This window comes from Streptomyces smaragdinus (assembly GCF_009604385.1).
Classification (GTDB): Bacteria; Actinomycetota; Actinomycetes; order Streptomycetales; family Streptomycetaceae; genus Streptomyces; species Streptomyces smaragdinus.
The window spans coordinates 1-56,082 of sequence record NZ_WEGJ01000031.1 but is presented as its reverse complement, the minus strand read 5'-3'; the positions used below and the strand labels follow the sequence as shown (position 1 = coordinate 56,082).

The 56,082-nt window shown below is 73.3% G+C and carries 56 protein-coding genes and 2 riboswitches (1 of these 58 only partly in view); of the genes, 28 read left to right on the top strand and 28 right to left on the bottom strand.

Annotation, left to right across the window (positions count from 1 at the left end; genetic code table 11):
• Positions 1-282, bottom strand: partial view of a hypothetical protein gene (locus tag SRB5_RS27505; RefSeq protein WP_153456132.1) — the 5' portion only. The gene continues 123 nt to the left of window position 1, outside the view; only the first 282 of its 405 coding nucleotides appear in the window; its start codon is at positions 280-282; its stop codon lies beyond the left edge, outside the window.
• A 253-nt stretch (positions 283-535) separates the two neighbouring features.
• Between SRB5_RS27505 and ctaE the strand changes: the two genes are divergently transcribed.
• From ctaE to SRB5_RS27475, 6 genes are all read left to right on the top strand, one after another.
• Positions 536-1,156, top strand: a complete 621-nt coding sequence (gene ctaE / locus SRB5_RS27500; RefSeq protein WP_153456131.1) for an aa3-type cytochrome oxidase subunit III — start codon at positions 536-538, stop codon at positions 1,154-1,156.
• 60 nt (positions 1,157-1,216) lie between these two features.
• Positions 1,217-2,032 (top strand): cytochrome bc1 complex diheme cytochrome c subunit, encoded by an 816-nt coding sequence (gene qcrC / locus SRB5_RS27495; protein ID WP_323378567.1) that lies wholly within the window; start codon positions 1,217-1,219, stop codon positions 2,030-2,032.
• A 20-nt stretch (positions 2,033-2,052) separates the two neighbouring features.
• Complete coding sequence (gene qcrA / locus SRB5_RS27490) at positions 2,053-3,093, top strand: cytochrome bc1 complex Rieske iron-sulfur subunit (protein WP_228390490.1); 1,041 nt, start codon at positions 2,053-2,055, stop codon at positions 3,091-3,093.
• Positions 3,090-4,724: a cytochrome bc1 complex cytochrome b subunit gene (qcrB, locus tag SRB5_RS27485; RefSeq protein WP_153456129.1), complete on the top strand. Its 1,635-nt coding sequence runs from the start codon at positions 3,090-3,092 to the stop codon at positions 4,722-4,724. The genes qcrA and qcrB overlap by 4 nt, the downstream gene beginning before the upstream one ends.
• Before the next feature lie 192 nt (positions 4,725-4,916).
• A complete protein-coding gene (trpD, locus tag SRB5_RS27480; protein WP_153456128.1) occupies positions 4,917-5,969 on the top strand; it encodes an anthranilate phosphoribosyltransferase in 1,053 nt (350 codons plus the stop codon).
• 100 nt (positions 5,970-6,069) lie between these two features.
• A riboswitch (SAM riboswitch) is annotated at positions 6,070-6,185 on the top strand.
• Between the two features lie 43 nt (positions 6,186-6,228).
• Entirely contained in the window at positions 6,229-7,578 is a 1,350-nt protein-coding gene (locus SRB5_RS27475; protein ID WP_153456127.1) for an aminotransferase class V-fold PLP-dependent enzyme, read from the top strand.
• Between the two features lie 4 nt (positions 7,579-7,582).
• Here SRB5_RS27475 and SRB5_RS27470 read toward each other — a convergent pair whose 3' ends face one another.
• The gene (locus SRB5_RS27470) at positions 7,583-7,864 is read right to left on the bottom strand and encodes an Lrp/AsnC family transcriptional regulator (RefSeq protein ID WP_153456126.1); all 282 of its coding nucleotides are present in this window, start codon (positions 7,862-7,864) and stop codon (positions 7,583-7,585) included.
• Between the two features lie 141 nt (positions 7,865-8,005).
• On the opposite strand from SRB5_RS27470, the gene SRB5_RS27465 reads away from it, so the two are divergent.
• The 5 genes from SRB5_RS27465 to SRB5_RS27445 all read left to right on the top strand — a co-directional run bounded on the left by SRB5_RS27465 (position 8,006) and on the right by SRB5_RS27445 (position 13,433).
• The gene (locus tag SRB5_RS27465; RefSeq protein WP_153456125.1) at positions 8,006-8,248 is read left to right on the top strand and encodes a hypothetical protein; all 243 of its coding nucleotides are present in this window, start codon (positions 8,006-8,008) and stop codon (positions 8,246-8,248) included.
• Between the two features lie 21 nt (positions 8,249-8,269).
• The gene (locus SRB5_RS27460; RefSeq protein WP_323378566.1) at positions 8,270-9,634 is read left to right on the top strand and encodes an NYN domain-containing protein; all 1,365 of its coding nucleotides are present in this window, start codon (positions 8,270-8,272) and stop codon (positions 9,632-9,634) included.
• A gap of 340 nt (positions 9,635-9,974) precedes the next feature.
• Positions 9,975-10,994 (top strand): C40 family peptidase, encoded by a 1,020-nt coding sequence (locus tag SRB5_RS27455; protein WP_323378582.1) that lies wholly within the window; start codon positions 9,975-9,977, stop codon positions 10,992-10,994.
• Positions 10,995-11,148: 154 nt separating this feature from the next.
• A complete protein-coding gene (locus SRB5_RS27450) occupies positions 11,149-12,177 on the top strand; it encodes a C40 family peptidase (RefSeq protein WP_323378565.1) in 1,029 nt (342 codons plus the stop codon).
• A gap of 29 nt (positions 12,178-12,206) precedes the next feature.
• Positions 12,207-13,433, top strand: coding sequence for a hypothetical protein (locus SRB5_RS27445; RefSeq protein ID WP_153456123.1), 1,227 nt, complete (start codon positions 12,207-12,209; stop codon positions 13,431-13,433).
• Position 13,434: 1 nt separating this feature from the next.
• On the opposite strand, the gene SRB5_RS27440 is transcribed toward SRB5_RS27445, so the two are convergent.
• The 7 genes from SRB5_RS27440 to SRB5_RS27410 form a co-directional block, all read right to left on the bottom strand.
• Entirely contained in the window at positions 13,435-14,493 is a 1,059-nt protein-coding gene (locus tag SRB5_RS27440; protein WP_153456122.1) for a hypothetical protein, read from the bottom strand.
• A gap of 235 nt (positions 14,494-14,728) precedes the next feature.
• A complete protein-coding gene (locus SRB5_RS27435) occupies positions 14,729-15,499 on the bottom strand; it encodes an endonuclease/exonuclease/phosphatase family protein (protein ID WP_323378564.1) in 771 nt (256 codons plus the stop codon).
• A gap of 4 nt (positions 15,500-15,503) precedes the next feature.
• Complete coding sequence (locus SRB5_RS27430; RefSeq protein WP_153456121.1) at positions 15,504-16,448, bottom strand: ROK family glucokinase; 945 nt, start codon at positions 16,446-16,448, stop codon at positions 15,504-15,506.
• 131 nt (positions 16,449-16,579) lie between these two features.
• A complete protein-coding gene (locus tag SRB5_RS27425; protein WP_153456120.1) occupies positions 16,580-17,029 on the bottom strand; it encodes a DUF5304 family protein in 450 nt (149 codons plus the stop codon).
• A 46-nt stretch (positions 17,030-17,075) separates the two neighbouring features.
• Positions 17,076-18,173: an ArsA family ATPase gene (locus tag SRB5_RS27420; RefSeq protein ID WP_153456119.1), complete on the bottom strand. Its 1,098-nt coding sequence runs from the start codon at positions 18,171-18,173 to the stop codon at positions 17,076-17,078.
• A 2-nt stretch (positions 18,174-18,175) separates the two neighbouring features.
• Positions 18,176-18,619, bottom strand: coding sequence for an SRPBCC family protein (locus tag SRB5_RS27415; protein WP_153456118.1), 444 nt, complete (start codon positions 18,617-18,619; stop codon positions 18,176-18,178).
• 96 nt (positions 18,620-18,715) lie between these two features.
• Complete coding sequence (locus SRB5_RS27410) at positions 18,716-19,477, bottom strand: metallophosphoesterase family protein (RefSeq protein ID WP_153456117.1); 762 nt, start codon at positions 19,475-19,477, stop codon at positions 18,716-18,718.
• A 221-nt stretch (positions 19,478-19,698) separates the two neighbouring features.
• Between SRB5_RS27410 and SRB5_RS27405 the strand changes: the two genes are divergently transcribed.
• Positions 19,699-21,495 (top strand): AMP-dependent synthetase/ligase, encoded by a 1,797-nt coding sequence (locus SRB5_RS27405; protein ID WP_323378563.1) that lies wholly within the window; start codon positions 19,699-19,701, stop codon positions 21,493-21,495.
• 3 nt (positions 21,496-21,498) lie between these two features.
• On the opposite strand, the gene SRB5_RS27400 is transcribed toward SRB5_RS27405, so the two are convergent.
• The 4 genes from SRB5_RS27400 to SRB5_RS27385 are packed head-to-tail and all read right to left on the bottom strand — an operon-like array spanning position 21,499 to position 24,412.
• The gene (locus SRB5_RS27400) at positions 21,499-21,852 is read right to left on the bottom strand and encodes a DUF488 domain-containing protein (RefSeq protein WP_323378561.1); all 354 of its coding nucleotides are present in this window, start codon (positions 21,850-21,852) and stop codon (positions 21,499-21,501) included.
• 29 nt (positions 21,853-21,881) lie between these two features.
• Positions 21,882-23,024 (bottom strand): glycosyltransferase family 4 protein, encoded by a 1,143-nt coding sequence (locus tag SRB5_RS27395; protein WP_153456116.1) that lies wholly within the window; start codon positions 23,022-23,024, stop codon positions 21,882-21,884.
• A 25-nt stretch (positions 23,025-23,049) separates the two neighbouring features.
• Complete coding sequence (locus tag SRB5_RS27390) at positions 23,050-23,619, bottom strand: hypothetical protein (protein ID WP_407703988.1); 570 nt, start codon at positions 23,617-23,619, stop codon at positions 23,050-23,052.
• Positions 23,606-24,412 (bottom strand): alpha/beta hydrolase, encoded by an 807-nt coding sequence (locus SRB5_RS27385; RefSeq protein ID WP_323378559.1) that lies wholly within the window; start codon positions 24,410-24,412, stop codon positions 23,606-23,608. Before SRB5_RS27385 ends, SRB5_RS27390 begins: the two co-directional genes overlap by 14 nt.
• Before the next feature lie 142 nt (positions 24,413-24,554).
• On the opposite strand from SRB5_RS27385, the gene SRB5_RS27380 reads away from it, so the two are divergent.
• The 4 genes from SRB5_RS27380 (at position 24,555) to SRB5_RS27365 (ending at position 28,478) form a co-directional block, all read left to right on the top strand.
• Positions 24,555-25,277, top strand: coding sequence for a lysophospholipid acyltransferase family protein (locus SRB5_RS27380; RefSeq protein WP_153456161.1), 723 nt, complete (start codon positions 24,555-24,557; stop codon positions 25,275-25,277).
• Between the two features lie 31 nt (positions 25,278-25,308).
• Positions 25,309-26,517: a MacS family sensor histidine kinase gene (gene macS / locus SRB5_RS27375; RefSeq protein ID WP_153456115.1), complete on the top strand. Its 1,209-nt coding sequence runs from the start codon at positions 25,309-25,311 to the stop codon at positions 26,515-26,517.
• 110 nt (positions 26,518-26,627) lie between these two features.
• A complete protein-coding gene (locus SRB5_RS27370) occupies positions 26,628-27,275 on the top strand; it encodes a response regulator (RefSeq protein ID WP_153456160.1) in 648 nt (215 codons plus the stop codon).
• A gap of 174 nt (positions 27,276-27,449) precedes the next feature.
• Positions 27,450-28,478 (top strand): 6-phosphofructokinase, encoded by a 1,029-nt coding sequence (locus SRB5_RS27365; RefSeq protein ID WP_153456114.1) that lies wholly within the window; start codon positions 27,450-27,452, stop codon positions 28,476-28,478.
• Between the two features lie 47 nt (positions 28,479-28,525).
• On the opposite strand, the gene SRB5_RS27360 is transcribed toward SRB5_RS27365, so the two are convergent.
• Entirely contained in the window at positions 28,526-30,427 is a 1,902-nt protein-coding gene (locus SRB5_RS27360; RefSeq protein ID WP_194293047.1) for an anthranilate synthase family protein, read from the bottom strand.
• A 295-nt stretch (positions 30,428-30,722) separates the two neighbouring features.
• Here SRB5_RS27360 and SRB5_RS27355 point away from each other — a divergent pair, with 295 nt between their 5' ends.
• Positions 30,723-32,090, top strand: coding sequence for a class II 3-deoxy-7-phosphoheptulonate synthase (locus SRB5_RS27355; protein WP_323378558.1), 1,368 nt, complete (start codon positions 30,723-30,725; stop codon positions 32,088-32,090).
• A 95-nt stretch (positions 32,091-32,185) separates the two neighbouring features.
• Positions 32,186-32,431 (top strand): (2Fe-2S)-binding protein, encoded by a 246-nt coding sequence (locus tag SRB5_RS27350; RefSeq protein ID WP_153456113.1) that lies wholly within the window; start codon positions 32,186-32,188, stop codon positions 32,429-32,431.
• Between the two features lie 8 nt (positions 32,432-32,439).
• Here the strand turns inward: SRB5_RS27350 and bfr are convergent, their stop codons facing one another.
• On the bottom strand, positions 32,440-32,919 hold the full coding sequence (gene bfr, locus SRB5_RS27345; protein ID WP_153456112.1) for a bacterioferritin: 480 nt from the start codon (positions 32,917-32,919) through the stop codon (positions 32,440-32,442).
• 159 nt (positions 32,920-33,078) lie between these two features.
• Here bfr and SRB5_RS27340 point away from each other — a divergent pair, with 159 nt between their 5' ends.
• Positions 33,079-33,693 (top strand): sulfite oxidase-like oxidoreductase, encoded by a 615-nt coding sequence (locus SRB5_RS27340; RefSeq protein WP_153456111.1) that lies wholly within the window; start codon positions 33,079-33,081, stop codon positions 33,691-33,693.
• A 26-nt stretch (positions 33,694-33,719) separates the two neighbouring features.
• On the opposite strand, the gene SRB5_RS27335 is transcribed toward SRB5_RS27340, so the two are convergent.
• From SRB5_RS27335 to SRB5_RS27305, 7 genes are all read right to left on the bottom strand, one after another.
• The gene (locus tag SRB5_RS27335; RefSeq protein ID WP_153456158.1) at positions 33,720-34,277 is read right to left on the bottom strand and encodes a DUF4396 domain-containing protein; all 558 of its coding nucleotides are present in this window, start codon (positions 34,275-34,277) and stop codon (positions 33,720-33,722) included.
• 88 nt (positions 34,278-34,365) lie between these two features.
• Positions 34,366-35,256, bottom strand: coding sequence for a deoxyribonuclease IV (locus tag SRB5_RS27330; protein WP_323378556.1), 891 nt, complete (start codon positions 35,254-35,256; stop codon positions 34,366-34,368).
• Positions 35,257-37,161 (bottom strand): Stk1 family PASTA domain-containing Ser/Thr kinase, encoded by a 1,905-nt coding sequence (gene pknB / locus SRB5_RS27325; RefSeq protein ID WP_323378554.1) that lies wholly within the window; start codon positions 37,159-37,161, stop codon positions 35,257-35,259.
• Between the two features lie 100 nt (positions 37,162-37,261).
• Positions 37,262-38,008 (bottom strand): thiazole synthase, encoded by a 747-nt coding sequence (locus SRB5_RS27320; protein ID WP_153456155.1) that lies wholly within the window; start codon positions 38,006-38,008, stop codon positions 37,262-37,264.
• Between the two features lie 65 nt (positions 38,009-38,073).
• The gene (gene thiS, locus SRB5_RS27315; RefSeq protein WP_153456110.1) at positions 38,074-38,280 is read right to left on the bottom strand and encodes a sulfur carrier protein ThiS; all 207 of its coding nucleotides are present in this window, start codon (positions 38,278-38,280) and stop codon (positions 38,074-38,076) included.
• On the bottom strand, positions 38,277-39,452 hold the full coding sequence (gene thiO / locus SRB5_RS27310; RefSeq protein ID WP_153456109.1) for a glycine oxidase ThiO: 1,176 nt from the start codon (positions 39,450-39,452) through the stop codon (positions 38,277-38,279). Before thiO ends, thiS begins: the two co-directional genes overlap by 4 nt.
• A riboswitch (TPP riboswitch) is annotated at positions 39,450-39,560 on the bottom strand. Its footprint overlaps the gene before it by 3 nt.
• A 60-nt stretch (positions 39,561-39,620) precedes the next feature.
• Positions 39,621-40,025 (bottom strand): SRPBCC family protein, encoded by a 405-nt coding sequence (locus tag SRB5_RS27305; protein WP_323378552.1) that lies wholly within the window; start codon positions 40,023-40,025, stop codon positions 39,621-39,623.
• A gap of 149 nt (positions 40,026-40,174) precedes the next feature.
• On the opposite strand from SRB5_RS27305, the gene SRB5_RS27300 reads away from it, so the two are divergent.
• The gene (locus tag SRB5_RS27300; RefSeq protein ID WP_323378551.1) at positions 40,175-41,404 is read left to right on the top strand and encodes an NAD(P)/FAD-dependent oxidoreductase; all 1,230 of its coding nucleotides are present in this window, start codon (positions 40,175-40,177) and stop codon (positions 41,402-41,404) included.
• A gap of 75 nt (positions 41,405-41,479) precedes the next feature.
• On the top strand, positions 41,480-41,845 hold the full coding sequence (locus SRB5_RS27295) for an Rv2175c family DNA-binding protein (protein WP_323378550.1): 366 nt from the start codon (positions 41,480-41,482) through the stop codon (positions 41,843-41,845).
• A 9-nt stretch (positions 41,846-41,854) separates the two neighbouring features.
• On the opposite strand, the gene thiE is transcribed toward SRB5_RS27295, so the two are convergent.
• Positions 41,855-42,484 (bottom strand): thiamine phosphate synthase, encoded by a 630-nt coding sequence (gene thiE / locus SRB5_RS27290; protein WP_153456108.1) that lies wholly within the window; start codon positions 42,482-42,484, stop codon positions 41,855-41,857.
• A gap of 184 nt (positions 42,485-42,668) precedes the next feature.
• On the opposite strand from thiE, the gene metF reads away from it, so the two are divergent.
• Positions 42,669-43,598, top strand: coding sequence for a methylenetetrahydrofolate reductase [NAD(P)H] (gene metF / locus SRB5_RS27285; protein ID WP_153456107.1), 930 nt, complete (start codon positions 42,669-42,671; stop codon positions 43,596-43,598).
• Positions 43,599-43,632: 34 nt separating this feature from the next.
• Positions 43,633-44,556: a hypothetical protein gene (locus SRB5_RS27280; protein ID WP_228390489.1), complete on the top strand. Its 924-nt coding sequence runs from the start codon at positions 43,633-43,635 to the stop codon at positions 44,554-44,556.
• Here the strand turns inward: SRB5_RS27280 and SRB5_RS27275 are convergent.
• Positions 44,550-46,064: a phytoene desaturase family protein gene (locus SRB5_RS27275; RefSeq protein ID WP_153456105.1), complete on the bottom strand. Its 1,515-nt coding sequence runs from the start codon at positions 46,062-46,064 to the stop codon at positions 44,550-44,552. The genes SRB5_RS27280 and SRB5_RS27275 overlap by 7 nt on opposite strands.
• A 465-nt stretch (positions 46,065-46,529) precedes the next feature.
• On the opposite strand from SRB5_RS27275, the gene SRB5_RS27270 reads away from it, so the two are divergent.
• From SRB5_RS27270 to SRB5_RS27260, 3 genes are all read left to right on the top strand, one after another.
• Complete coding sequence (locus SRB5_RS27270; protein ID WP_153456104.1) at positions 46,530-47,024, top strand: SAV_6107 family HEPN domain-containing protein; 495 nt, start codon at positions 46,530-46,532, stop codon at positions 47,022-47,024.
• Between the two features lie 113 nt (positions 47,025-47,137).
• A complete protein-coding gene (locus SRB5_RS27265) occupies positions 47,138-47,944 on the top strand; it encodes a methyltransferase (protein WP_153456103.1) in 807 nt (268 codons plus the stop codon).
• A 350-nt stretch (positions 47,945-48,294) separates the two neighbouring features.
• Entirely contained in the window at positions 48,295-48,690 is a 396-nt protein-coding gene (locus tag SRB5_RS27260) for a DUF3040 domain-containing protein (RefSeq protein ID WP_323378548.1), read from the top strand.
• Between the two features lie 188 nt (positions 48,691-48,878).
• Here SRB5_RS27260 and SRB5_RS27255 read toward each other — a convergent pair whose 3' ends face one another.
• From SRB5_RS27255 to SRB5_RS27240, 4 genes are all read right to left on the bottom strand, one after another.
• On the bottom strand, positions 48,879-51,278 hold the full coding sequence (locus SRB5_RS27255) for a transglutaminase family protein (protein ID WP_153456150.1): 2,400 nt from the start codon (positions 51,276-51,278) through the stop codon (positions 48,879-48,881).
• Between the two features lie 40 nt (positions 51,279-51,318).
• Positions 51,319-52,656 (bottom strand): DUF58 domain-containing protein, encoded by a 1,338-nt coding sequence (locus SRB5_RS27250; RefSeq protein WP_153456102.1) that lies wholly within the window; start codon positions 52,654-52,656, stop codon positions 51,319-51,321.
• A complete protein-coding gene (locus tag SRB5_RS27245; protein WP_323378546.1) occupies positions 52,656-53,687 on the bottom strand; it encodes an AAA family ATPase in 1,032 nt (343 codons plus the stop codon). The genes SRB5_RS27250 and SRB5_RS27245 overlap by 1 nt, the downstream gene beginning before the upstream one ends.
• Positions 53,688-53,899: 212 nt before the next feature.
• On the bottom strand, positions 53,900-54,451 hold the full coding sequence (locus SRB5_RS27240) for a beta-class carbonic anhydrase (RefSeq protein ID WP_153456100.1): 552 nt from the start codon (positions 54,449-54,451) through the stop codon (positions 53,900-53,902).
• A 222-nt stretch (positions 54,452-54,673) separates the two neighbouring features.
• Here SRB5_RS27240 and rsmH point away from each other — a divergent pair, with 222 nt between their 5' ends.
• The gene (gene rsmH / locus SRB5_RS27235) at positions 54,674-55,633 is read left to right on the top strand and encodes a 16S rRNA (cytosine(1402)-N(4))-methyltransferase RsmH (protein ID WP_153456099.1); all 960 of its coding nucleotides are present in this window, start codon (positions 54,674-54,676) and stop codon (positions 55,631-55,633) included.
• The gene (locus SRB5_RS27230) at positions 55,630-56,007 is read left to right on the top strand and encodes a hypothetical protein (protein WP_407703987.1); all 378 of its coding nucleotides are present in this window, start codon (positions 55,630-55,632) and stop codon (positions 56,005-56,007) included. The genes rsmH and SRB5_RS27230 overlap by 4 nt, the downstream gene beginning before the upstream one ends.
• Positions 56,008-56,082 lie beyond the last annotated feature (75 nt).

Sequence of the window (56,082 nt, the reverse complement as noted above, 5' to 3'; positions counted from 1 at the left end):
CTGGGGGCGGCCGATCAGCAGCAGCACCGGCGGTGCCTGGAAGATCTCGTCCTTCAACTGGCGTGCCACGCCCATCCCGCCGGCCGGCGTCGCCTCGCCGTCCAGCACGCAGACGTCGATGCCGCCCTTCTCCAGCTCCTCCAGCAGGGCGGGGAGCGTCGCGCACTCCACGTACTCCACCGGGGGCAGATCGGCGGCGAGCCGGCGGCCGGCGGCGAGCCGTACCTGCTCGCGGGTGTTGGCGTCGTCGCTGTAGACCAGCACCGTGGCGGTCGACTGCATCGTTCCTCCGGTGTACCTAGCGCTGAGCTGTCCGTGCATCATGTGTCCAAAGGTCCTGCTGGCCGGAGCCTACTCCGCGAGGACCCGTTTGGTGGACCCCTTCACGGGTGCAAGATCGGGTCCCGTACCCGCCCCGAACGGTGCCGGTACGCCGGGCGGGTGACCGCCGTACGGTGGTGCGGCACACCCGGGCGGGGGCCCGACACTCCATTTGGCACCCCCCGAAGTGAGCCGCGGATAAGGGACCGACATAATGTCGGACGTGGCGACAGCAACTGCAGTAGAAACCGGGCACGCGCACCCGTCGGTCAACCGGCCGAACCTCACCAGCGTCGGAACCATCATCTGGCTGAGTTCCGAGCTGATGTTCTTCGCGGCCCTCTTCGCGATGTACTTCACCCTGCGATCGGTGATGGGCGCCGACTACTGGGACAGTCAGACCGAGAGTCTGAACTTCCCGTTCGCGCTCGGCAACACGATCATCCTTGTGCTCTCTTCCCTCACGTGCCAGATGGGCGTGTTCGCCGCCGAGCGCGGCGACGTGAAGAAGCTGCGCATGTGGTTCGTGACCACCTTCATCATGGGCGCGGTCTTCATCGGCGGTCAGGTGACCGAATACGTGACGCTGGTCAAGGAGGACGGCATCTCGCTCTCCTCCGGCCCGTACGGTTCGGTCTTCTACCTGACGACCGGCTTCCACGGACTGCACGTGACGGGCGGGCTCATTGCCTTCCTGCTCGTCCTCGGCAGGACGTACGCGGCCAAGAGGTTCACGCACCACCAGGCCACCGCGGCGATCGTCGTGTCCTACTACTGGCACTTCGTCGACGTGGTCTGGATCGGCCTCTTCGCCACGATCTACATGATCAAGTAACCGGCCCGGCCGGACGCACCTGAAGCACATCGACGTACGAAATCCGACACCGGGGTAGACGTGAAAAAGCTCTCCGCACGACGGCGCCATCCGCTGGCAGCGCTTGTCGTCCTACTTATCGCGCTGGCGGCCACCGGGGGGCTGTACGCCACGTTCGCCCCCGCGGACAAGGCCCAGGCCCAGGGTGAAAGCACCTCGCAGCAGGACAAGATCGAGACGGGCAAGAAGCTCTTCACGGTCGGCTGCGCCAGCTGCCACGGCACCGGCGGACAGGGCACGACCGACGGCCCGCAGCTGGTCGGCGTGGGCGCCGCGGCTGTCGACTTCCAGGTCGGCTCCGGGCGCATGCCGCTGCAGCAGCCCGGCGCCCAGGCGCCGCGCAAGCCGCGCGTGTACAGCGACGACGAGATCGAGGCCCTGGCCGCCTACGTCGCCTCGCTGGGCCCCGGCCCCGCGGTCCCCGAGTCCGCGGCCTACGCCCCCTCGGGCGGCGACGTGGCCCGCGGCGGCGACCTCTTCCGCACCAACTGCGCGCAGTGCCACAACTTCACCGGCAAGGGCGGCGCCCTCACCGACGGCAAGTTCGCCCCGCCGCTGGACGGCGTGGCCCCCAAGCACATCTACGAGGCCATGCAGACCGGCCCGCAGAATATGCCCGCCTTCCCCGACAAGTCGCTGTCGTCCCAGGACAAGCAGGACATCATCGCCTTCCTCGACGAGGTCAACGGCGACGAGGCGCCCAGCGAGGGCGGCTTCGACCTCGGGGGTCTCGGCCCGGTCGCCGAGGGGCTCTTCGGCTGGATCTTCGGCCTCGGCGCGCTCGTCGTGGTCGCCGTCTGGGTAGCCGCGCACACCGCAAAGGCCAAGAAGTCATGAGTAGCGGATCAGAGAACAACATGTCTCCTGAGCACCTGCCGAACGAGCAGGACGCCGAGGGCACGGTAGCCGTTCCGGGCGCGGACCACCCGTTCGCCGACCCGGGCCTGCCGGCGCACCAGCCGCGCAAGCAGGACATCGACGAGAAGGCCGCCAAGCGCTCCGAGCGCGTCGTCGCCTTCCTGTTCCTGCTGTCGATGCTGGCGACCGTCGGCTTCATCGCGAGCTTCGTCGCGTTCCCCGTCGACGACATCCGCTACGTGTGGCCGCTGGGCCACGTCAGCATCCTGCACGTGATGCTCGGCGTGACCATGGGCATCGCACTGTTCTGCATCGGCGCCGGCGCGGTCCACTGGGCCCGCACGCTGATGTCGGACGTGGAGATCGCCGACGAGCGGCACCCGATCGCCGCCGACGAGGAAACCCGCTCCAAGGTCTTCGCCGACTTCCAGCAGGGCGCCGCCGAGTCCGGCTTCGGCCGCCGCAAGCTGCTGCGCAACACGATGTTCGGCGCGCTGGCCCTGGTGCCGCTCACCGGTGTCGTACTGCTGCGCGACCTCGGCCCGCTGCCGGAGGACAAGCTCCGGCACACCCTGTGGGGCAAGGGCAAGCGGCTCATCAACATGAACACCAACGAGCCGTTCAAGCCCGAGGACATCGAGACGGGCTCCCTGTCCTTCGCCATGCCCGAGGGCCTGGAGTACGAGGACCACGACTTCAACACGGAGATCGCCAAGGCGGCCCTGATGCTCGTCCGGATCGCTCCGGATGAGATCAAGGACCAGCAGTCGGCCGACTTCGGTGTCGACGGCGTCCTCGCGTACTCCAAGATCTGCACGCACGTCGGCTGCCCCGTCAGCCTCTACGAGCAGCAGACCCACCACGTCCTGTGCCCCTGTCACCAGTCGACGTTCGACCTGTCCGACGGTGCACGGGTGATCTTCGGCCCCGCCGGCCACCCGCTGCCGCAGCTGCGCATCGACGTGGACGACGAGGGTTACCTCACGGCGCTGGGCGACTTCGAGCAGCCGGTCGGCCCGAGCTTCTGGGAGCGCGGATGAGTACCACGACAACGACGAGCACCCGCCGCGGCAAGGCGCCCGCCGGCGAGAAGATCGCCGACTGGGCGGACGGCCGGCTCGGCATCTACGGCCTGGCCAAGGCCAACATGCGGAAGATCTTCCCGGACCACTGGTCCTTCATGCTCGGTGAGATCTGCCTCTACAGCTTCATCATCGTCATCCTCACGGGTGTCTATCTGACGCTGTTCTTCCACCCGTCCATGGCGGAGGTCGAGTACACCGGCGCCTACGCGCCGATGCACGGCGTGCGGATGACCGAGGCGTACGCCTCCACACTGGACATCAGCTTCTCCACCCGCGGCGGTCTGCTCGTCCGGCAGATCCACCACTGGGGCGCGCTGATCTTCGTGGCCGGCATGGCGCTGCACATGCTGCGCGTCTTCTTCACCGGCGCGTTCCGCAAGCCGCGCGAGCTGAACTGGCTGTTCGGCTTCCTGCTGCTGGTCCTGGGCTGCGTCGCCGGCTTCACCGGCTACTCGCTCCCCGACGACCTGCTGTCCGGCACCGGTGTCCGCTTCATGGAGGGCGCGATCCTGGCCGTGCCGATCGTCGGCACGTACATCGCGATGTTCCTCTACGGCGGTCAGTTCCCCGGCAACGACGTCATCCCGCGGTTCTTCTCGATCCACGTGCTGCTGGTCCCCGGCATCATGCTCGGCCTGCTGGTCGCGCACCTGATCCTGGTCTTCTACCACAAGCACACCCAGTTCGCGGGCCCCGGCAAGACCAACAACAACGTGGTCGGCATGCCGTTCCTGCCGGTGTACATGGCGAAGGCCGGCGGCTTCTTCTTCCTGGTCTTCGGCGTCATCGCGATCATCGCCGGCACGACGTCGATCAACCCGGTGTGGGTGCTCGGCCCGTACCGGCCGGACCAGGTGTCCACCGGCGCCCAGCCGGACTGGTACATGGGCTTCTCCGAGGGCGCCATCCGCGCGATGCCGGCCTGGGAGTGGAACTTCCTCGGTCACACCGTCAACTTTGGTGTGTTCATCCCGCTGGTCGTGGTCGGCATCCTGCCGGCGCTGATCGCCCTGTACCCGTTCTTCGAGTCCTGGCTGACCGGCGACAAGCGCGAGCACCACATGGCGGAGCGGCCGCGCAACGCGCCGACCCGTACGGCGTTCGGCGCGGCGTGGATCAGCGCGTACTTCGTGCTGATGATCGCGGGTGGCAACGACCTGTGGGCCACCCACTTCCATCTGTCGATCAACGCGATCACCTGGTTCGTCCGCGTCGGCCTGTTCGTGGTGCCGTTCCTGGTGTTCGTCTTCACCAAGCGCGTGTGCCTGGGCCTCCAGCGCCGCGACCGCGACAAGGTGCTGCACGGCCGCGAGACCGGCATCATCAAGCGGCTGCCGCACGGTGAGTTCATCGAGGTGCACGAGCCGCTGCCGCAGGGCGAGATGCACCGCCTCACCTCGCACGACCAGTACGCGGCCCTCGAGGCCGGTCCGTCGGTCGACGACAACGGCGTGGTGCGCAAGCAGAGCCTCGTGGAGAAGCTCCGGGTGAAGATGTCGCAGGGCTACTTCGGCGAGGAGAACCAGATCCCGAAGCCCACGGTGAACGAGTACGAGGAGATCACCTCGGGCCACGGTCACCACTGACGGTCTGCACAGCCACCGGCGGGCCCCGGCTCCTCCCCTTCCAGGGAGGCGCCGGGGCCCGTTCGTGTGCCCGCGAGGGCGTCCGAGGGATGGGCTCGCGGCACACGGCGCGTCCGGGCGCCGATAGGCTGCCCGGGACACCGCAACGCCGATCCCGCGCCCGTGGGGCGCCCACGCACAGGAGGGACCGTAATGAGTGCTGCCACACCGGCCGGAGGCGGCCGCACCTGGCCCGATGTGCTGAGCGCGCTGCTGGCCCGCGAGGACCTGACCACCGACGACACCGCCTGGGCCATGGACCGCATCATGCGCGGCGAGGCCACCGACGCGCAGATCGCCGGCTTCGCGGTCGCCCTGCGGGCCAAGGGCGAGACGGTCGGCGAGATGGCCGGCCTGGTCCGTACGATGTACGACCACGCCAATCTGATCGAGGTCCCCGGCCGCACGGTCGACATCGTCGGCACCGGCGGCGACCGGGCCCGTACGGTCAACATCTCCACCATGTCGGCGATCGTCGTCGCCGGCACCGGCGCCAAGGTCGTCAAGCACGGCAACCGGGCCGCGTCCTCCGCCTCCGGGGCCTCCGACGTGCTCGAGAAGCTCGGGGTGAATCTGGAGATCACCCCGGACCAGGTGGTCGAGGTCGCCGAGGAGGCGGGCATCACCTTCTGCTTCGCGGTGAAGTTCCACCCCTCGCTGCGGCACGTCGCCATGGCGCGCAAGGAGCTCGGCGTCGCCACGCCGTTCAACTTCCTGGGCCCCCTCACCAACCCCGCCCGCGTCGGCGCCCAGGCCACCGGCGTCGCCGACGCCCGGATGGCGCCCATCATGGCCGGGGTGCTGGCCGAACGGGGCTCCTCCGCGCTGGTCTTCCGCGGCGACGACGGCCTCGACGAGCTGACGACCACCGCCACGTCCCAGGTGTGGGTGGTACGCGACGGCACGGTCACCCGGCAGACGTTCGACCCGCGCGACATCGGCATCGAGCTGGTCCCCGTGGAGGCCCTGCGCGGCGCGGACGCCTCGTACAACGCGGACGTCGCCCGCCGGCTGCTCGCCGGTGAGACGGGGGCCGTACGGGACGCGGTGCTGCTCAACTCGGCGGCGGCGCTCACCGCGCTCGACCCGACGGACGCGCCGCTGGCGGAGCAGCTCGCCGCGGGGATGGCGCGGGCGGCGCAGTCCATCGACTCGGGGGCCGCGCAGCGCACCCTGGAGCGGTGGGTGGCCGCCACCAACGCCTGACGTTCCTCCGGCGGTAGCCCGCCCCCGCGTTCCCGCACCGCCGTCCGGCCTCCGGACGGCGGTGTTGCGCGTCGGTGATCAAGTGGCATACTGCTGTGCAGGTCACGAGTGACAGCGATTCAGGCCCCGGCCCGCTGTCCGGCAACCCTCCGTCCGTGGCGGGGTGCCCCGGGTGATGACCGGGCCGCAGACAGCCGTCTGCGGCAAGCGCGGATCCCTCCGAGATCGCCAGGGGTCCTGGTCGTCGAGGAGATGTGTCATGTCCGTGTATCCCGCTGCCCTCGCCCCCTCCCGTGCCGTGGTCCCGGCCGCCCCGTCGGCCTCGTCGGCCGAACTGCCCGTGCTCGGGCGGGACGTGCGGGTGCCCGTGCTCTCCGGGGAGCTGCCGTACGCGGCGCTCGACTACGCCGCCAGCGCGCCCGCCCTGCAGCGGGTCTGGGACGACGTGGCCGCGTATCTCCCGTACTACGGCAGCGTGCACCGCGGCGCCGGATACCTCTCCCAGCTGTCCACCGAGCTCTTCGAGGCGAGCCGGGCCACCGTCGCCGCGTTCCTCGGCTGCCGGGACGGGGACCAGGTGGTCTTCACCCGGTCGACCACCGACTCGCTGAACCTCCTCGCCGCCGTACTGCCCGCCGGGACCCGGGTGTTCGTCTTCGAGACCGAGCACCACGCGGCGCTGCTGCCCTGGGAGCGGCGCCCCGACGTCACCGTGACCTATCTCGACGCGCCCCGCTCCCCCCGCGAGGCGGTCGGCGTCCTCGAGGCCGCCCTCGCCACCCGCGGCGACGACGGCCCGGCGCTGGTCTGCGTCACCGGCGCCTCCAACGTCACCGGCGAGGTGTGGCCGGTACGCGAACTCGCCGCCGCCGCGCACCGGCACGGCGCCCGCATCGCCCTGGACGCCGCCCAGCTCGCCCCGCACCGCCCGGTGTCGGTCACGGACCTCGGCGTCGACTGGGTCGCGTTCTCCGGACACAAGCTGTACGCCCCGTTCGGCGCCGGCGTCCTCGCCGGGCGCGCCGACTGGCTGACCGAGGCCGAGCCGTACCTCGCGGGCGGCGGGGCGAGCCGGACGGTCGCCCGGCGGGCGGGGGGCGGGATCGACGTCGCGTGGCACACCTCGGCGGCCCGGCACGAGGCCGGCTCGCCGAACGTGGTGGGCGCCCACGCCATCGCGTCGGCCTGCAAGGCGCTGACGGAGGCGGGCTTCGGGGCGCTGGTGGCCCGCGAGGAGCGGCTGCTGGGGCGGCTGCGGGAGGGGCTGGCCGCGATCCCGGCCGTGACGGTGCTGTCGCTGTTCGGGGAGGACTCCGACCGGGTCGGCGTGCTGTCGTTCACCGTCGCGGGCCAGGACAGCTCCGCCTTCGCCCGGGAGCTGTCCGCCCGCTACGGCATCGGGGTCCGCGACGGTTTGTTCTGCGCGCACCCCCTGGTCCGTACGCTGCTGGGCACCGACCGCGACGAGCCGGCCGGCTGCCACGAGCCCGCCGACGGCGTACCGGCCGGGAGCCCGCTGCACGCGATCCGGGTCAGCTTCGGCGCCGGCACGCCGGAGGAGCACATCGAGCGGTTCCTCACGGCGGTGGCGGAGCTGACGGCGGGCTGAGCCGTTACTCGTCCAGGCCGATGGCGAACGCGGCCTCGAGGTCGTGCTGCGAGTAGGTGCGGAAGGAGATGTGGGTCTCCGTCGCCTCGACGCCCGGGACCTTGCTGATCCGGCCGGGGATGACGTCCGCCAGATCGTCGTGGTGGGCCACCCGGACCAGCGCGATGAGGTCGTGCGCCCCGGTCACCGAGTACACCTCGCTCACCCCGTCGAGCGCGGCGATCGCCTCGGCGATCTCCGGGATCCGGTCCACGCTCGTCTTGATGAGCACGATCGCAGTAATCATGACCGCTCGTCTCCGCTCCGCCGCTCCGCTGCACATGTACGGCACGCCCGCACGAACGGCACTCTATCCGGCCGCCCTCTTCGGGCGTGCGGGCCGTTAGGGTTGCACACGAGACCCGACTACCGAGGACGGAACAAGGCGATGGCGGTACCCGTACCCACGGCGGACACCCGATGGCGCTGCGCGCTGTGCGGGAACCTCACGCGCTTCGACGTCACCCGTTCGTCCCGGTCGGTGGAGTACGTGCATCTCGACCTGGCCGGTGAGCCGAAGGTGGAGGAGCGCGAGGTCCTGAGTGAGACCATCGAGTCCGTGCGCTGCCGCTGGTGCAACGCGGTGGACCGGATCGAACTCGTCGCCCGCCCCGGCGGCGCGGAATCCTGACCGAGGCGGGTGACAGGCGGCGTGGTGGAACGTACCGGCGGTGCGGACACCTCGCCGGACGAGCAGACGACGTCCGGCGAGGCGCTCGACCGTCCGCTGCCCGAGCCCGTACGGCGCCGTGTCATCGCGCTGGCGGGGGAGTGCTTCGGCGGGCTGACGGTCGCCGAGCTGCCCACGCAGCTGCGGCAGTACGCGCGCTTCACCCCGTCCCGGCGGGCGAAGTTCGCGGGGAACGCGATGGCGGCGGCGCTGGAGAACGAGCCGGTGTTCCGCCAGCGCATCGCGGTGAAGCTGCGCGAGCTGCAGCCGGAGCTGGCCGCGGCGGTGGAGAGCGGCAGCCTGCCGGCCGCCGCCGACCCGGTGGACGTGGCCGCGCTGGCGTACGTGCTGCGGCCGGAGGGCTGGGTCAAGCTGATCGCCGCCGCCGGCGAGGAGGAGCAGCGGGCCCACGCCGAGCGGGTCGACGAGGAGACCGGCCGGGAGCTGGAGCGGCTGCGCGAGGAGCTGGCCGCCGCCCGGTCCACGGCCCGCAAGGAGGCCGAGCGGGTACGCGGCGAGCACGACGCGCTGCGCCGGGAGAGCGACGCCCTGGCCCGTAAGCTCCGCTCCGCGATGAGCGACGTCAAACGGGGCGAGGCGGCGGTGCGCAAGCTGGAGGCCGAACTGGCCGCCGCCCGCGCCGAGGCGGCCACCCAGCTGGGGGCGGCCGAGGGCGAGTCGCGGCGGCTGCGGTCCCGGGTCGCGGAGCTCGAGGCGTCGGTGGAGGCCGGCCGGCGGGCGGTGCGCGAGGGGCGGTCGGTCGAGGACATGCGGCTGCGGCTGCTGCTCGACACGGTGCTGGACGCCGCCCAGGGGCTGCGCCGCGAGCTGGCGCTGCCCCCGGCGGCCAGCCGGCCCGCGGACACCGTCTCGGCGGTCGCGCCCGGGCAGATGTCGCCCAGGGACATCGCCGCGCGGGCGCTGTCGGAGACCGACCCGGCGCTGCTGGACCAGCTGCTCGCGCTGCCCCAGGCGCATCTGGTGGTGGACGGCTACAACGTCACCAAGACCGGCTATCCCACGATGCCGCTGGACAAGCAGCGGCTGCGGCTGCTCGGCGGCCTCGCCGTGCTCGCCGCCCAGACGGGCGCCGAGATGACCTGCGTGTTCGACGGGGCGGAGCTGGCGGCGCCGGTGCTGCTCGCGCCGCCGCGCGGGGTGCGGGTGCTGTTCAGCAAGCCGGGGGAGACGGCGGACGAGCTCATCCGGCGGCTGGTACGGGCGGAGCCGCCCGGCAGGCCGGTGGTGGTGGTCTCCACCGACAAGGAGGTCGCCGACGGCGTCGCGAAGGCCGGCGCCCGGCCCGTCGCCTCGGCGCTGCTGCTGAAACGCCTTGCCAGAACGTGACGTTACGGGGTGCCGTGACCCTCGTACGCGCTTGATCGCTTTCAGCCCGGCAAGGTGTTGAACGGGGCGAATGTCCGAATAGGCCCGCGAGAGACGGGGTTCGGGCCGCTGTGTCCATCGCGCGCCGTCAAGTGCTTGTCACTGCCTGTGCGATGTGAGTAAAGAAACGCGTTTCGCGGGCAGAAAATCGCCGCAAGGATTTGATCCGATCACAACTACATCACTAATGTCGGCCTCGAACCTTCGTACAGTCGATCACCCACACGGGGTGGCGACGAAGGTCCCGCCCAACCGCGGCCCCATCGCGGCGAGGCGGCTGAAGGAAGAGGAGCTCGCCTCCGTGGCGTCCCACCGTCGACCCAAGGCCCCGAACCGCACCCGCGTGTCCATCCTCACCGCCGGTGCCGCGGCGGCCGTCGCACTGACCTCCCAGGCGGCTCACGCCGAGCCCTCCAAGAGCGAGGTCAAGAAGAAGGTCGACGCGCTCTACGAGCAGGCGGAGGCGGCGACCGAGAAGTACAACGCCGCCAAGGATCACCAGGAGAAGCTCACCGACCAGGTCGAGAAGATCCAGGACCAGGTCGCCCGCGGCCAGGAGGAGCTCAACGAGCTCCGCGACGGACTCGGCGCCCTCGCGGCCGCCCAGTACCGCGGCGGCGGCGTCGACCCGTCCGTCCAGCTCTTCCTCTCCTCCGACCCGGACTCCTACCTCGACAAGGCGTCCGCGCTGGACCAGCTCGGCACCAAGCAGGCCGACGCGCTCAAGCAGATCTCCGCCAAGCAGCGCACCCTGACCCAGCAGCGTCAGGAGGCCGGCCAGAAGCTCCAGGACCTCGAGCAGACCCGCACCGAGCTCGGCAAGCGCAAGGCCGAGGTGCAGAAGAAGCTCTCCGCCGCGCAGGAAGTGCTGAACAAGCTGACGGCCGCCGAGCGGGCGGAGCTCGCCGAGGCCAACGCCGCCAGCCGCAGCACCTCCCGCCCGGACCTGGGCAACGCCCCCGCGTCCTCCTCGCGCGCCTCCGCGGCCCTGTCCTTCGCCGCCTCCAAGGTGGGCCTGCCGTACGTGTACGGCGCCACCGGCCCCAGCTCCTTCGACTGCTCGGGCCTGACCTCCGCCGCGTACGCCTCCGCCGGCGTCGGCATCCCGCGTACCTCGCAGGCCCAGTACAGCGGCGCGGGCACCCAGATATCGGAGAGCCAGCTCGCCCCCGGCGACCTGGTCTTCTACTACAGCGACCTGCACCACGTCGGCATGTACGCCGGCAACGGCCAGATCGTGCACGCCTCGAACCCGACCACCGGCATCACCTACGCGCCGCTGCACAGCATGCCGTACATGGGCGCCGTCCGGGTCGGCTGACCCCGACTGCGACATGCCGCCCGTACGAGGGAATCCCGCGTACGAAGGGTGACGCCCCGGGGCGGTGGTGACCTGCGGGGGTGGCGGAGCGTCACTTCCCGTCCCCCGTACGGTCCTTGGCCCCGGTGCGAGCGCGCCCGTTACATTCTCCGGCGTGTCATCTCACCGACGACCCACCCAGTCCGGCGCCCTCCCGGCCGTCCGCGGACTGCGCGCCACCGTGCTCACGGCGGCCGCGGCCACCGCGGCGGCCGCGCTCGGCGGCTCCCTCGCCTCCGCCGCCCCCGAGGCCCCGCCCGCGAGCCCCGAGACACGGGTGCAGGAGCTCTTCGCGCAGGCCGAGCGGGCGACCGAGAGGTACAACGCGGTCAAGGAGCGCGTGGACCGGCTGAACGACCGGGCGCGGCGGCTGCAGGACCGGGCCGCCCGCGGCGCCGAACTCCTCGCCGCGATGCGCGGCGACCTCGCCGCGGTGGCCGGCGCCCAGTACCGCTCCGGCGGCGTCGACCCGCAGCTGAGCCTGCTGCTGTCGGAGAACCCCGAGGGCTATCTGGAGCGCGCCGCCACCCTGGAGCGCATCAGCAGCCTGCAGAGCGGCCGCCTGCACCGGCTGCAGCGCACCCAGCGCACGCTGGCCCGCGAGCGCGCGGAGGCCACCGGCGTCCTCGAGGACCTGGAGCGCACCCGCGAGGACCTCGCCCGCGACAAGCAGGCCGTGAACGACCGGCTGACCGAGGCCCGCCGCCTCGCGGCCACCCTCCCCGGCATGGACCGCCTCGCCGCCGGCCGCGGCGCCTGGTCCGACTTCCCCGGCTACGGCTCCGCCGTCCCGTCCTCCGCCCGCGCCGCGACGGCCGTCGCCGCCGCCCGCCGGGCCGTGGGCACCCCGTACGTCTGGGGCGGCAGCGACATCGGCGGCTTCGACTGCTCGGGCCTGACGCAGTGGGCGTACCGCGCGGCGGGCGTGGCGCTGCCCCGCACCTCGCAGGGGCAGCGGTACGCGGGCCGCCAGGTGCCGCTGCGCCAGGCGCTGCCCGGTGACCTGGTCACGTACCGCGGGGACGCCAGCCACGTCGGGATGTACATGGGCAACGGCCAGGTCGTGCACGCGCCGTATCCCGGCGCGCGGGTGCGGTACGACCCGGTGGACATGATGCCGATCGCCTCCGTCACCCGGCCCTGACCATTCCGTCCTGCCCTACGATCGGTCGGGTGCGTCCCACCCCCCGCCCGCTCGCCGCCCTCCTGGCGCTGCTCGTCCTGTGTCTGACGGCGAGCTGTGCCGGGGCGCCCGGCGACCGCGATCCGGACGCCGCCGTGCGCCGGCTGCTCGACGCCCGGGCCCGGGCGGTGCTCGGGCACGACGCGGGGGCGTTCCTCGCCACCGTGGACCCGCGCGCGGCGGCGTACCGGACGCGGCAGGCGGCCCTGCTGGACAACCTCGCGGAGGTGCCGCTGGCGCAGTGGCGCTACCGCCTGGTCTCGGCGCCGGTACGGGAGCCGTCCGGGCGGCTGCGGGCGGACGTCGAGCTCGACTACCGGCTGCGCGGCCACGACACCGCTTCCGTCGTCGTCCGGGAGCCGCTGCTGTTCGGCGAGCGCGACGGGCGCTGGTACGTCACCGGCGAGGCCCCCGGCGGCGGCCCGCCGCAGCTGTGGGACCAGGGGCGGGTGCTGGCCGAGCGGGGCGCGCGCAGCCTGGTGCTGGGCGTCGGCACCGGCCCCGGGGCGCGGGAGCGGCTGCGGGAGATACGCACGGCCGCGGACCGGTCGGTGGGACTGGCGGACGACGCCTGGGACGGTGACTGGGGGCGCCGGGTGGTGATCCTCGTGCCGTCCTCCGTCGACGGGATGGCGGCGCTCCTGCAGGCGCCCGCGTCCGGCTACCAGGGGATCGCGGCGGTCACCACCGGCGAGACGGCGGGCGGCGCGCCGGGCGCCCCGGCGGACCGGGTGGTGATCAACCCGGACGCGTACCGCACCCTCGGCGAGCTGGGCCGGCGGATCGTGCTGACGCACGAGACGGCTCACGTGGCCACCCGCGCGGTCACCGGGCCCGGGACGCCGCTGTGGCTCTCCGAGGGGTTCGCCGACTGGGCCGGGTATCTCGGCGGGCCCACCACGCCGCGGCTGGCGGCGCCGGAGCTGGCGGCCGCGCTCGCCCGGGGGGAGACGCCGGGGGCGCTGCCGTCGGACGGCGACTTCCGCTTCGACGGGGACGCGGACCGGCTGGCGCGGGCGTACGAGGCGTCGTGGCTGGCGTGCCGGCTGATCGCCGTGCGGTGGGGCGACGACGCGCTGCGGGACGTCTACCGCGCGGTGGGCGGCGACCCGGCGCCGGGGGACGCGGTGGAGCGGGCGCTGCGGACGCGCCTGGGCGTGGGGCGGGCGGAGTTCGTACGGCTGTGGCGGGAGTATCTGCGTACGGAGCTGGGCTGAGCTACGGCGGCCCCGATCCCGTCAGCCAGATCGCCCCGTACACCGCCGACACCGCCGTGAGCGCCGCGGCCGTCGTCCAGGCGACGGCGGGACGGGCCCGGGCCAGCGCGACGGCGGCCGGCAGCAGCAGGGGGAACGCGGGCAGCAGCAGCCGGGGCTTCGAGCCGATGAACCCCGAGGCGCCCAGCGCCAGGACCACGACCAGCGCGGTGTACGCCAGCAGCGCCGGCGGCTGCTTCTGCCGCACCCCCAGCACGAACGCCCACCCCAGCAGCCCCACCCCGGCACCCAGCCCCGCCCCCGCGAGAACCGACTGCCCCCCGATGAACCGCGCGAACGCCAGCCCCCCGTCGAACCCGTTCCCCCACGCCTCCTGCACCGCGAAGTACCCGAACGGATCCCCCGTCCGCACCCCCACCCACACCAGATACCCCAGGCCCCCCACCGGCGCGAGGGCCATCCCCGCGTACAGCCGCCACCCCGCCCGTCCCTCCCGCCACGCGACCACCGCCGCCAGCCACACCCCCGCCGCGACCGCCGCCCCCACCGGCCGCGCGAGCCCCGCCAGCGCGGCCAGCGTCCCGGCGCCGGCCCAGCGCCCGGTGAGCACCGCGTACAGCGACCACACCGCCAGCGCGGTGAACAGGGACTCGGAGTACGCCATGGACTGCACGACGGCCACCGGCAGCGCCGCCCACAGCACCGCGAGGGCCACCCCCGCCCGCCGCCCGTACAGCAGCTCCCCGACCGCGTACAGCCCGCCCGCCGCCGCGATCCCCGCCACGGCGGAGACCAGCAGCCCCGCACCCCCGGGCGTCAGCGGCGTGAGCCGCGACAGCGCCTCCTCCAGCCACGGCAGCAGGGGGAAGAACGCCAGGTCCGACAGCACACGCCCGTCCGCCGCGTGCAGGGTGAACCCGTAGCCCTCCTCGACCACACGCACGTACCAGAGGGAGTCCCACCGCTCGGACAGCAGCCGCGTCACGCCCTTCTCGGGCCGGTCCGACCACAGCGCGAGGGTGATGAGGCCCAGCAGCCGCACGACCACGTACAGCAGCAACGCGGGACCTGCCCGACGTATAGCCGACCGCCGAGAAACGACCCAATTCCAGCCCGGCCGGCGCTTGAGGCCGAGGCGCGAAGCGCCGACAGCCCGGCCGGCGTTTGAGGCCTCCGGGCGAAGCCCGGAGCGCGTCAGCCGACGCAACAGCCGGCCGAGAACCGCCGGAACGCCGCGGACGGTGACCGGGGCCGACGCGAGATCAGACATGCGCGCGATTATTCAGGGTCCCCCGTCAAGCCACCGCAGCCGGCACCCGCACCGCGGCCAGCACCGGCAGATGATCCGTCGCCGCGGCCAGATCCCCCGCCGACACCCCCGCCAGCCCCGCAGGGACACCGCAGCCCAGCACCTCCACGCCCGGGGAGGCGAACAGCGCGTCGATGCGCCGGCGCGGACCGGCCGAGGGGAAGGTGTCCTCCGTACCCCACGGACCGACCGCCCAGCCGTCCCGCAGCCGGCCCGCGAGGCGGCCGAAGGAGGGGCCGGCGGGCCCCTCGTTGAGATCGCCGGCCACCACCACATGCTCCGTGCCCAGCCCGTCGGCCTCCCCGAGCAGCAGCCCCGCCTGCTCGAGACGCTCCCCGGCATCCAGGCTCAGATGACACGACACGACCCCCAGCCGCGCGGGGGGCCGGTCCGCCGACCGGAACCGCAGCACCGCCGTCGCGAGCCCCCGCCGGTGCAGCCCCGGGGTGCGCGGCAGCAGCACGTCCCGGGTGTGCTCCACATGGGCCCGCAGCGACGCCAGGACCATGGGACCGGCGGTCGTCGCCCCGCCCGTCACGTACACGAGTCCCGTGTGCCGGGCGAGCCACGCGGCCCGCTTGCGCCAGCGCACGAAACGCGGCGCCTCCTGCACGCAGACGACGTCGGGGGCGCAGGCCCGGATGACCCGGGCCAGCGCCGCCGTGTCGTCGCGCATGGAGCGGATGTTGTACGACAGCACACGGACCACCGCCGAACCGTCTGTCCCGGTACGGGACGCGGGGAGGTCCGTGACCACGCGGCTACCCCTGACGGGCCAGGTCCGCGGCGCCGACGATGCCGGCTCTGCCGCCCAGCTGCGCCGCCACGACCGGGGCCTGCGGACGGCCCCAGGCGTTGCCGACGAGCCAGCGCCGGAACGACTTGCGGATGGGCTCCAGCACCAGATCGCCCTCGTCCGAGATGCCGCCGCCGACGATGAACGCCGACGGGTCGAAGAGGGACGCCAGGTCCGCGAGTCCGGCGCCGACCCAGCGGGCCAGCTCACGGAAGGAGTCCACGGCCACCGGGTCGCCCTGCCGGGCGGCCTGGCTGATGTGCTTGCCCTGGATGCCTGTCGGGGTGCCGTCGCCCAGGCCCAGCAGTATCGCGGCCGCGTCCGGGGTGGCGGCCGCACGCTGCTGTCCGTAGCGGACCAGGGCCCGGCCGGAGGCGTACTGCTCCCAGCAGCCCTGGCTGCCGCAGCCGCACAGCAGGCCGTCGGGGACGACCCGGACGTGCCCGAACTCGGCGGCCACGCCGTAGCGTCCGCGGTGCAGCCGGCCGCCGATGATGATGCCGCCGCCGATTCCGGTGCCGACGGTCACGACCACGACGTCGTCGTGGCCCTGTCCGGCACCGAAGCGGTACTCGCCCCAGGCGGCGGCGTTGGCGTCGTTCTCCACCACCACGGGGAGGCCGACGCGCTGTTCGACCTTGTCCTTGAGAGGTTCGTAGCGCCAGTTGATGTTGGGGGCGAAGAGCACCGTGGCGCGCTTGTCGTCCACGAAACCGGCCGCGCCGATCCCGACGGCCTCGATCTCGTGGGCCGAACTGGCCTCCTGGACCGCGGCGCAGATGGCGTCCACGACGCCTTCGGAGGTGGCGGGGGTGGGCACTGTGCTGGTGTTGAGAATCGCGCCCTCTTCGTCGACCACACCGGCCGCGATCTTGGTGCCGCCGATGTCGACGCCGATGGTGAGTCCCATGTATCCCTCGGTTCGGTTTGAGCCCCGCTGCAAAGGAATACGTTACCGGAGGGCGCTTGGGCGCGGCTTTCCCGGTTTGCGGAGTGGACGCCTCCGGTGGGTGCCGCCGGGGGCTCCGGTTCAGTCGGGGTTCACGTGGGGTTTCCGTCGGTGTCGCGGTCGAGGTCGATGTGCTCGGGGCCGCCGTCCGGTCCGTCCTTCGTCCAGCGGGCCTCGTCGCGCTCGACTGCCGCGCGGTAGGCGGCGATCAGCTCGTCGCGGGCCGCGGTGAGATGGTCGAACAGCTCGGGGTTGCGCTCCACGACCGCCTCCGAGGCGGCCTTCGCGGTGGCCAGGAACTGGCGGGCCATCTCCTGGGCGGCCGAGGTCGCCGCGCCGGCCGCGGCGGCGCCGGCGACCTTCGCCGCGGGGCCGCCGAGGGCGGTCGTCAGCTTGTCCGCGACCGTGTCGAACAGCCGGCGCAGCTCCTCGCCGGCCGTGCCCTGCCCCGTGCCGTACTGGGCGCGGCGCCGGGCCTGTTCGGCGGCGAGGTCCTCCGCGCACGCTTTCGCCCAGGCATCGCTGTCGGTGTGCTCCGTCATGTCTTCGACGGTACCGGAACGGCGGTACGAGGGGGTGTGCGCGCGGTCAGCGCCCGGCCGGCCACACCGCGGGATCCGGCGCGAACCACACCCGCAGCTCGCCCTCCCGCAGCCCCGCGCGCTCGATCACGCAGCGCCGCAGCGCCGACGGCAGCGCCAGCGCCCGCCGGTACGGGCCCACGGTGACGATCAGCTCGTCCCCCCGGCGCACCAGCCCCACGTCCTCGCGTTCGGCCCCCGGCAGCGGCATCCGCCACAGCAGCACGCCCTCCGCGGCGAGCAGGTCGTCCACGGTCACCCCGTTGCGTACCGCCGCGTCCGCCGGCCCGGGGAGCAGCGCCGCGAGCCGTCCGGTGTCCGGCTCGGCGCCCAGATGCGGGACCTCGTGCACGGGGAGCTGCTCGGCGAGGTCCTTCACCGCGCGCTGCTGGGCCGCCGCCAGCTCCGCCAGCCAGGGGTCGGGGGAGCCGGCGGGGAGGAGCCGGTTGACGACCACGGCCGCGGGGGTGTGCCCGTGCAGGGCCAGCGCGGCCCGGACGCCGGGGAGTTCCCGTACCGCCCGCCGGTCCGCCTCCAGCACCAGCGTCAGGCTGGTGTCCGGCGCCTCGACGGCCTCCCGCAGCCGGGCCAGGCCCGCCGCCCAGGCGTCGGCCGCCGTGTACAGCCGCTCGGCGGGCGCGGGCACCCCGGCCAGCTGGGCCAGCAGCGGGCGCAGCGCCCGGGCGGCCCGGCGCTCGCGGGGGAGCAGCCGCGTCAGATACCGCCGCAGCTCCTCCGGCAGCGCCAGCAGCCGCAGGGCCTGGTGCACGGGCGGCAGATCGACGACCACCGTGTCGTGGCCGCCCTCGTCCAGCGCCGTCCGCCAGGCCGCGAGCAGCGCCAGGCTCTCCGCGCCGGCCAGCCCCGTGAGCTCCTCCGCCTCCAGCGGCGTCGCCCCCAGATAGTCCAGCGCCGCGGCGGCCCCCGACTGCAGGGCGCCCATGTGCCGGCGGAAGAACGCGCCGCCGTCGACCCGCACCACGTCCGGGCCGGATATGCCGCCGTCCGCGGTGATCAGCAGGGCCCGCCCGGCGCGCCGGGCCGTGGCCGCGGCGAGGGCGGTACGTCCGGCGCCCCCGGTGCCGGTGACCAGAACAGTGCGCAAGGTCAGCCCGCGACGCTCTCCACCCGGGCCTTCAGACCCGGCAGGGCGCGGTCGATGATGACCTTCTCGACCTTCCGCTTCAGCATCCCGAACATGGGGATCTTCAGATCGACGACCAGCTGGTACGTGACCTGCGTGCGCTTGCCGCCGTCCAGGGGCTTCAGCGCGTACGAACCGTCGAGGTCCCGCAGCAGCTGCGCCTTGACCAGCGTCCAGCGGACCTCGTCGGCGGTCCAGGTATAGCTGAGGGTGTAGTCGTCCTTCAGACCGCCGCCGTCCAGGACCATCCGCACCTGGGCCGGCCGGCCGTCGGCGCCGGTCTCGAGCACCTCGGCCTGCTTGACCTCGCCCGCCCACTCCGGATAGCGCTCGAAGTCCGCGATGACCGCGAGCACGGCCTCCGGCGGGGCGTCGATGGTGATGCTGGAGCTGGTCTGTTCTGCCATCGGCCTTGATCTCCTCGGTCAGCCTTTGCCCCGCAGGCTACCGGCTGGGACACAGGGTGCCACCACGTAGGTCGGGCTTCCTCGTCGGCCGTGCGCTCACCAGTCGAGCGCCCACGGCTTCCCCCGGGCCTTGAAGTGCCCGACGTTCACGCATTCCGTCCGCCCGATCCGCATCCGGCGGGCCAGCGGCTGGTGGACGTGGCCGAAGAGCGCGTACCGCGGCCTCACCGTGTGCACCGCCTCCAGCAGCGCCCGGCTGCCGCGCTCGAAGCGCCGCGCCACCGTGTCGTAGCAGAGCTCCGGCACCAGCGGCGGGATGTGCGAGCACAGCACGTCCACCTCGCCGAGCGCCGCGACCTTCGCCGCGTACGCCTCGTCGTCGATCTCGTACGGCGTACGCATCGGCGTGCGCAGCCCGCCCCCGACGAAGCCGAAGACCAGCCCGCCGATCTCGACCCGTTCCCCGTCCAGCACGGTCGTCCCCGGCCGGGCGTACTCCCGCCAGAGCGCCGGGATGTCGACATTGCCGTAGGTGGCGTATGTCGGGGTGGGGAACGCGGCGAACAGCTCGGCGTACTGCTTGCGCACCGCCTGTTCGATCAGCGCCTCGCGGTCCAGCCCCGTCCACAGCGCGCGGCCGAAGTCCCGCGCCTCGTCGAAGCGGCGCGCGGTGCGCAGCTCGACCAGCTTCGTGGCGTTCTCCTCGCCGAACAGGTCGGGGAAGATGCCCCGCGAGTGGTCCGCGTAGTCGAGGAAGAGGATCAGGTCCCCCAGGCACACCAGCGCGTCCGCGCCCTCCCCGGCCCGCGCCAGGTCCCGGGCGTTCCCGTGTACGTCGCTCACCACATGCACCCGCATGCGATCACTGTACGTTCCACCGGCCGGCGACCGGATCCCCCGGGCGGAGCCGGGTGGAGGGGGACACGGAACGTGAGTTAGTCGACAGAGCCCTTTGCCGACTCCAGGGGATAAGGTCGTCGCGTCCGGCGATTTCGCCCCAGGGACTCCCCTGCGGGGCGGCGCCACGATCCGGGTACGGACACCAGACATCCAGAAAAGAGGCCCTAGGAGCATGCTTCGTGCGTGAGTACAGCCTTCCTGCCCTGTACGAGGTCCCGGCGGACGGCAATCTGACCGATCTGATCCGCCGCAACGCCTCCCTCCACCCCGAGGTGGCGGTGATCGCCCGCAGGACCGGCGACGGACCGTGGCAGGACGTCACCGCGGCGGAGTTCCTCGCCGAGGTACGGGCGGCCGCGAAGGGGCTCATCGCCGCCGGGGTGCGCCCCGGCGACCGGGTCGGGCTGATGTCGCGCACCCGGTACGAGTGGACGCTGATGGACTTCGCCATCTGGAGCGCGGGCGGCGTCACGGTGCCGGTGTACGAGACCAGCTCCCCCGAGCAGGTCCAGTGGATCCTCGGTGACTCCGGCGCCGTCGCGTGCGTCGTGGAGACCCCGGCGCACGGGGCCACGGTGAGCGCCGTCCGGGACCGGCTGCCGGACCTGCGCGAGGTGTGGGTGCTGGACGCCGGCGCGGTCACCGCGCTGCGGACGGCCGGCGCGGACGTCACCGACGAGCAGCTGCAGGAGCAGACCACGGCGGCGTCCGCCGACGACCCGGCGACGATCGTCTACACCTCCGGCACCACGGGCCGCCCCAAGGGCTGCGTCCTCACCCACCGCAACTTCTTCGCCGAGTGCGGCAACGTGGTGGCCCGGCTGAGCCCCCTGTTCCGTACCGGGGAGTCCTCGCTCCTGCTGTTCCTGCCCCTGGCGCACGTGCTGGGCCGGCTGGCGCAGGTCGCCTCCGTCCTCGCGCCCATCAAGCTGGCGCACGCCCCGGACGTCAAGAACCTCACCGACGACCTCGCGTCGATGAGACCGACGCTGCTGCTCGGCGTCCCGCGGGTGTTCGAGAAGGTCTACAACTCGGCGCGCGCCAAGGCCCGCTACGACGGCAAGGGCAAGATCTTCGACCGGGCCGCGGAGACCGCGATCGCCTACAGCCGCGCCCTCGGCACCCCCGCCGGTCCGTCGCTCGGGCTGCGGCTGCGCCACCGGCTCTTCGACAAGCTGGTGTTCGGCAAGCTCCGCGCCGTCCTCGGCGGCCGCGCCACGCACGCCGTCTCCGGCGGCGCCCCCCTGGGCGAGCGCCTCGGCCACTTCTACCGCGGCATCGGCTTCACCGTGCTCGAGGGCTACGGGCTCACGGAGACGTGCGGGGCGACCACGTTCAACCCGTACGACCGGACGAAGGTCGGCACCGTCGGCCAGCCGCTGCCCGGCTCCACGGTCCGCGTCGCGGACGACGGCGAGGTGCTGCTGTACGGCGAGCACGTCTTCACCGGCTACTGGAACAACCCGGAGGCGACGGCGGAGGCCGTCACCGACGGCTGGTTCCACACCGGTGACCTGGGCACGCTGGACGAGGACGGCTACCTCACGATCACCGGCCGGAAGAAGGAGATCATCATCACGGCGGGCGGCAAGAACGTCGCCCCGGCCGTGATCGAGGACCGGATCCGGGCGCACGCGCTGATCGCCGAGTGCATGGTCGTCGGCGACGGCCGCCCGTTCGTGGCCGCGCTGGTGACGCTGGACGAGGAGTTCCTCGGCCGGTGGGCCGCCGAGCACGGCAAGACCGGCACCACGGTTGCCGGCCTGCGCGACGACCCCGATCTGCTGGCCGAGGTGCAGCAGGCGATCGACGACGGCAACGCCGCGGTGTCCAAGGCGGAGTCGGTGCGCAAGTTCCGTGTCCTGACCGCCCAGTTCACCGAGGAGTCGGGTCATCTGACGCCGTCGCTGAAGCTCAAGCGCGGCGCCGTGACGAAGGACTTCGCCGGCGAGATCGAGGCCCTGTACGCCAAGTAGGTGTCAGGTCAGCTCGTCCCGCAGGACGGCCGCGTGGCTGTGCTCCGTGTCCATGGACGCGGTGAGCAGGGTGACGCGGCCGGCGGTGACCCTCTCGCGCAGCTTCGCCAGCGCGGCGGCGGCGTCCGGGGCGGTCAGCTCCGCGGCGTAGCGCTCGCGGAACTCCTCGTACGGGCCCTCCTCGCCGTGGTACCAGCGGCGCAGGTCGTCCGACGGGGTGAGCGCCTTGGGCCAGTCGTCCAGCCTGGCCGCCTCCTTGCTCACCCCGCGCGGCCACAGCCGGTCCACCAGCACCCGGGTGCCGTCGTCGGGGGAGGGCTCCTCGTAGATCCGGCGGATCCGGACATCGGCGGTCACGGCGGCTCCTTCCCAAGCGGGCGCTGTCGTTACAGCAGGGACTTCAGCGTCTCCGCCAGCAGGTCCCAGCGCCACTTCTCCTCCACCCAGGCCCGCCCCCGTTCGCCCATCCGGGCGCGCAGCGCCGGGTCGAGCAGCAGCTGCGCGATCCGCTCCGCCGCCGCGGTGGGGGAGCCGCCCGGGACCACGTACCCCGTCACGCCGGGCAGCACGGCGTCCGGCGCGCCGCCGGAGTCGCCGGCCACGACGGGCAGGCCGGTGGCCGAGGCCTCCAGATAGACGATGCCGAGCCCCTCGACGTCCAGCCCCCCGCGCCGGGTGCGGCACGGCATGGCGAAGACGTCGCCGGCGCCGTAGTGGGCGGGCAGCTCCGCCCAGGCCACCGGCCCGGTGAAGCGCACCGAGTCGCCGACGCCGCTCGCCGCCGCCAGCTTCTCCAGCTCGTGCTGGTACGGGCCGCCGCCCACGATCAGCAGCACCGCGTCCGGTACGGCGGCCAACACCCGCGGCCAGCCCTCGATCAGGGTGTCCTGCCCCTTGCGCGGCACCAGCCGGGACACGCACACCACCACCGGCCGCCCCGCCAGCCCCAGCCGCTCACGCAGCGCGGCGCCGCCGGAGCCGGGATGGAACGTCTTCTCGTCCACCCCCGGCGGCAGCTGCACCATCCGGGAGGCGGCGGCGGGGGTCAGCGCCCGGGCGATCCGCGAGCGCGTGTACTCCCCGAGGTAGGTGAGGGTGTCCGTGTGCTCCCCGATGCGCCGCAGCAGCCGCCGGGCGCCGGGGAGCTGCGCCCAGGCGGCCTCGTGCCCGTGCGTGGTCGCCACGATGCGCCGGGCCCCGGCCCTCCGCAGCGCCGGCGCCATCAGCCCCAGCGGGGCGGCGGCGCCGAACCACACCGCCTCGCAGCCGTGCTCCTTCAGCAGGGCGACGGCCCGCCGGGTGACCCGGGGCGTGGGCAGCAGCATCGTCGTACGGTCGCGGACCACGGGATACGGCTGCTCGGCGTCGAACGCCCGGGTCGCCTCCCGGCCCTCCGCGGACCGGTTCCAGGTGGACGCGTACACGACCACCTGATCGGGGTCGAGCCGCAGCGCCATGCTGTGCAGAAAGGCCTGGATGCCCCCGGGCCGCGGCGGGAAGTCGTTCGTGACGATCAGGGTCTTGTGCATCGGTCCCGACAGTACATGCGGCGGATCAGACGACCGCCCCGCCTCCCGGCAGGTCGTCGTCCCCCCCGCCCGGCCGCATCCGGGCGACCAGCGTGGCGAAGCCGCCGAGGAAGCCGCCGATGCCCGCCAGCGCCGACCACCAGGTGATCGGCTCGCCGACCAGCACCAGCACGATCAGCAGCAGCGGACCGCCCAGCACCGCGAGCCAGGCGAACTTGGCCGTGGTGTCCGCCTCCGGCAGCGGCGGCGGCTCCGGCGGTACGAAATGCCCCTCGTCGGAGGCGTCGAAGTCGTCGTCGGACGGCTCCGCGAGATCCCAGTCGCGGGGCCCGCTGCCGGCCGAGAACACCGTGATGCTGCGGGCCACGTCCGGGGTGTCCGCGGGGGCGTCACCCGCCGGCGCCTCGTCGGGGAGGTCCTTGGGCTCCTCCCCGTACCCGGCGACGATCTGCAGCCACGCCGCCTCCTCGTCCAGCGGCTCGCGCACGGGCTCGGCGGGCGTCCCGGATGCCTCGGACGCCGCCGCGTCGTCGCCCGCGGAGGTCTCGTCCCGCTTCGTCTCCTCGGGCTCCCCGGCAGGGTTACGCTCCACCACGCGTCGCCTCCTCCTGGGCGCCGTCGGCCCGCCCGTCCGCCCCCTCGGACCCGCTCAGCCGGCGGACGAAGGCGTAGCTGTCCTCGAAGATCTGCTCCGCGTCATGATCCAGCGTCGCCACGTGATAGCTGCGCTCCAGCACCGTCTCGGTGACGTCGAGCGACGACACCCGGCCGAGCACCCGCGCCGAGTCCTTCGGCGACACGACGTGGTCGACCCGGCTGTGCAGCAGCAGCAGCGGCTGCGTCACCTGCGGCAGCTCCCCGTCCACCCGCTTCAGCAGCTCGGTGAACGAGTGCACCGCGTGCAGCGGCGTACGCGAGTAGCCGAGCTCGTGCGCGCCCTCCTTCGCGATGTCGTCCGCGATCCCGGGCGTGCTGGGCAGCAGGAACCGCACCAGGGGCACCAGCTTCGGCGCGAACCCGTGCAGCCTGTTCGCCGGGTTCACCACGACCACGCCCGTCACCGCGTCGCCGTGCAGCGCGGCCAGCCGCAGCGCGAGCGTGCCGCCCATCGACAGCCCGAAGACGAACACCTGCTCGCACGTCTCGCGCAGCGCCCGCAGCTCGCGCTCCACCGTGGCGTACCAGTCCCGCCAGGTGGTGAGCTGCATGTCCTGCCAGCGCGTGCCGTGCCCCGGCAGCAGGGGCAGGGACACGGTCAGTCCGCGGTCGGCGAGGTACTCCGCCCAGGGCCGCATGCTCTGCGGGCTGCCCGTGAAGCCATGACACAGAAGGACACCGACCGGCTCGCCTGTACGGCGGAACGGCTCGGCTCCGGGGAGAACCGCCACCACGGACTCCGTCTCACTCGATGTCGGACAGGGGTGGGTCGGCCTCCCACACTACCGCCGGAGGAGACGGTCCCGGCCGGGCAGGTTAAGGTCTCCTCGTCAGGAGAGAGAGGTCCACAGGGTGTTCTACGGCGCGGCGAAGATGGTCATCGGGAACAGCATCAAGTATGCGTTCCGGCCGTGGGTCGAGGGCATGGAGAACATTCCGGAGTCCGGGCCCGCGATCCTGGCGAGCAACCACCTCTCCGTCTCGGACTCCTTCTTCCTGCCCGCGATGCTCCACCGCAAGGTCACCTTCATCGCCAAGATGGAGTACTTCAACACCCCCGGCGTGAAGGGCAAGATCACCGCGGGCTTCATGAAGGGCATCGGCATGCTGCCGGTGGACCGCTCCGGCGCCCGCGGCGCCGGCGAGGCCGCGATCAACGCGGGCCTGGAGGTGCTGGCGCGCGGCGAGCTCTTCGGCATCTACCCCGAGGGCACCCGCTCCCCCGACGGCCGGCTCTACCGGGGCAAGCCCGGGGGCCTGGGCCGGGTGGCGCTGGGCTCGGGCGCGCCCGTCATCCCGATCGCGATGATCGACACGGAGAAGATCCAGCCGCCCGGCAAGGTCATGCCCAAGCTGATGCGCCCGGGCATCCGGATCGGCAAGCCGCTGGACTTCAGCCGCTACGAGGGCATGGAGGGCGACCGGTTCGTCCTGCGCTCGATCACCGACCAGGTGATGTACGAGATCATGAAGCTCTCCGGCCAGGAGTACGTGGACATCTACGCCACGGCCGCCAAGCGCCAGCTCGCGGAGGCGGCGAAGCAGGAGAAGCAGGACCGGCAGGAGCAGGAAGCGCGGGCCGCGGCCACGGAGTAGGCCCGGCCGCGCGCCGTCCCAGGGGGGAGACATGGCGAAGCAGCCCGCACGGATGTCGGTGGAGCAGCCGCTGTGGACGGCGCTCACCTGGTTCCGCCCGCTGACCCTCGGCTACGCCGTCATCGGCTGGTCGATGCGCTACGACGACACGCAGCGCCCCGCGCTGGGCTGGGCGTTCATGGCCGTCCTCACGGCGTGGACCCTGGCCACGCTGAACCGTACGACCGCCCGCCGCTGCACCTTCCCCTTCCTCGCCGCCGACATAGGGATGGCGCTCACCGGCATCATGCTCACGATGGCGGTGGAGACACCGTCCCGGGTCGCGGCCGGCGAACCGACGCTCCCGTCCATCTGGACGGCCGGCGCCGTGCTGGGCTTCTCCGTCAAGGGCGGCTGGCGCTGGGGAGCCGCCGCCTCCACCGCGATCGGGGTGTCCAACGTCGTCGAACGCGGCGCGATCGTGCAGAGCAACATCCACAACATCGTGCTGCTCATGGTCGCCTCCACCGCCATCGGCTACATCGTGGAGGTCGCCCGCGCCTCCGAACGCACCCTGGCCCGCGCGCTGCAGATCGAGGCCGCGACCCGGGAGCGCGAGCGCCTCGCCCGGGACATCCACGACAGCGTGCTCCAGGTCCTGAGCATGGTGCAGCGGCGCGGCGCCGCCCTCGGCGGGGAGGCGGCGGAGCTCGGCGCCCTCGCCGGGGAGCAGGAGGTCGCGCTGCGCACCCTGGTCACCGGCGGACCGGGGCCGGGCGCCGACGACGAGGCCGTGGCCCGCGCCGCGCGCCGGGCCCGGCTGCCGCTGCAGGGACGCGCGCGCCGCAAGGCGGCCGGGGAGCCCGCGCCGCCCGAGCCGGTGGACCTGCGCCCGCTGCTCGCCCCGTACGCCGGCCGCCGGGTCACGTTCGCCGAGCCCGGCACCCCCGTCCTGCTCGCGGCGCCCGCCGCCCGGGAGCTGGCCGCCGCCGTGGGCGCCGCCCTGGACAACGTCGAGCAGCACGCCGGCGACGACGCCCGCGCGTGGATCCTGCTGGAGGACGAGCCGGACGCGGTCCTGGTCACCGTCCGCGACGACGGCCCCGGCATCCCGGCCGGCCGCCTCGCCGCCGCCGAGGGGGAGGGCCGCCTCGGCGTCGCCCAGTCCATCCGGGGCCGGATGCGGGACGTCGGCGGCAGCGCGGAGTACGTGTCGGTACCGGGCCAGGGCACCGAGGTGGAGTTCCGGGTGCCGCGATGAGGCCGGCCACCCCGGCCGGGGGCCCGGGGGTTGTCCCCGGAGAAACGCAGTAGCCTCGGGACGCGACGTAAGGGGGAGACACGGTGACAGAGACAGCCGCGGTCAAGGTCATGGTCGTCGACGACCACCCGATGTGGCGCGACGCCGTCGCCCGCGACCTGGAGAAGGCGGGCTTCGACATCGTCGCCACCGCCGGCGACGGCCCGCAGGCGGTACGGCGGGCCCGGGCGACCGCGCCCGACGTGCTCGTCCTGGACCTGAACCTGCCGGGGCTGCCCGGTGTCCAGGTCTGCAAGGAGGTCCTGGCGGAGCGCTCCGAGGTCCGCGTCCTCGTGTTGTCCGCGAGCGGCGAGCACGCCGACGTGCTGGAGGCCGTGAAGTCCGGCGCGACGGGCTATCTGGTGAAGTCCGCCAGCACCGACGAGCTCATCGAGGCCGTCCGCCGCACCGCCGTCGGCGACGCCGTCTTCACCCCGGGCCTGGCCGGCCTGGTCCTCGGCGAATACCGCCGGCTGGCCACCGAACCCCCGCCCGCCACCCCCGACGAGCCGGCCGCCCCGCAGCTCACCGAGCGCGAGACGGAGGTGCTGCGCCTGGTGGCCAAGGGACTGTCGTACAAGCAGATCGCCGAACGGCTGGTGATCTCCCACCGCACTGTGCAGAACCATGTCCAGAACACCCTGGGCAAACTCCAGCTGCACAACAGGGTGGAGCTCGTCCGGTACGCCATAGAGCGCGGCCTCGACGAGACGGACTGACCCGTCCCGACCGGAACGCGGAGCCGCGTCACCGCAATTCGCTCCTTCGGGTGGACGTGATCACACAACCGCCGTTCTTTTCAAGGGATTCCCCGGATTGTCCCGTCCCCTGTGACGTGGATCACCGTTAGCGTGGGCGCTGTACGGATCGATCCGTCATGAAGGGAACACGTGATGCGGGTAGGAGTACTGACCGGCGGTGGTGACTGCCCCGGGCTCAACGCGGTCATCCGCGCCGTCGTCCGCAAGGGTGTGCAGCAGTACGGATACGACTTCATCGGCTTCCGCGACGGCTGGCGCGGGCCCATGGAGGGGGACACCGTGCCCCTCGACATCCCCGCGGTCCGCGGCATCCTGCCGCGCGGCGGCACCATCCTCGGCTCCTCGCGGACCAATCCGCTGAAGTCCGAGGGCGGTATCCGGCAGATCAAGGAGAATCTCGCCAAGCACGAGGTGGACGCCCTGATCGCCATCGGCGGCGAGGACACGCTCGGCGTCGCCGCGCAGCTGGCGGACGAGTACGGCATCAAGGTCGTCGGCGTTCCCAAGACCATCGACAACGACCTCTCCGCCACCGACTACACCTTCGGCTTCGACACCGCCGTCAACATCGCCACCGAGGCCATCGACCGCCTGCACACCACCGCCGAGTCCCATATGCGGGTCCTGGTCGTGGAGGTCATGGGCCGGCACGCGGGCTGGATCGCCCTGCACTCCGGGCTGGCCGGCGGCGCCAACGTCATCCTCATCCCCGAGCAGCGCTTCGACGTGGCCAAGGTCTGCGCCTGGGTCGAGTCCCGGTTCAAGGTGCGGTACGCGCCGATCGTCGTGGTCGCCGAGGGCGCCATGCCCCGGGACGGCGACATGGTCCTCAAGGACGAGTCGCTGGACGCCTTCGGCCATGTCCGGCTCTCCGGCGTCGGCGAGTGGCTGGCCAAGGAGATCGAGCGGCGCACCGGCAAGGAGGCCCGTACCACGGTCCTCGGCCACGTCCAGCGCGGCGGCACGCCGTCGGCCTTCGACCGCTGGCTGGCCTCCCGCTTCGGCCTGCACGCCATCGAGGCGGTACGGGACGGGGACTGGGGCAAGATGGTCGCCCTGCGCGGCACCGACATCGTCCGGGTCCCGATCTCGGAGGCCACGGCGAAGCTGAAGACGGTCGACCCGGCGGAGTACGCCGAGGCCGAGGTGTTCTTCGGCTGACGGACGGGCCGCGGCGGGGGGCCGTACCCGGACGACCCCCCGCGAGCTCAGACCAGCACCCCGTCCAGCAGTTCCCGTACGAGCACGGCCCCGTCCAGCGTCAGCACCGACTCCGGATGGAACTGCACGCCCGCGAAGCCGCCGCCGCGCAGCGCGTGCACGTCGCCGCTCGCCCCGTCGCGCGCCAGCTCGATCCCGTGCAGCGCCAGCTCCGCCGCCGTCGCCCCGTCGCAGCGGGCGGTGAACGTGTTGTAGAAGCCCACCGTCTCCTCGCGGCCGAAGAAGTCGATCCGCTCCTGCGCCCCCTGGAACGGCACGTCCTTGCGCACGATGTCCAGCCCCAGCTCCGCCGCCAGCAGCTCATGGCCCAGGCACACGCCCAGCAGCCCGTGCCGGTGATCGCGTACCAGCTCCGCCGTCAGCTCCCGCAGGAACCGCATCTTCGGGTCGAACGCGTCGTTCGGGTCCCCGGGACCGGGCCCCAGCACCACCGGCCCCTCGTGCGTCAGCGCCGCCTGCCGCAGCCCCGGCACGTCGTAGCGGACCACCGTCACCGTGTGCCCCGCCGCCCGCAGCACATGCGCGAGCATCGCGGTGAACGTGTCCTCCGCGTCCACGATCAGCACCGGCCGCCCCTGTGCGGCGGGCGCCATCTCCTGCATCCGCAGCCAGAACGGCGCCAGATCCCCCCGCCGCGCCGCCAGCGCCGCCTGCACCCCGGGGTCCTCCGCCAGCCCCGGGCCGTCCGCCGCCGGCGCGGGCCGGCCCGGCCGTACGCCGAGTGCGGTGAGCACGCCCGCCGCCTTGGCGTGGGTCTCGGCGACCTCGCCCGCCGGGTCGGAGCCGCGTACCAGCGTCGCCCCGACCGGTACCTTCAGCCTGCCGTCCGCCGAGATGTCGGCGGTACGCAGCAGGATCGGCGAGTCCAGCGTCTGCGCCCCCGACGCGTCCCGGCCGATGAGCGCCAGCGCCCCGGCGTAGTAGCCGCGCCCCCGCGGCTCGTACCGCGCGATCACCCGGCACGCGTTCTGCACCGGCGACCCGGTGACCGTGGCGGCGAACATCGTCTCCTTCAGCACCTCGCGGGCGTCGAGGGAGGTGCGGCCGCGCAGCTCGTACTCGGTGTGCGCGAGGTGCGCCATCTCCTTCAGCCGCGGGCCGACGACCACGCCGCCGCGGTCGCCGACGGTGCACATCATCTTGAGCTCCTCGTCCACGACCATGGAGAGCTCCTCGATCTCCTTGCGGTCGTGCAGGAACGCCAGCAGCCCGGCACGGTCCGCGCCGCCCTCGGGATAGCGGTACGTGCCGCTGATGGGGTTCATCACGGCCGTCCCGCCGGACATCCGCACATGCACCTCGGGGCTCGCCCCGACCAGCGTGTGCAGCCCGGGGCGGTGGACGACGAACGTCCAGTACGCGCCCTGCTCGCCGGTGAGCAGCCGGCGGAACAGCGCGAGGGCGTCGGACGCCGAGAAGCCGTCGATCCGCCCCTGAAACGTCCGGCGGATCACGAAGTTCGCGCCCTCGCCGGTGCCGATCTCGTCCTCGTACACCCGCTGCACGATGTCCTCGTACTGCTCGTCGGACACGTCGAAGGCGCCGCCGTCCACCCGCACCTCGTGCCCGGGCAGCGCGTCGAGCAGGCCGGCGAGGGGGATCTCGTACGACTCCCGCGGCCGCAGCACGGCCAGCGGGGCGCCGTCGTCGCGGACCTCGAAGCCGCGCTCGCGGATCTGGCGGAACGGGACCAGGACGAGGGCGTCGCTGACGGGCTCGCCGCGGGTGCCGTAGACCAGCGGGACGTCGGCCAGGGTGGCGACCTCGACGACGGGGCCGAGCAGCACCTCCACCAGCCCCTCGGGGCGGCCCGGGGTGCGGCGGTGGAGCAGGGCGAAGGGGGGCGCGGCGGGGGAGAGGAGGCGGTCGATCAGGGCTGCGGGTTCCATGGGATGCGGGTCCTTCCGTGGCGTACGCGAGTGCGTGCGGGGGAGGAACGGCCGCGGAAACAGCGAAGGCCGCCCCTCGGGCGGCCTGTGCGTCGTGGACTGTCGTCGTTACGCGCGTGTCAGCGGGGCCGCCGTGGAACGGGGCCACCACCAGGACTGGATCGTCTGCGCGAACATGGGACGCACCTTACCCCGGACATCGGCGGCACGGGACCCGTACCGGGCAAGAGTCACAGGTGTCTCACAACGTGAGCAACGGCGGGCACAGGTGGGACAAGCCCGTACTCTTGGGCACGTGACTGACAGCCCTCACCTCGAGACGACTCCCGACGACGCCACCGGCGCGCGGTCCTGGCGTGACCTCCCCGCCGTGCAGCAGCCCGAGTGGCCCGACAGCCAGGCCCTGCGTGACGTGATCGCCGAGCTCGAGTCCTATCCGCCCCTCGTCTTCGCCGGCGAGTGCGACCAGCTGACCGAGCGGCTGGCGGCGGTGGCCCGCGGTGAGGCGTTCCTGCTGCAGGGCGGTGACTGCGCCGAGGCGTTCGACGGCGTCTCCGCGGACCACATCCGCAACAAGCTCAAGACGATGCTCCAGATGAGCGCCGTCCTGACCTACGCCGGCTCGGTCCCCGTGGTGAAGGTCGGCCGGATCGCCGGCCAGTACTCCAAGCCGCGCTCGAAGGCCACCGAGACCCGCGACGGCGTCACCCTGCCCGTCTACCGGGGCGACTCCGTCAATGGCTTCGCCTTCACCCCCGAGTCCCGCAGGCCGGACCCGCGGCGGCTGGCGCGGATGTACCACGCGTCGGCGTCCACGCTGAACCTGGTCCGCGCGTTCACCACCGGCGGTTACGCCGACCTGCGCCAGGTGCACGCCTGGAACCGGGACTTCGTGCGGTCCTCCCCCTCCGGCCAGCGCTACGAGGCCCTGGCCCGCGAGATCGACCGGGCCATGAACTTCATGAACGCCTGCGGGGTCGACCCGGAGGAGTTCCGCACGGTCGAGTTCTTCTCGTCCCACGAGGGCCTGATCCTCGACTACGAGTCGGCGCTGACCCGCGTGGACTCGCGCACCGGCGAGCTGTACGACGTGTCCGGGCACATGATCTGGATCGGTGAGCGCACCCGTCAGCTGGACCACGCGCACATCGAGTTCGCCTCGAGGATCCGCAACCCGATCGGCGTGAAGCTGGGCCCCACCTCCACCGCGGAGGACGCCCTGCAGCTGATCGACCGCCTCGACCCCGAGCGCACCCCGGGCCGGCTCACGTTCATCACGCGGATGGGCGCCGACAAGGTCCGCGACAAGCTCCCCACCCTGATCGAGAAGGTCTCCGCGCAGGGCGCCCAGGTCGTCTGGATCTGCGACCCGATGCACGGCAACACCTTCGAGGCGGCCTCCGGCCACAAGACACGGCGCTTCGACGACGTGCTGGACGAGGTCAAGGGCTTCTTCGAGGTCCACAAGGGCCTGGGCACCCACCCGGGCGGCATCCACGTCGAGCTGACCGGCGACGACGTCACGGAGTGCGTGGGCGGCGGCGACGAGATCTTCGTCGACGATCTGCACCAGCGCTACGAGACGGCCTGCGACCCCCGGCTCAACCGGTCGCAGTCCCTGGACCTGGCCTTCCTGGTGGCGGAGATGTACCGCGACCAGTGAGCCGCCGGGCCGGTGAGACACGGCTCACGCTTCTCCGGAGCCCCCGTGCCGGGTAAGGTAAGGGTTACCTTTCCTTCTCGCGCGGGGGTTCCCGTATGTACGTGTGCTCGTGCTTCGGCGTGACCGAAGAGCAGGTCCGCGATCACGCCGCCGCGGGCAGCTGCACCCCCCGCGCCATCGCCTCCGCGTCCGGGGCCGGGACGGACTGCGGCTCCTGTGTCCGCCGGATCCAGTCCCTGCTGGGCCGGGGCGCCGGCTGCCCGCGCGGTGACCTGATAGCCGCCAAGGCGCCCGAGGCCCTCGACTCCCGGCCCGGTGCCGCGCTGGCGGAGGCCGCGTAGCTTCCCCGTCAGCTCTCCGGCTGCTCGATGACCTGCGCGATGTAGAGCGCCTCGCCCAGCTTCTCGATCAGCTCCAGCTGGGTGTCCAGATAGTCGATGTGGTGCTCCTCGTCCTCCAGGATCGACTCGAAGATGTTCGCCGAGGTGATGTCCCCCTTGGTGCGCATGACCTCCACGCCCCGCTTCAGCCGGTCGATCGCCTCGACCTCGACCTGCCGGTCGGCCTGGAACATCTCGGTCACCGTCTGGCCCACCCGGACATGGAAGAGCCGCTGGTAGTTCGGCAGGCCCTCCAGGAAGAGGATCCGGTCCGTGAGGACCTCGGCGTGCTTCATCTCGTCGAAGGACTCGGCCCGCGTGGTCTTCGCGAGCTTCACCCAGCCGAAGTTCTCCTGCATCTTCGCGTGCAGGAAGTACTGGTTGATGGCGGTGAGCTCCGCCGTCAGCTGTTCGTTCAGGAATTCGATGACCTCGGGGTCGCCCTGCATGGCGTCGTGATCCTTCCGTTCCGACCGGATTGCTGCGCATCCTCGCACCGCCGTACGCCTTGGTCCAGTAAGTGCACGCTTACTATGAGTTGCCCTCTTATGCCCCGTACGGGCAGGCCCGGGGTCCTCTCATCGGTGTCCGTCTGCGACCATGGACCCATGGGTCAGCTCGAAAGCCGCGCGGGGATGCTTCCTCCGGGCCAGCGGCTCCAGAAGGGCTGGCCGGTCACCCACTACGGTCCGGTGCCCCGGTTCAAGCCGGAGCGGTGGGAGTTCCGGGTCTTCGGGGCCACCGCCGACGGGGGCAAGCGGTGCTGGAACCACGAGGAGTTCTCGGCGCTGCCGTACGAGACCGTGGTCGCCGATCTGCACTGCGTGACGAAGTTCAGCATGCTCGGCGCGGAATGGGGCGGAGTGCCGGCGAAGACGATTGCCCGGCTGGCGCCGCCCGCCGAGGACGTCACCCATGTGATGGTCTGGGCCGAGTACGGCTTCAGCTCGAATCTGCGGCTCGGTGACTTCCTCGCCGACGACACGATCTTCGCCACCCACAAGGACGGTGAGCCCCTCACCGCCGAGCACGGCTTCCCGGTGCGGCTCGTGGTCCCGCGGCTGTACGCCTGGAAGGGGCCGAAGTGGGTGCGGGGTGTGGAGTACATGACGGCCGATCGCCGCGGCTTCTGGGAGGAGCGCGGCTATCACAACATCGGTGATCCGTGGCGCGAGCAGCGGTACTCGTACCAGGAGGATCCGGGTGAGGGCCCGGAGCTGTAGCCCCGGGCCCTGTGCGTTTGTGCAGGTCAGTGGTACTGGTGCACCACCGCGTGGCCCTTGCCGCGGCCGATCAGCCAGCGGTTGACCGGGGTGGTGACGAGGAACGCGATCGCGAAGGCCAGGGCCAGGGTCAGCCAGAACTCCGCGTCCGCGAGCTGGGCCTCCATCGCGCCGGGGATCAGCAGGATCACGCCGTTGTCGACGGCCTCCATCACGATGATGGACACGGTGTCGGCGGCCAGCGCCACCCGCACGGCGGCCGCGAGGCCGACGCCGGCGCGGGTCACGCCGTACAGGGTGAATCCGTAGCCGAAGACGAACGCCAGGACGATCGCGAGGATCATCGTCGGCGCGTTGGACCAGCCGAACGCGGTGCCGATGACCATGCCCAGCACCTCGCCGACGGCGCAGCCGGTGAGGCAGTGGAGGGTGGCCATGGCGGCCATGGCCCAGGTGACGGCGCCGTGGCCGGCGTGGTTTCCGTGATCCGCGTGGGCGGCGTGCTGCGTGTGGTCTCCGTGGCCGGCGTGGTGGGTGTGGTCTGCGTGATCCCCGTGGCCGGTGTGCTGGGTGTGCTCCTGCATGGGGTCCTCCGGGATCGGGAACGGCTTCACTGTCCCGAACCATATACCCCCTAGGGGTATTCCGCCAGGACTGTTCCGCGAGCCCTGCTCAGCCCCGCCGCAGCCGCTTCAGCCGCCGGATGTCCCGTGCGTGCCCCTTCTCGTCCGGCCCCCCGGGCGTCTCGATGACCAGCGGCACCCCCTCCGTCGCCGGATGCGCGAAGAGGTCCCGGAACGCGGCGTCACCGATCCCGCCCTTCCCGATGTTCTCGTGCCGGTCCAGCCGGGAGCCCACCCCCGCCTTGGAGTCGTTGGCGTGGATCAGCTTCAGCCGCCCCTCGCCGGCCACCGCGACCAGCTCGTCCAGCAGCGCCTTCGCCCCGCCGTCGGCGGCCAGATCGTGCCCCGCGGCGAAGGCGTGGCAGGTGTCGAGGCAGATCCCGAGCCGCGGATGGTGGTCCAGCGCGTCCAGATACGGGCCCAGGTCCCCGGCCGGCGAGCACAGGGAGAAGCCCCGGCCGGCCGTCGGCTCCAGCAGGAACAGGGGGTCGTCGTCCCGGTCCAGCCCGTCCAGCAGCGGCAGCACCAGCTCCCGCACCTGCCGCAGCGCCGTCTCCCGGGTGCGCCCGCCGGTCGCCGAGCCCGTGTGGACCACGACGCCGAGGGCGCCTATTTCCCGGCCGCGCCGCAGTGAGTGCCGCATCGACACGACGGACGACGCCGCGGTGGCCTCGCTGTGCGAGCCGAAGTTGATCAGGTACGGGGCATGCACGTACACCGGCAGCCGCGCGTCCGCGCAGCCCGTACGGAACGCCTCGTCCTCGCGCGGGTCACCGTCCGGCGTGGCCCAGCCGCGGGCGTTCGCCACGAAGACCTGCAGGGTCTCGGCGCCGATCTCCCGGGCCCGGGCCAGGCCCCTGCGGGCGAGTCCGCCGGCCACCGGCACATGGCTGCCGACCGGGTTGCGCAGCCGGGCGGGAGAGAGTCCGCGGGGGCTCACTCACTTGATCCAGATCGTGATCTCGCTGCCGCGAGGTGCCTCGTCGCCGCCGTCGGGGGACTGGTTGAAGACCTTGTCCCCGAAGAAGACGCTGTTGCGGTTGACCGTGAAGCCCGCCGCGACCAGCTGCTCCTCCGCCTCGTCCGCCGACAGGCCCTCCACGTCCGGCACCTCGACCAGGTCCTGGCCCTTGGAGATCGTCAGCGTGATCCGCTCGCCCTCGGCGGCCTCCGAGCCCGGGGTGGGATCGGTCGCGGCGACCTTCCCCTCGTCCTCGGCGGAGAACTCCCGCTGCGGGGAGACGTCCACCGTGAAGCCGGCGTCCTCGAGCTCCTCGACCGCGTCGCCCTCGTCCTCGCCGACGACGTCCGGCACCTCCACCGGCCGGCCCTTGCTGACGACCAGCGGGACCGCCGTACCGCCCTTGACGTCCTCGCCCGCCGCGATCCCCGAGGAGATCACCGAGCCGCGCCGGTACGAGTCGTGGAACTCCTCCGTGACCTTCCCGGCGACCAGCCCCACCCGCTCCAGCGTCTTGCGCGCCTGGCCGAGGGTCATGCCCTCCAGCTGCGGTACGGGCACGACCTCCGGGCCCCTGGAGATCACCAGCCGCACCGTGCCGTGGTCGCGGATCCGCTCGCCCTGGCCGGGGTCGCTGCTGATCACGTGGCCGCGCGCGACCGTCGCGTCGAACCGCTCCGTGGTCCGGTAGCGCAGCCCCGCCTGCTCCAGGGCCTTGCCGGCCTGCGCCTCGGTCTTGTCGATCACGAGCGGGACCTTGGTGAACTGGCCCGAGTTGATGTACCAGACCCCGGCCCCGACTCCGAGCACGAGCAGCGCCGCCAGCAGCGCGATCAGCCCGCCCCGGGGCCCGCCGCGCCGCGGCCGGGCGCCGGGCCGCGGGCCGGGCGGCGGCTGCGGGGGCTGGGGCGGCGGCACCGGGAGCACGCTGGTGCGGTTCAAGAGGGCGGCCTGCTGGGGCAGCACGCTCGTCAGATTCTCCGAGCCGCTGCTGTCCTCGCGCAGCGCCGTCGGCGGCAGCGCGTCCAGCTGGGCCTCGGTGAGCGCCGCGCGGGCCGCCCGGGTCTTCGAGAACAGCTCCACCGCGTCGGCGGGGCGCCGCTGCGGGTCCCGGGCGGTGGCCGCCAGCACCAGGCCGTCCAGCTCCGGGGCCACTCCGGGGGCCAGCTCGGAGGGCAGGCCGACGTCCTCGTGCAGCGCCTGGTACAGCACCTGCGCCGGGCCGTCGCCGCGGTGCGGCTTGTGGCCCGTGAGCATCTCGTACAGCAGCACCCCGCACGCGTACACGTCGACGCGCGGCGTCGTCGTACCGCCCTGGATCTGCTCCGGGGCCAGATACGACACCGTGCCCATGACCCGGCCGGTGGCGTTCGTGGAGTGCGTGTTCACCGCCCGGACCAGGCCGAAGTCCGCGACCTTGACCCGGCCGTCGTCGCCGATCAGCACGTTCTCCGGCTTCATGTCCCGGTGGATCAGCCCCGCCCGGTGCGCGGCGCCGAGCGCCGCCAGGATGGGCTCCAGGATGTCGAGGGCGGCCCGCGGCTGCAGGGCGCCGCGCTCGCGCAGCACGTCCCGCAGGGTGCAGCCGGCGATGTACTCCATCGCCAGGAAGACGTACGGGCCGTCGATGCCCTGGTCGTACACCCCCACCACATTGGCGTGCGCCAGCGCCGCGGCGGCCTTGGCCTCGCGGATGAAGCGCTCCACGGAGTCCTGCTCGGCGGCCAGCGCCGGGAGCATGACCTTCACCGCGACCACCCGGTCCAGCCGCAGGTCCAGGGCGCGGTAGACCGTGGCCATGCCGCCGGCGGCGATCCGCGCGTCCACGCGGTACCGGCCGTCGAGCGTGCGGCCGACCAGGGGGTCGTGAAGGGTGGTGTCCACGGTTGTGGATTCTACGAGGTCGCGCCGACAGGGCCGCCGTGTTCCCGCAGGCTGCAGCAGGAATGCAGCATTCCCGTGACCGGGCGCACGCCTGTGCCCCCTAGTCGAACGCCGGATGCTCCGGGTCGTCCAGCGTCGCCCGGCCGTCCACCGGCGAGCTGGCGTGCGCGAAGCGACGGCGCGGGATGCGGCCCGCGCGGTGTGCCAGGCGGCCCGCCGCCACCCCGTGCCGCATCGCCGTCGCCATCAGCACTGGGTCCTGCGCCCGCGTCACCGCCGACGCCAGCATCACCGCCGCGCAGCCCAGCTCCATCGCCAGCGCCGCGTCCGAGGCCGTCCCGGCGCCCGCGTCGAGGATCACCGGGACCTCGGCGCGCTCCACGATCAGCTCGAAGTTGTGCGGGTTGCGGATCCCCAGCCCCGAGCCGATCGGCGATCCCAGCGGCATCACCGCCGCGCAGCCCACGTCCTGCAGCCGCCGCGCCAGCACCGGGTCGTCGCTGGTGTACGGCAGCACCGTGAACCCGTCGTCCACCAGCGTCTCCGCCGCGTCCAGCAGCTCCACCGGGTCCGGCAGCAGCGTCCGCTCGTCGGCGATGACCTCCAGCTTCACCCAGTCGGTCCCCAGCGCCTCCCGGGCCAGCCGCGCGGTGAGCACCGCCTCGCCCGCGGTGTAGCAGCCGGCGGTGTTCGGCAGCACGGCGATCCCGTGCTTCTCCAGCACGGACAGCACGGACCCCCGCACCCCGGGGTCGAGGCGGCGCATGGCCACCGTGGTCAGTCCGGTGCCGGAGGCCAGCAGGGCCCGCTCCAGGACGTCCAGGCTCGGCGCGCCGCCGGTGCCCATGATCAGCCGGGAGCCGAAGGCCTTACCGGCGATGACGAGGGGGTCGGTCGTACCGGTCACGGCGGTCACCCTCCCTGCACGGCGGTCAGCACCTCGACCCGGTCGCCGTCCCCGAGGAGGGTGGCGGACCAGCGGGTACGGGGGACGACGGTTTCGTTGACGGCCGCCGCGATGCCCGTCGGGGCGGTGGTGAGGGCGGCGACCAGGGCGTCGAGGGTGAGCCCGGCGGGGGGCAGCTCGCGCGGCTCGCCGTTCACGCGGATCGTGCTCATACGGTCGTCAGCTCCCGTCCGGTGAACCGGCCGGCCGTGAAGGGCCGCGCCTCGGGCGGCAGCTCGCCGGACGTCAGCGCGTCGGCGAGGGCGTCGCCGGTCACGGGGGTGAGGAGCACGCCGTTGCGGCCGTGGCCGGTGGCCAGCAGCAGGCCGTCCAGGGCGGTGGCGCCGAGCAGCGGGGCGTTGTCGGGGGAGACGGGACGCAGCCCGGCGGACGTCTCCACCAGGGCCAGCTCGGTCAGCCCGGGCAGCAGCTCGTGCGCGTCGCGCAGCAGCTCGTACACCCCGCCGGCCGTCACCGTGGTGTCCCAGCCGCGCTCCTCGCTCGTCGCCCCGATCACCAGCTCGCCGCTCTCCCGCGGTACGAGATACACCTGCGACCCCCGGACGACCGCCCGCACCGTCCGCGACAGGAACGGCCCGTGGCCGCCGTCCGGCATCCGCAGCCGCACCACCTGCCCCTTCACGGGACGCACCGGCGGCATCAGCTCCGGCGGCACCCCCGCCAGCCCGCCGCTCCAGCTCCCGGCGGCGAGCACCGTCCGCCCGGCCGCGACGGCGGTGCCGTCCTCCAGCACCACCCCGGCGGCCCGCCCCCGTACGACGGTCAGCTCCCGCGCCCGTACGCGGTGGAACACCACCCCCGCGCGCTCGCAGGCGGTCACCAGGGCCCGGGCCAGCAGCCGCGGGTCCGCCTGATGGTCGCCGTCCACCCGCAGCCCGCCGCGCACCCCCGGCGCCAGCATCGGCTCCAGCCGGCGGCACTCGCGGCCCGCCAGCCATTCCGACGACAGCCCCAGCTCCCGCTGGAAGGCGTGCAGCTCCTTCAGCTGGGCCCGGTCGTCGGCGTCGAGCGCGACGGCGAGCGTCCCGCACGTGCGGTAACCGACGCCCGTCCCGGCGGCCTCCTCGAGCTCCGCCGCGAAGGCGGCCCAGCGGCGGGCGGACGCCAGCTGGAGGGCGAGCAGCCGCTGCTCGCCGTAGTGCAGTTCGGTGACGGGCGCGAGCATCCCCGCGGCGACCCGCGCCGCGCCGCCGCCGGGCGACGGATCGGCGAGGGCCACGGACAGCCCGCGGCCGGCCGCGCGCCAGGCCGTGACGAGGCCGATGATTCCTCCGCCGACGACGAGGACGTCGCGGGCACCTTCGGACGATATGACTGGCCGCATGACGGGACAGCCCCTCCCTTCGCCGGCATGACCCGGATCAGGTTCGTACGGTCGGGGGCCGCCAGCCCCCCTCTCAGCCCGGTGCGCCGGGCTCCCGCGAGTGGTCTTTGCCCGCAGCCTAGCGCTCCGGCCCGTTCACTTGAACGGCCGGGACCGCCGGCGTACGGATCACTTGGCCAGGAACGCGGTGAGCCCGTCGAGCAGCATGCCGCTGCCCTGCTTCGCCATGTCCCGCTCCTCCTCCGTGTCGCACGACTGGCTGACGGTGAACTCCGTGCCGCCGTCGACCGCGCGGAACGTGCAGTCCATCAGCGACTGGCCGCCGGGGGTGTCCATGCCCACGACCAGCCTCTCGTTCTCCTCGACCCCGGCGTACGAGCCCGTCAGCGGGAACGCGCTGCCGTCGGGCGTCAGCATGGTGGCCGCCCACGTGCCGCCCGGGCGGACGTCGAGCGACACCGAGCCCGGCACGGCGTTCGCCCACTGCTCGTACTGCCCGGGCACGGTCCAGGCCTGCCAGACGCGCTCGACGGGGGCCTCGAGGACACGGGTCAGGGTGTAGTCGTACGACACGGTGGTCTCCTTCGTCGGGGGCCCCGTCCTGCCGGGGCGCTCACAGGGATGGACCGGGGGCTCCGGAGAAAGTCATCGAAGGACGGGAGACTTGTCACCCGGGCGGCCAAACCCGCTGTTCCGGCGGCGGGCTGACCTATGGTGACCCCGTGACTGAGCGGACGAGGGATCAGCGGGCCGTCATCGTCGGGGCCGGGATGGCCGGGGTGCAGACGGCCGTCGCGCTGCGCGAGCAGGGGTGGACGGGGGACATCACCCTCATCGGCGCCGAACCGCACCAGCCGTACGACCGGCCGCCGCTGTCGAAGGCGGTGCTGCTGGGCAAGGCGGAGGACTCCGCGTTCGATGTTGACTTCGCCGGTCTGGGAATCGAACTCCGCCTCGGCGAGGACGTGCTGTCCCTCGACGCCGTACGGCAGGCCGTCACGACGGAGGCCGGCGACGTCCCGTACGACACCCTCGTCGTCGCCACCGGCGCCGAACCCGTACCGCTGCCCGGCACCGAGGGCGTGCCGGGCGTCCATCTGCTGCGCACCCTGGACGACGCGGACCGGCTGAAGCCGGTGCTCGCCGCGCGGCACGAGATCGTGGTGGTCGGCGCCGGGTGGATCGGCGCGGAGTTCGCGACGGCGGCCCGGGAGGCGGGCTGCGCGGTGACCGTGGTGGAGGCGGCGGACCGGCCGCTGGCCGAGGCGCTGCCCGCGGAGGTCGGTTCGGCGATGACCGCCTGGTACGCGGACGCCGGTGTGCGGCTGCTCACCGGGTCGGCCGTGACGAGGGTGTCGGCCGGCTCGGTGGAGCTCGCCGACGGCAGCCGGATCACGGCGGACGCGGTGGTGGTCGGCATCGGGGCGCGGCCGGCGACGGGCTGGCTGCGGGGCTCGGCGGTGGAGCTGGCCCGGGACGGGTCCGTACGGGCGGACGACCGGCTGCGTACGAGCGTGGCGGGGGTGTACGCGGTGGGGGACTGCGCGTCGTTCCCGTCCGCGCGGTACGGGCGGCGGCTGCTGGTGCACCACTGGGACAACGCGCTGCAGGGGCCGGCCACCGTGGCGGCGAACATGATCGCCGACAGCACCGCGGACCCGGCGCGGGTGGTCTACGACCCGGTGCCGTACTTCTGGTCGGAGCAGTTCGGGCGGTTCGTCCAGTACGCGGGGTACCACGGCGACGCGGACACGATGGTGTGGCGGGGGGATCCGGCGGGGGCCTCGTGGTCGGTGTGCTGGCTGCGGTCGGGGGTGCTGGTGGGGCTGCTGGCGGTGGGCCGGCCGCGGGATCTGGCGCAGGGGAAGCGGCTGATCGCGGCGGGTGCGGCGCTGTCCGCGGAGCTGGCGGGGGATCCCGCGGTGCCGCTCAAGTCGGCGGTCGCCCGGTGACGTGTGGCAGTGGGGTGACCCTCTGATGGACGTGCCCCGTTCCGGGTGTCGGTCGCAGATGGCACGCTTGTCCTTGTGACCGAGATTGACGCAAAGACCGAAGCACTCGTAACCGCGTGGCTGACCCTGCCCGAGATCGCCGAGAGGCTGGGGGTGGAGGTGACGCGCGTACGCCAGATCGTGAAGGAGGGGCAGCTCATCGCCGTGCGGCGGGGGGAGAACCGGGCGCTCCACGTTCCCGCCGACTTCGTCGGTGAGGACAAGATCGTGAAGGGCCTCTCCGGGACCCTGACGCTGCTGAAGGACGACGGCTTCAGCGACGAGGAGGCCCTGGAGTGGCTGTTCACGCCCGATGAGTCCCTGCCCGGGACGCCCGCGCAGGCGCTGCGCGAGAACCGGGGGACCGAGGTCAAGCGCAGGGCGCAGGCGCTGGCGGTGTAGCCGGGGCCCTCACGCCCCGCGCAGCCGCCGCGCCAGGTCCCTCGCCGCCGACTTTGGGTCCTCCGCCTCCGTGAGGGCCCGGACGACCACGACGCGCCGGGCGCCCGCCTCCAGGACCTCGTCCAGATTCGACGCCGAGATGCCGCCGATCGCGAACCAGGGGCGGGACGTCCCCAGCGCGGCGGTGTGGCGGACCAGGGACAGGCCCGGGGCCGGGCGGCCCGGCTTGGTGGGGGTGGGCCAGCAGGGGCCCGTGCAGAAGTAGTCCACCCCCGGCTCCGCCGCGGCCGCCGAGGCCTCGGCGGGGGAGTGGGTGGAGCGGCCCACCAGGACGCGGGAGCCGAGGATCGCGCGGGCGGCGGGGACCGGGAGGTCCCCCTGACCCAGATGCAGCACGTCCGCCCCCGCCGCGTGGGCGACGTCCGCGCGGTCGTTCACCGCGAGCAGCTTCCCGTGCCGGCGGCACGCGTCGGCGAAGACGGTGAGCAGCTCCAGCTCCTCCCGGGCCTCGAGCGTCTTGTCCCGGAGCTGGACGACGTCCACCCCGCCGGCCAGGACGGCGTCCAGGAACGCGGGGAGGTCCCCCCGCGCCTTGCGGGCGTCGGTGCACAGATAGAGCCGTGCGTCGGACAGCGGCATGGGAATCCCCCTCGGGGTCGGCGTCGCGCGCAAGGATTGTGCCGCAGCCGGGGACGGGCGGGGACAGCCGGGGGACACACCCGCGCGCCCGCGTTCCGCTCGTACACAAGACCGATCCCGAACATTGAGACAAATCGCACTGGACCTTGGCGCCCGCGGCTACCGGACGGTTAGCCTGCCACGTATGGCCCACGGCACTGCGTCGACCAGGACCGATCGAGCGATCACCGTTCGGGAACTCCTTGCGTCCGGAAATCAGTCGTATTCGTTCGAGTTCTACGCCCCGAAGACCCCGAAAGGCGAGCGCACCCTCTGGGACGCCGTCCGCCGAATCGAGTCCGTGGGACCGACGTTCGTCTCCGTGACCTACGGCGCCGGCGGCTCGTCCCGGGAGGGCACCGTCCGTGCGACGGAGCGGATCGCCGCCGAGACCACGCTGACCCCCGTCGCGCACCTCACCGCCGTGAACCATTCCGTCGCGGAGCTGCGCAACATCATCGGCCAGTACGCCGACGCCGGTATCCGCAACATGTTCGCCGTCCGCGGCGATCCGCCCGGTGATCCCACGGGCGAATGGATCCGGCATCCGCAGGGCGTCGGCTTTGCCGCGGATCTGGTGAGTCTGATCAAGGAATCCGGCGATTTCTGCGTCGGTGTGGCCGCATTCACCAACATGCACCCGCGTTCGACGGACTGGGACACGGACATCCGGCACTTCGTCGACAAGTGCCGCGCGGGCGCCGATTACGCGATCACGCAGATGTTCTACTACGCCGAGGACTATCTTCGGCTGCGGGACCGGGCCGCGAAAGCGGGCTGTGAGCTGCCGATCATCCCGGAGATCATGCCGGTCACCAATGCCGGTCAGATCGAGCGGTTCGCGCAGCTCACCAACGACGAATTCCCGCGCGAGCTCGCGGACCGTATTCTCGCGGTCAAGGACGACAAGGCAGCGGTACGCTCCATCGGCATCGAGTACGCCACGGAGCTCGGTGCGCGGCTGCTCGCCGAGGGAATCCCCGGTCTGCATTTCATTACGCTCAACCACTCCACGGCGACGCTGGAGATCTACGAGAACCTCGGGCTGCAGCAGCGGTCCCGACAGCCGGCATGATGCGGCGGAAAGCGGGCGGAACATGGGCGACGGCATGAGAACTGTCCTGTACATCGCCTTCGCGGCCGTAACCCTGTGGCTGCTGTGGGAAGTCCTCATGCAGTACAAGGCCCGGCTGCGCTGGCGGGTCGTCGCCCTCGGCGGCTTCCTGCTGGTGGCCGGCGGTCTGTTCGTGCTCGGCAGCCGGCTCGTCATCGCCCTGGGCGCCGTCCTGTTCGCCTGGGGCCAGGTGAAGGTGACGCTCTCGTACCGCAGCGGTTTCTCCGACGGCTGGTCGCTCGGCCCGCACGACGACGAGGACGACGAGGACGACCGCCCCCGCCCGCCGCGCCGCCGCGAGGCCGCGTACGACGACTACGACGAGCCTCCCGCCGCCGCCCCGCTGCCCAAGCGCAGCCCGCCGTTCGAGCCGGCCGAGCCCGCCCCCGCGGGCCAGTTCTCCGCCTTCGGCGACGGCCCGCAGCCCGCCGCCCCGGCCGCCCCCGGGGGCTACGACGGGTACAACGGCGGCTACGACACGGGCGGTTACGCCACCACCTCCGCGGGGTACGACACCGGCTCGTACCAGACCACCGGCGGCTACCCGGGCCAGGACCAGAGCCAGGGCGGCCAGCAGTCGTACGCGCAGAACGACTCGTACGCCGGCTACAGCGACCCGTACAGCGGGACGCAGTACGCCACCCCCTCGTACTACGACGGCGGCAACGGCTCGTACGACACCGGCTCCTACCAGACCACCGGCGGCTACGACCCGCAGGCGTACGGCGGCGACCAGGGCACCGGGGGCTACCCGGCGCAGGGCGGCTACGACTCGGGGCAGTACCCGGCGCAGCAGCCCGGCGGCTACGCGCCGGACGGCACCTGGGTGCCGCAGCAGCGCGAGGGCGAGGACTACGACCCGGGCCAGTACCCCTCCCAGCAGGGCTACCCGGGGTACGACGGCCAGTACCGCTACTGAGAGCCGCGGAAGTCCGCGCCCTCCACGATCAGCCCGGCGACGAGCGCACCGGACATCCCCGCGTGCGCGAGTCCGCCGCCCGGGTGCGACCAGCCGCCCACCGCGTACAGGCCGGGCAGCGCGGTCGTGTTCCCCTGCGTCAGATACGCGCCGCCCGCTCCCGCCAGCGCCGGCCCCGGTACGCCGCCGCCGACCGCGCCCGTCTCCCGCTCGGTGTCGGCGGGGGTGCGCACCTCGCGCCACAGCGTCCGCCCGCCGAGCCCGGGCACGGCCGCCTCCGCCGCGCGGACCATCGCGTCGGCGAACCGCCCGGCGACGTCCGCCTTCCCCCAGTCCTCCCCGGTCGGCACCACGGCGCTCAGCGTCACCGCCTCGTGCCCGCCGTCCGGCCGCCTCCCCGGGTCGTCGGGCCGCAGCACGGTGACCGTCGGCGCGTCCACCGCCAGCCCCCCGCGGAACACCCACGCGGCCTCCGCCTCCCGTGCGGCGCCGTGCACCACCGTGCGGTGGACGGCGTCCGGCTCGCGCCCGCCGCGCAGCGCCAGACAGACGACCACCCGCCCCGGCATCCCCACCCGACCGGACGCCTCCTCCTGCGGGGTGGGCCCCGGCGCGGCGCCGCCCAGCGCCTCGAGCGCGGCCGGTGACACCCCCGCGACGACGTGGGCGGCGGCGCGGGTGCCCCCGTCCGCCAGCCGGACGCCGGCCGCCCGGCCGTCCGCGGTGACGAGGCCGGTGACGGCGGCGCCGAAGACGAACTCCACGCGGCGCTCGAGGCACCGCTCGTACACCGCCGTGGCGAGGGCGCGCGTCCCGCCGTTCACGTACCAGCTGCCGAAGGTCTGCCGCAGGTACGGCAGCACGACGGCGGCCGCGGGCGCCCGCAGCGGGTCGAAGCCGTACGACAGGGCCTCCTCGGTGAGCATCAGGCCCAGCCGCGGATCCCCCAGCTGCTCCCGGCGGACCTCCTCCAGCGTCCGCGCCCGTACGGTGCGCCGCCGGCGCAGCAGCCCGCCGCGTACCTCCACGGGGGGATACGGGTCGGCGGCCAGGGCCCGCCAGTCGCCGGTCAGGGGCTCCTCCAGCAGCGGGCGGCGGGTGGCGTCCCAGACGGTGCGGCCCCGGTTGACCAGGTCCGCCCACTCCTGCCCGGCGCCCGGGGCCACCCCGGCGTCCAGGGCCCGGATCACGCCGCCGCGGGAGGCGGGGAGGGTGACGGCGGTGCCGTCGGGGAAGACGTGGCGGACCGCCGGATCGAGGGCCGTCATCCCGACGACGTCCTCCAGCGCGCGCCTGCCGGTCTTCACGAAGAGATCGCGGTACACGGCGGGCAGCCGCAGCAGCCCCGGTCCGGTGTCGAAGCCGAAGCCGTCGCGGGTGAGGGACCGTACGGCCCCGCCGTAGGTGTCGCCGCGCTCGTACACCGTCACCCGGTGCCCGGCCGTCGCCAGCCGCGCGGCCGCCGCCATGGCGCCGAGTCCGGCGCCGATCACCGCAATCCCTGCCATGCCCGGACTCTAGCCCGCGATCACCCCCGGGCCTCCGGCCGGACGGGCCGCTCAATCCGGCCGGGTGCTCTCCCGGCGTGGCGCCCGGGGCCCAGCTCTGAGTACGCGTACCCAGAGGGAGAGATGAGTACCTGACCGGATGGCTGTGACCTGCGGGGACGGCAGAGTGGTGGACAGGTCGGGCGACACCGCGCAGCCCGCACCGCCGGCACGGGGCGGCGGAGCGGGCCGCGGGGGAGCCCGGCTCAGGGGGAAAGGAAAGGCGCCGCTCCGGGCGGAACGACGGGGGATCGTTCCGCTTCGGGGCGGCGCGTCCGTGTGCGTGCCCGCTCTCCCGAATTCTCCCTCCCTGTGTCGCTCTCTGCATCGAACATGCATACAACGTGCCTGGTCAGAGCAGATTGTCAGTGGTGTGCCCCACGATGGGTACATACGACCGAACAGGACGTGACACAGGAGGCAGAGATGGCAGTCAAGCCGACACGCCGTGCCGCTGCTGCTTACGGCCCCCCAGCGGCCGCGTTTGATCCGTCGGGCCGGCCCATGGCCCCGCGCGCCGCGCTCGAGCTCCTCGCCCAGGCGCACGCCGGCCTGGAGGAGGCCGCCGTGCTGGAGACGGCCAACGAGCGCTACGCCACGGCGCATCTGGCCGCGCTGCGCACCGCGGCCGCCGTGCTCGCCGTGCGCGGGCGCCCCGAGGAGTCCCCGCGGCGGCGGGGGCGCATCCGCAGCGCCTGGGAGGTGCTCCCCGAGGTCGCTCCCGAACTGGCCGAGTGGAGCGCCATGTTCGCGGCGGGAGCCCGGATACGGGCCCGGGCCGAGGCCGGCATCGAGGGAGCGGCCACCTGGCGGGAGGCCGACGACCTGGTGCGCGCCACGGGGATGTTCGTGCGCATCGTGGAGCGCACGATGGTCCTCCAGCCGCTGCTGCCCCGCCAGGGGGAGGCGGACCGGGCCTGAGCCCCGGCCGGCGTACGCGGGCCCCCGCGGCCGCACGCCGCGCCGCCGCACCGGGTCGGAGCAGGGCCTAAGCTGGGCCCCGCCAGAGCCGGAGCACCTTACGGAGCACATCCATGTCGCAGGACCAGAGCAGCGAGTCGCCGGCCGTGCCAGAGGGCGGCCACGGGCAGAAGGGGAGCACCCGGGCCCAGGCGCGGACGGCGGTGGTCTGGCAGGTGCTGAAGGAGGCGCTGGACCGGCAGGCGAAGGCCGGCCCCTCGCCCGTGCTCGACGTCCTCGACACCGGGGGCGGCACGGGCAACTTCGCCGTGCCGATCGCCGCCCTCGGCCATCGCGTCACGGTCGTCGACCCCAGCCCCAACGCCCTCTTCGGCCTCCAGCGGCGCGCCGCCGAGGCCGGCGTCGCCGAGCGGGTGCGCGGGGTGCAGGGCGACGCGCACGGGCTGTTCGAGGTCGTCGAGCGCGGCGGGTACGACGCGGTGCTGTGCCACGGGGTGCTGGAGTACGTGGACGATCCGGCGGAGGGCATGCGCAACGCGGTGGCGGCGCTCCGTCCCGCCGCCGGGACGCTGAGCGTGCTTGCGGCCGGGGTCGGCGGCGCGGTGCTCTCCCGGGCGCTGGCCGGCCACTTCACCGCCGCGCGCCGCGCGCTGACCTCCCCCGAGGGCAGCTGGGGCGGCAGCGACCCGGTGCCGCGGCGCTTCACGCCCGGTCAGCTCCGTGACCTCGTCCGGGCCGAGGGGCTGGAGATCGCCGCCGTGCACGGGGTGCGGATCTTCTCCGACCTGGTCCCCGGCGGGCTCGCCGAGCAGGAGGCCGGGGCGCTGGAGGCGCTGCTGGAGCTCGAGCTGGCGGCGGCCGAGTCCCCCGCGTTCCAGGCGGTGGCCAGCCGGCTCCATCTGCTGGCCGTGCGCGGCTGACGGGCCGTTCCCGGGCCCCGTCCGGACGGCGGGCCGGCCGTCGCGGCGGACGCCGATTTCGCGGGGCCGATCATGTGATTTCGGGGCCCCGGCTGGGCATGACGTTGAGCAGAAGGTGCGGGTGTCCGACAGCGGTTTGCGGGGGGAGGGTGACGGTCCGGGCGCAGTCCGGGTGCAGTAGGCCACAGACCACCCGTTCGGCCGCTCGGCCCCGTATCATCTGGAGACATGGTCCGCCTTTGCGGATCGGCGGATTTGGCGCAGAGGGGCGGGTTTCACGGGTGCGATTCCCCGCATATCCTGAAGGGGACCCCTGGTCGCTCCCCGCGACCGACGAGTAGGAGGACTCCGTGCCGCTCTCTGAGCACGAGCAGCGCATGCTCGAGCAGATGGAGCGAGCGCTGTACGCCGAAGATCCCAAATTCGCGACAGCGCTTGAGGGAAGTGGGCTGCGTGTCCACACCCGTCGCCGGGTGTACCAGGCCGTGGCCGGATTCCTGGTGGGTATCGCGCTCCTGATGACCGGTATGGTCGCCAAGCAGATCTTGGTCGGCGTGGTGGGCTTCCTCGTCATGCTCGGCTGTGCGGTGCTGGCGGTGACCGGCTGGCGCAAGGCGGGCAAGCCGGGCGAGGCCCAGGCGCAGCCGTCTGCGGGTTCGGGATCGCGCCGGCAGGGGCGCCGCAAGCGCTCCGTGATGAACCGCATCGAGGACCGCTGGCAGCGCCGGCGGGACGAGCAGCAGTAGGCGGCCCGGGGCCGACGGCCCCGCGGTGACGCGGCCGGGACACCCGGCCCCCGGCTGTGCTCCGGCACGCCCACACCCCGCGCCGAAGGGCGCGGGGTTTTGTATGCCCGGCGTGCGGGCGCCCCGGCCCGCCAGGGGGACCGGGGCGCCTCGCCGTACCAGGCCTCGGGGGCGCTACGAAGCGGGCGCTACGAAGCCCCCTCCCGCCGGGGCCGCAGCCGCATCCCCGCGGCGCGGACGGCCTCCGACCACCGCTGCGTGCGCTCCGACCACGCCTGCGACCACGCCCACGCCACCTGCGCCGCCGACCGCGGCGCCAGCCGTGCCCGCAGCCGTACCCGGCGCGGCGCCGCCGCCCCCAGCCCGGCGACGACCCGCCGCACGTCACCGGCGACCCCCGCCGCCGGCTCCGCGGCCGGCGCGTACAGCACCCGCTCGACCGCCGTGGCCACCCGGTGCGCCGCCGCCGACGCCTCCGCGTCCAGCGACCCGAGCCGGATCAGCCGCACGACGGCCTGCCGCGGCGTCAGCGCGTCGTCGGGCGGCACCCCGAAGTCCCACGCGCTGTCACCGAGTTCGGCCCACGCCGCCAGCGCCGGCGCTCCGCGTGCCAGCCGCGCCCGCCGTGCCCGGCGCCGCCACAGCGCCGGGGCCGCCAACAGCAGCAGCACCAGGGCCACCAGTACCAGCCCGGCCACCACCGGACCGCTGAAGAAGCCGTCGTCACCCCCGGTGTCCAGGGCCCCCGCGGGCGCCTGCGAGCTGCAGCCCGCCGGGTCGATGTTCCGCAGCGACGCCGGGCACCCGGAGGTGCTGGGCAGCGGCGCGGCCGGGGCGGTGTCGGTCGGCGCCGCCGAGGGGTCCTGCCCCTTGTTGCGCGGCGTCGTGCTGCTCGACTCGCCCAGGGAGTACGACGGTACGGAGCCCCGGGTCGGCGTCGGCTCGAACCGGGTCCAGCCCACGCCCTCGAAGTACAGCTCGGGCCAGGCGTGGGCGTCCTTCAGCCCCACGCTCATCACCCCGTCGCCCTGGTCCTTGCCCGGCGTGAAGCCGACCGCGATCCGCGCCGGGATGCCCAGCGAGCGCGCCATCGACGCCATGGCGAAGGAGAAGTGGACGCAGAAGCCCTTGCGGTCCTTCAGGAACTTCACGATCGCCTGCGGGTCGTTGCGGTCGAGGTCGACGCTCGTCTCGTAGGTGAAGCTGCCCTGGAAGTACCGCTGCAGGGCGACCGCCTGCTCGTACTTGTTCGTGGCGCCCTTGGTGACCTCGACCGCCTTCTGCCGCACCTCCGCGGGGAAGCGCGGCGGCAGCCGGGTGTACTCCCGCGACAGCTCCACCGGCGGCGGGCCCGCCGCGGCGAGCTGCCCGGCGGTGGGCTGCACCTCCAGCGTCGTGAGCCGGTAGCGCTCGCCGCCGGTGTCCTGGCCGTCCGTGCCGACGACCGTGCGGCCCTCCGGCTCGAAGCGCCAGTCGTCGCCGACGTCGACGGACGCCGCCGGATACGGCATCGGCAGCCACTGCTGCTGGTACCACTTCTGCGCCTGGACCTGCAGATCGACCGCGTCCACCTGGAGGTCGCCGAGCGTCATGCCCTGCGGCTGGGGCAGCCGGTCCGGGACCGGGCGGATGTCCCGGCGGCTCGCGGTCCACATCACGCCGTCGAAGCGGTCGAGGGCGATGAACCGCAGATACAGGTTGTGGTCCTTCTTGTCGGAGGCCCGGTACGTCAGTACCTCCCGGTCGTCCGGCTGGTTGAGGCTCTCCTGCAGCTGGACCACCGGGTTGACGGCGTTGACCAGCCCGCCGTCGCCGTTCCCCTTGCCGGTCCCGGTGCCCGCGCCCTCCAGCAGCCCGCCGCTCAGCGACGGCAGGACCGCCGGCGCGATCAGCGCGAGGCCCAGGGCCATCGCCCCGATCCGCCGTCCGGTGCGCATGGGCGTGACGGGCCGTGTCCCGCTGTCCGTGCCGGGGCGGCCCGGCGGTCGGGTGCCCAGGCCGCCGAAGACCCGCCCCCACTGGGAGAGCCGCTCGCGGCCCTCCGCCAGCAGCAGCGTCAGATAGCCGCAGGCGGCGAGCAGGAACAGCAGCCAGCCGTTGTCGTCGTTGATGCCCGACGCCACCGAGTACAGCGCCAGCAGCGGCAGCCCCGCCGGGGCCGCGCTGCGGTACGTGGCCGCCAGCGCGTCCACCAGGATCGCCACGGCCGTCACCCCGGTGAGCAGCAGCAGCCGGATCCCGTCGCCGACGGGGGCGGGGATGGCGTAGTCCCGTACGTCCTGACCGCCGCTCTCGTACAGGTCGGCGAAGTGCCGGATCGCCTCCGGCCCCGGGATCAGCCCGGCGAACGCCTGGCTCGCGGCGAACATCAGCGTCAGCAGCATCACCGAGACCAGCACCTGCAGGGCCACCGTCGCCGGCCGCGCCAGGGGGATGCGCCGGCCGACGACGCCCGTCCCGGTGACCACCGACACGACGAACACCGCCTGGAAGTACCAGCCGGCCCCGTCCGTCAGGGGCAGCAGCGCCGTGGTCGTCAGCAGCGTCGCCGTCCACGCGGCGAACGCCAGTCGTCCCCGGCCGCTCAACATGTCCCCACCCTTGCCTCACGTGTCCCGTGCATCGCCCTCACACCCCCGCCTTCAGCTGCTGCGCCTGGCCCTCCGCCTGCCGCCACAGCTCCGGCAGCCGGTCGCCGGGCCGTACCGGCAGCGCCGTCCAGCCCGCCTCGCGCAGCAGCTGGACCTGGTCCTCGAGCCGCCGGGCGTCCGGCTCGTCGTCGCCCGCCGCCGACCACGCCGCGCTGTCCAGCAGGAACGCGATCGCCGCGCCGGAACGCCGGCGCATCCGCGCCACCAGGGACACCGTGTCGTCGTCGAGCTCGCCGATGAACGCCACCAGCAGCCCCTCGTGCCCCGAGCGCAGCACGTCGAACGCCGCGGACAGGTCCTCGGAGGCGGAGTGGTCGATCACCGCGAGGGTGTCGAGCATCAGCCCCGCCGCGTCCGCCGAGTCCGAGTGGGCGCCGTGTCCCCCGCCCGCCGACTCCGCGCCCGGCACGCTGTCACCGGTGTCGGTGAGCAGGCGTACCGCGTAGTCGCGCTCCAGCATGTGCAGCGCCGTGGACGCGGCGCCGGAGACCGCCCACTCGAAGGCGGAGTCCGGCCCGGCGCCGTAGTAGCCGACGCGCCGGGTGTCCAGCAGCACCGTGCACCCGGCCCGGTGCGGCTGCTCCTCGCGGCGCACCATCAGCTCGCCGTAGCGCGCCGTGGACCGCCAGTGCACCCGGCGCAGATCGTCGCCGTGCCGGTACTCGCGGGGGATCACGTCGTCCTCGCCGGCCAGCGCCAGCGTGCGGCGCCGCCCGTCGCCCCAGCCGGAGGATTCCCCGGCCAGCCGCACGGGCGGCAGGGGCTCCGTCTTCGGTACGACGGTCAGCGTGTCGTACGCGCTGAAGGACCGCGTCAGCTCGCACATCCCGAACGGGTCCGTCAGCCGCATCTGCAGCGGCCCCAGCGGATAGCGCCCGCGCAGATCGGAGCGCACCCGGTACGACACCTCGCGCCGCCCGTTCGGCTCCACCCGGTCCAGCACGAACCGGGGCCGCGGCCCCAGCACGTACGGCACCCGGTCCTGCAGCATGAGCAGGCCCGTCGGCAGCCGCGAGGCGTTGTCCAGCCGCAGCTGCACCCGCGCCTCGGAGCCGGCCGGCACCCGGGCGGGCGAAAGCTTCCTGCTGCCGGCGACCCGGTAGCGCGTACGGTGCAGCGCCACCACGCACACCAGCGGCAGCGCCGCCAGCAGCAGCCCCACCCGCAGCAGGTCGTCCTGCCCCAGGATGTAGCTGCACGCCGCGGCGGCGACCCCCGCGGCCAGGAAGGACCGCCCGCGTGTCGTCGTACCGGCCAGGGCGATGCGCAGCCCGCCGGGCTGCTGGTCCGAGCCGGCCGGCGCGTCGGCCGCCATCAGTACCTCCGGGCGTCCGGCGCCTGCTGGTTGTACACCTGGCCGGCGGGACTCTTGCCGCGGGTGTCCGCGGCCGGTACGGGCGTGCGCTGCAGGATCTCCTCGACGACCTGCTCGGCGGTGCGCCGGTTCAGCTGGGCCTGCGCGGTCGGCAGCAGCCGGTGCGCGAGCACCGCCACGGCGAGGGCCTGTACGTCGTCCGGCAGGGCGAACTCCCGGCCGGCCAGCGCCGCCGTCGCCTTCGCGGCGCGCAGCAGATGCAGCGTGGCGCGCGGCGAGGCGCCCAGGCGCAGCTCGGGGTGGCTGCGGGTGGCCGTCACCAGGTCCACCGCGTAGCGCCGGACCGCGTCGGAGACGTGCACCGTGCGCACCGCGTCGATCAGCTTCTGGATGTCGTGCGCGTGCGCCACCGGCTGCAGATCCGTGAGCGGCGAGATCCCGCCGTGCACGTCCAGCATCTCCAGCTCGGCCTCGGCGCTCGGGTAACCGATCGACAGCCGGGCCATGAAACGGTCGCGCTGCGCCTCCGGCAGGGCGTAGGTGCCCTCCATCTCGATGGGGTTCTGCGTGGCCACCACCATGAACGGGCTCGGCAGCTCGTACGTCTGCCCGTCGATGGTCACCTGCCGCTCCTCCATCGACTCCAGCAGCGCCGACTGGGTCTTGGGCGAGGCGCGGTTGATCTCGTCGCCGATCACGATCTGCGCGAAGATCGCGCCCGGCTTGAACTCGAAGTCCCGGCGCTGCTGGTCGAACACGCTGACGCCCGTGATGTCCGACGGCAGCAGGTCCGGGGTGAACTGGATCCGCCGCACCGAACAGTCGACGGACTTGGCCAGCGCCTTGGCGAGCATCGTCTTGCCCACGCCCGGCACGTCCTCGATCAGCAGATGCCCCTCGGCGAGCAGCACCGTCAGCGCCAGCCGTACGGCCTCGGGCTTCCCCTCGATGACGCTCTCGACCGACCTGCGCACCTGCTCCGCTGTGCTGGTCAGATCGCTGAGGCTTGATCGCTCGTCATACGTCGTCACCGGCCCTCCTCGGCCCGTCGTGGACCGGATCGCACACATACCACCCGGCCCGCCCCGATACGCGTGGCGCACCGCGGCGTCCGGGCATCCGGACGGCGTGCTGCCACTCAGGCATTCTTGCTGCCGAACGGCCGATTAGTCACGGGTGTTCCCTCATTACCCGGAGTGATGGCGCGAGTTGTTCCCCGCGCCACCGCCGTACCGGAGGGATTTCAGCGGGGCAGGACCTCGCGCAGGAGGCCGGTGTGGACGTCGAAGACGAAGCCGCGGACGTCGTCGCGGTGCGGCAGGAACGGGGAGGTGCGCACCCGCTGGATCGACTGGCGGACGTCCTGGTCCAGATCCCGGAACGCCTCCACGGCCCACGCCGGACGCTGGCCGACCTCGGCCTCCAGCTCGTAGCGGAAGTCCTCGGTGAGGTCGAGCAGACCGCAGCCGGTGTGGTGGATCAGCGCCACGCTGCGGGTGCCCAGCGCGCGCTGGCTGATCGTCAGGGAGCGGATGATGTCGTCGGTGACGACGCCGCCCGCATTGCGGATGGTGTGGCAGTCGCCGAGCTCCAGGCCCAGCGCCTCGTGCAGGTCGAGACGGGCGTCCATGCAGGCCACGACGGCCACGCGGAGCACGGGCGCGGCGCCCATCCCGGGGTCGGTGAAGGTGTCGGCGTAGACGGAGTTCGCGGCGACCAGCCGGTCGATGACGTGGTTGCCGGGGGTGTCGCTGTCGGCTGCGGTGGGCAGCGGCTCTGCGGCGGGTATCGACATAGGCATGACGGTAGCGTTTTGCGCCCTCCCCGCCACCGGCCGTCTCGTTTCCATGGCGTAATCTGCGTCTCACTTCGCCGTCAATCTGCCGGTCAGGCGGTGTCTCGCCGCTTTTGCGCACGGGCTTCGATAGGGTGACCTGCGCAGGTGGGAGGCCTCCCGCCGACCCGTTCCCCGGCGCGGCAGAGCCGGACGGAGGCAGGGCCAGTGAGAGAGGGCGCGTTGACCGAGGCACGGCACGTTCCGGTGATGCTCCAGCGGTGTCTGGACCTGCTGGCCCCCGCGCTCGAGGCCCCCGGAGCCGTGGTCGTCGACTGCACCCTGGGCCTGGGCGGACACAGCGAGGCGCTGCTCGCCCGCTTTCCCGGCGCCCGGCTGGTGGCCCTGGACCGGGACACCGCCGCGCTGGAGCTCTCCCGTACCCGGCTGGCCCCGTACGGGGACCGGGCGACGCTCGTGCACGCGGTGTACGACGAGCTGCCCGCCGTCCTGGCCGGGCTGGGCATCGCGTCGGTGCAGGGCGTCCTCTTCGACCTCGGGGTCTCCTCCATGCAGCTGGACGAGGCCGACCGCGGCTTCGCCTACGCCCAGGACGCGCCGCTGGACATGCGCATGGACCAGACGAAGGGCATCGGCGCCGCCGAGGTCCTCAACACCTATCCGCCGGGCGAACTGGTGCGGATCCTGCGGGCGTACGGGGAGGAGAAGCAGGCCAAGCGGATCGTCTCCGCGGTGGTCCGCGAGCGGGAGAAGGAACCGTTCGACCGCAGCGCGCGTCTGGTCGAAGTGATCCGTGACGCCCTGCCGCAGGCCGCCAAGCGCACCGGGGGCAACCCCGCGAAGCGGACCTTCCAGGCCCTGCGCATCGAGGTCAACGGCGAGCTCGAGGTCCTCGGGCGGGCGATCCCGGCGGCCGTCGGGGCGCTGGCGGTGGGCGGACGGATCGCCGTGCTGTCGTATCACTCGCTGGAGGACCGTCTGGTGAAGCAGGTACTGGCCGCCGGCGCCGCGAGCACCGCGCCGCCCGGACTGCCCGTGGTCCCGGAGCGGTACCAGCCGCGGCTGAGGCTGCTGACCCGCGGCGCCGAGCTGCCCACGGACGAGGAGATCGCCCAGAACCGCCGCGCGGCGCCCGCCCGGCTGCGCGGCGCCGAGCGGCTGCGGCCGGAGGTGGACGCGTGAGACGCCCCGCGCCCGGCCGGCTGTCCCGGCTGGTCCCCACCGGGACCACGGCCGCCGCCCGCACCCCCTTCGTCCTGCTGGTCGTGGCGCTGCTCGGGGCCGGGCTGATCGCCCTGCTGCTGCTCAACGCGGCCGTCAACCAGGGGGCGTTCGAGCTGGGCGAGATGAAGAAGGACACCACCTCCCTCACCGACGAGGAGCAGCGGCTGCAGCGCGAGGTCGACGCCTACACCGCGCCCGACGCCCTCGCGCGCCGCGCCGGGGAGCTGGGGATGGTGCCCGGGGGCTCACCCGCCTTCCTCGACCCCGGCGGCACGGTCCGCGGCACCCCGAGCCCCGCCCCGCCGCCACCGCCGCAGGAGCAGGAGCGCTAGCCGATGCCCAAGGTCCCCGGCCCGTCCCGCCCCCCGGGCGGCGACACCCCCCGCCGCCGCACCCCCGCAGGCCGG

Coding starts and splice junctions, on each gene's coding strand:
- SRB5_RS27430 (WP_153456121.1), bottom strand. CDS start 16,448: ATGGGACTCACCATCGGCGTCGACATCGGCGGCACCAAGATCGCGGCC.
- SRB5_RS27350 (WP_153456113.1), top strand. CDS start 32,186: ATGTACGTGTGCTCGTGCTTCGGCGTGACCGAAGAGCAGGTCCGCGAT.
- SRB5_RS27370 (WP_153456160.1), top strand. CDS start 26,628: ATGGTCGTCGACGACCACCCGATGTGGCGCGACGCCGTCGCCCGCGAC.
- metF (WP_153456107.1), top strand. CDS start 42,669: ATGGCCCACGGCACTGCGTCGACCAGGACCGATCGAGCGATCACCGTT.
- SRB5_RS27425 (WP_153456120.1), bottom strand. CDS start 17,029: ATGACGGAGCACACCGACAGCGATGCCTGGGCGAAAGCGTGCGCGGAG.
- SRB5_RS27270 (WP_153456104.1), top strand. CDS start 46,530: ATGGCAGTCAAGCCGACACGCCGTGCCGCTGCTGCTTACGGCCCCCCA.
- SRB5_RS27470 (WP_153456126.1), bottom strand. CDS start 7,864: ATGATTACTGCGATCGTGCTCATCAAGACGAGCGTGGACCGGATCCCG.
- SRB5_RS27320 (WP_153456155.1), bottom strand. CDS start 38,008: ATGGGCACCGGCGGCGCGCCGAGCCTGGACGTCCTGGAGCGGGCCCTG.
- qcrB (WP_153456129.1), top strand. CDS start 3,090: ATGAGTACCACGACAACGACGAGCACCCGCCGCGGCAAGGCGCCCGCC.
- SRB5_RS27340 (WP_153456111.1), top strand. CDS start 33,079: ATGGGTCAGCTCGAAAGCCGCGCGGGGATGCTTCCTCCGGGCCAGCGG.
- SRB5_RS27415 (WP_153456118.1), bottom strand. CDS start 18,619: ATGGCAGAACAGACCAGCTCCAGCATCACCATCGACGCCCCGCCGGAG.
- SRB5_RS27410 (WP_153456117.1), bottom strand. CDS start 19,477: ATGCGGGTGCATGTGGTGAGCGACGTACACGGGAACGCCCGGGACCTG.
- SRB5_RS27395 (WP_153456116.1), bottom strand. CDS start 23,024: ATGCACAAGACCCTGATCGTCACGAACGACTTCCCGCCGCGGCCCGGG.
- SRB5_RS27250 (WP_153456102.1), bottom strand. CDS start 52,656: ATGGCGGCCGACGCGCCGGCCGGCTCGGACCAGCAGCCCGGCGGGCTG.
- SRB5_RS27335 (WP_153456158.1), bottom strand. CDS start 34,277: ATGCAGGAGCACACCCAGCACACCGGCCACGGGGATCACGCAGACCAC.
- macS (WP_153456115.1), top strand. CDS start 25,309: ATGGCGAAGCAGCCCGCACGGATGTCGGTGGAGCAGCCGCTGTGGACG.
- trpD (WP_153456128.1), top strand. CDS start 4,917: ATGAGTGCTGCCACACCGGCCGGAGGCGGCCGCACCTGGCCCGATGTG.
- SRB5_RS27365 (WP_153456114.1), top strand. CDS start 27,450: ATGCGGGTAGGAGTACTGACCGGCGGTGGTGACTGCCCCGGGCTCAAC.
- SRB5_RS27265 (WP_153456103.1), top strand. CDS start 47,138: ATGTCGCAGGACCAGAGCAGCGAGTCGCCGGCCGTGCCAGAGGGCGGC.
- bfr (WP_153456112.1), bottom strand. CDS start 32,919: ATGCAGGGCGACCCCGAGGTCATCGAATTCCTGAACGAACAGCTGACG.
- ctaE (WP_153456131.1), top strand. CDS start 536: ATGTCGGACGTGGCGACAGCAACTGCAGTAGAAACCGGGCACGCGCAC.
- qcrA (WP_228390490.1), top strand. CDS start 2,053: ATGTCTCCTGAGCACCTGCCGAACGAGCAGGACGCCGAGGGCACGGTA.
- SRB5_RS27280 (WP_228390489.1), top strand. CDS start 43,633: ATGAGAACTGTCCTGTACATCGCCTTCGCGGCCGTAACCCTGTGGCTG.
- thiS (WP_153456110.1), bottom strand. CDS start 38,280: ATGAGCACGATCCGCGTGAACGGCGAGCCGCGCGAGCTGCCCCCCGCC.
- thiO (WP_153456109.1), bottom strand. CDS start 39,452: ATGCGGCCAGTCATATCGTCCGAAGGTGCCCGCGACGTCCTCGTCGTC.
- SRB5_RS27465 (WP_153456125.1), top strand. CDS start 8,006: ATGGCGGTACCCGTACCCACGGCGGACACCCGATGGCGCTGCGCGCTG.
- thiE (WP_153456108.1), bottom strand. CDS start 42,484: ATGCCGCTGTCCGACGCACGGCTCTATCTGTGCACCGACGCCCGCAAG.
- SRB5_RS27360 (WP_194293047.1), bottom strand. CDS start 30,427: ATGGAACCCGCAGCCCTGATCGACCGCCTCCTCTCCCCCGCCGCGCCC.
- SRB5_RS27240 (WP_153456100.1), bottom strand. CDS start 54,451: ATGTCGATACCCGCCGCAGAGCCGCTGCCCACCGCAGCCGACAGCGAC.
- SRB5_RS27275 (WP_153456105.1), bottom strand. CDS start 46,064: ATGGCAGGGATTGCGGTGATCGGCGCCGGACTCGGCGCCATGGCGGCG.
- SRB5_RS27475 (WP_153456127.1), top strand. CDS start 6,229: ATGTCCGTGTATCCCGCTGCCCTCGCCCCCTCCCGTGCCGTGGTCCCG.
- SRB5_RS27380 (WP_153456161.1), top strand. CDS start 24,555: ATGGTCATCGGGAACAGCATCAAGTATGCGTTCCGGCCGTGGGTCGAG.